Here is a 56,063-nt window from a genome sequence, read left to right on the forward strand (position 1 = left end):
CGCCCGGCACCTCCAGCCGGGCGCGCCACCGCTCCTCGCCGCCGCGGTGCCAGTCGGCGAGCCGGGACTTGAAGGCGTGCGGCGCCTCGGCCAGCGCGGCCCGGCGGACGTCCCGCCACAGCGGCCAGTCGTCCGTGGTGACCACGCGCAGACGTACCATGCCGCCCAGTCTTCCGCATCGCCCTCCCGTAGCACCGGTCGCCGCTGAGCGCCGTCGCCCCCGAGGGGAGATGGCCCGGTTCACCCCGCTGTGCCATGCTTTGAGGAGAGGCGCCATCCCTTTCGAGGGGGCGCGGCAGCGAAGGCCCCGCCGGTGGTCGTGACCGGTCGCCGCGCGGAGGCCGATCAAGGGCCCGGGTACGCCCACGAGACCGGCGGTCCACGCACGGAGGCGGTGCAGGCGTGCTGTGACCGGGCATGTGCTGACGTTCACGGGGACCGCGTTGGTGGCTGTCTATGTGCTGGACGCGGAGGGTGCCGAGCTGCGGTTGGCCGAGACGGTGAGCGGCGCCGGACGGTCGTACGCGCTGCCGGCTCGCTATCCCGTGTCCGGGCGCTCGCCCGTCGCCGACGCCTTCCGCGCCGGACGCCCCCTGTGGCTGACCCCCACCGAACTCGCCGCCTACGGCCCCATCGGCCCCACCACCCCCGAAACCCCGACCACCCCCGGCGTCTCGCTGGGGGCGCTGCCGCTCGGCGGGGACGGCAAGGGGCTGGGGTGTCTGGTGGTGGTGGACGAGGCGCCCGGCGGGATCGACGCCGACCGCCGCGGCTTCATCGAGCTCTACGCCCACCACGTGGCCGCCGGGGTCGAGGCGGCCGGGCCGCGGACGCTCACCCAGCGGGGACCCGAACTGCCCGGCCTCACCCTGGACCGGCTGCGGGTCGGCTCGTTCGTGCTGCTCCTCGACAGCGGGCGGATGACCGCCGACACCCAGGTGCTCGACCTGTTCGGCATCCCCGGGGAGGACTTCGACGGACGGGTGGAGACCCTGCTGGCGGCCGCCGTCCCGGACGACGTCCCCGCCCTGATGTCGGTCCTGGAGCCCGACCTGCTGACCGCCGGCACCGCACAGCTGGAGTTCCGGATCCGCCGACCCAACGGGGAGCTGCGCTGGCTGGGCCTGCGCGCCCGGGTCGAGACGGGCGCGGACGGCACTCCCCGGCGCATGCTCGGCGTGGTCGCGGAGACCTCGTACCTGCGGCCGAGCGCCGACGAGGTGTCCCTGGTGCAGCGGCTGTCGGCCGCCCTGGCCGGAGCCACCACCGTCCGGGACGTGGGCCGGGCCGTGGTCGGCGCGCTGCGCGATCCGCTGGGGGCGGGCCGGCTCGCGGTCGCCGAACTCCAGGCCGATCAGCTGGTGGTCGGCGTCCTCGCCCCCGCCGAACCCGCCGCCTGGCCCGAGGTGTGGCGGGCCGCCTGGCGCTCCGAATGGCCCGAGCCGCCCAGCCATGCCCTGCCCACGCTGGCGGAGGCGGTGCGGGAGGGGCAGGTCAGCATCTGGCCCGAGGGCGCCGACCTCGAACCCGGGCTCTCCGGTATCGGCCCCGGCGGCCTCGCCGTCCTCCCGCTTCCGGCGGACGGCCGGATCGTCGGCGTATGCCTGATCGGCTGGGAGCAGCGGCACGAGTTCGGCCCGGAGGAGCGCTCGCTGCTGACCGCGACCGCCGGTCTGGTGGGGCAGGCCCTGGTGCGCGCCCACGCCCTGGACGCCGAGCACGAGCTGGCCACCATGCTCCAGCGCAGCCTGCTGCCCCGGAAGCTGCCGGAGCTGCCCGGCGGGGTGGCCGTCACCCGCTATCTGCCTGCGACGATGGGCCTGGAGGTGGGCGGCGACTGGTACGACGTCATCCCGCTGCCGGACGGCCATGTGGCGCTGGTCATCGGGGATGTGCAGGGCCACAGCGCCGCGGCCGCCACGATCATGGGCCAGATGCGCACCGCCATCCGGGCCTACGCGGTGGAGGGCCACCCGCCCGACGTGGTCGTGGCGCACGCCAACCGCCTCCTCGTCGGCATGGAGACCGATCTCTTCGCGACCTGCTGCTACGCCGATCTCGACATGGAGGAGGGCGAGGCCTGGTTCGTCCGGGCCGGACACATCCAGCCGCTGCTGCGCCACCCGGACGGCACCACCGTGGAGCTGGACGTCGAGGGCGGCCCGCCGCTGGGCGTGGTGGCGGACGCCGAGTTCCCGATGACCGCGGCCGGGCTGTCCGCGGGCACCCTGCTCGCCCTGCTCACCGACGGCCTGGTGGAGTCCGCCCGGCTCGACCTGGACGACGGGGTGCGCCGGGCCCGCCAGGCGCTGGCCCGCGCCGACCCGTCCGACCCCGGCGGGGTCGCGGACGCGCTGCTCGGCGGGGACAGCCGCCGGGACGACGACGTGGCGCTGCTGTTGCTGCGCTACGACGGGATGCGGGTGCGGCCCACCCGGGCGAGCTGGACGGTGTGGCGGCTGCCCGACGCGGTGATGCACGCCCGCCGCTTCACCGCGCGCACCCTGCGCACCTGGGGCGCGGAGGCGGAGCTGGACGTGGCCCTGCTGGTCACCTCCGAGCTGGTCACCAACGCCCTGGTGCACACCCGGGGCGAGGTGCGGCTGAACCTGACGCTGACCGCGGACCGGCTGCGGATCGCGGTGAACGACCTCTCGCCGCGTACCCCCGTCAAACCGGCGACCGTGGACTGGGAGGCCACCGGCGGGCGGGGGCTGATGCTGATCGAGGCGATGTCGCAGACCTGGGGCTCGGTGCCGCTGAGCGGGGGCAAGCAGGTCTGGGGTGAGATCAGCTTGTCGTCTCCGCGGGAGGAGCCCCGGGGCGGACACCCGGAAGTGCCTCCGGAAGGGCCTCCGGAAGGGCCCTCGGACCGGCCCTCGGACCGGCCTCCGGAGGAACCCCCGGAAGGCCCGGCCGACGCGGGACCCGAGGAACGGACGGTGGGGGACGAGGGGGACGAGGGGGCCACGGGGCGGAGGGGGCCGAGAAGGAGGAGGGCGAGGCGATGAGCCGTTCCCGTACGCGCTCGGCGATGAGCCGTTCCCGTACCCGATCCAGGGCGCACCCCCTGGCGCGTTCCCGGGCGTGCCCCCCGACGCGCTCCCGTGCGCGCGACCGCATCCGTGCGGCCGTCGCCGTCGCGGCGGGCCTCGTCCTGGCCGTGTCCCTCGCCGCCTGCGGCAAGGCGGCCCAGCTCGGCGAGACCATGAGCGTGACCGGGGCCCACCACCACGGCCCCCTGCGGATCGGCCTGTTGCTTCCCGAGAACGAGATCGTCCGCTTCGAGCGCTTCGACAAGCCCCTGATCCAGCAGCGGGTCAAGGAGCTCTGCCCGGGCTGCACGGTGAGCTACTCCAGCGCCCAGCACGATCCGGCCGCCCAGCGCTTCCAGATCGAAGCCATGATCACCAACGGGATCGATGTGCTCATCCTGGACGCGGTGGACACCAAGGCCGTCCGCCACTCCGTGGTCCAGGCCCAACGCGCCCATGTCCCGGTCATCGCCTATGACCGTCTCGCGGAGGGGCCCATCTCCGGCTATGTCTCCTTCGACGGCGGAAGCGTCGGCAGGCTCCAGGGCGAGGCGCTGCTGAGAGCGCTCGGGCCGAAGGCCAGGAGCAGCCAGATCGTCATGATGAACGGCTCGTCGACCGACCCCAACGCGGGCTGGTTCGAACGCGGGGCGCGGTCCGTCCTCCAGGGCAGGGTCAAGATCGCCAAGTCCTACGAGACCGTCGGCTGGCGCCCGGAGAACGCCAACCGCAACATGTCCGCCGCCATCGCCGCCCTGGGCCCCCACGGCATCGACGGCGTCCTCGCCGCCAACGACGGCCTGGCCTCGGGCGTCATCACCGCCCTCAAGGCGGCCCGGATCCATCCGATCCCCCCGGTCACCGGCCAGGACGCCGAGGTCGCGGGCCTTCAGCGGATCCTCGCGGGCGAGCAGTACATGACCGTCTACAAGCCGTTCAAGCCCGAGGCGTACACCGCCGCGGAGATGGCCATCGCGGTGGGACGCGGCAGATCGCTCACCGGGGTCGCGACGCAGCGGGTCAGCAACTCCACCTCCCGCGACATCCCCGCGGTGCTGCTCGAGCCGGTGGCCGTGACCGTGCACAACATCAAGAGCACCGTCATCAAGGACCGTCTGTATCGCGTCGATCAGATATGCACCAAGAGGTACGCGGATGACTGCCGCAAGGCCGGGCTCATCGACCGGGACGGCTCACCGCACGACGCGGAATGACACGACGCGAGAAGAAGGGAGGCGCGGATGGCCCAACTGTCGGCCCCGCCCCTGCTGGCGCTGAGTGGCGTCTTCAAGCGCTTCGGCGCGGTCCAGGCGCTCACGGACGTCGAGCTGGAGATCCACGCCGGTGAGGTCATCGCCCTGGTGGGCGACAACGGCGCGGGGAAGTCCACCCTGGTCAAGGTGATCGCGGGCGTCGAACCGGCCGACACGGGCACCCTCGAATGGCAGGGCCGCCCCATCCACATCGGCCGCCCGCACGACGCCCAGCACCTGGGGATCGCCACCGTCTACCAGGACCTCGCGCTCTGCGACAACCTCGACGTCGTCGGCAATCTCTTCCTCGGCCGCGAGATCACCCGGATCGGTGTCCTGGACGAGGTGGAGATGGAGCGCCGCACCCGCGATCTGCTGGCCACCCTCTCCATCCGCATCCCCGACGTCCGCAGGCCCGTCGCGTCCCTCTCCGGAGGCCAGCGGCAGACCGTCGCCATCTCCCGGGCGCTGCTCGGCGAACCGAGCCTGGTGATGCTGGACGAGCCCACCGCCGCCCTCGGCATCGAGCAGACCGCCCAGGTCCTCGACCTGGTGGAACGGCTGCGGGAACGCGGGCTCGGGGTGCTGCTGATCAGCCACAACCTGGGCGACGTCAAGGCCGTCGCGGACTGGGTCGCGGTGCTGCGCCTGGGCCGCAACAACGGGTTCTTCGACGTCACCACCACCTCCCAGGAGCAGATCGTCTCCTCCATCACCGGCGCGTCCGACAACGCGGTCACGCGGCGCGTGGCGCGGGAGGGGGAGCCGTGACCGTCCCCGGCGGGCACAGCGACCACAGCGCCGAACGCTTCACCGACGCGTTCGGGCGCCGAGTGGGCGGCGGGACGCTCGGCGCCGTCCCGGTCGTGCTCGGGCTGCTCGCGATCTGGATCATCTTCCAGGTCCTCAACCCGCACTTCCTCTCCCCGCGCAACCTCTCCAACCTCAGCGTGGACATCGTCGGCACCGGCATGATCGCGGTCGGCGTGATCTTCGTGCTGCTGATCGGCGAGATCGATCTGTCGGTGGGCTCGGTGAGCGGCCTGGCCTCCGCCCTGTACGCCGTGTTGAACGTCAACCTCGGCATGCCCGAACCACCCGCCATCATCCTGGGCGCGCTCTGCGGTACGGCGGTCGGCTTCGTCCACGGCTTCTTCACGGCCGTGGTCGGCGTCCCCGCGTTCGTGGTCACCCTCGCCGGACTGCTGGGCTGGTACGGCCTGATGCTCTCCATCATGGGCGCGTACGGCACCATCAACCTCGACGACCGGGGCCTGGTCGCCCAGCTGACCAACTACTACTTCTCCGACGTCGCCGCCGCCTACGTCCTGGCGGCGCTCGGCACCGCCGGGTACTTCCTCACCGCCTGGCGCGACGTCAAGCGCCGCCGCGCCGCCGGAGTGCCCACCCGCTCCCCGGTCTGGATCGCCGTCCGCACGGGGGTGCTCGCGGTGCTCGCCTTCGCCGCCGCGTATGTCCTCAACCGGTTCCAGGGCCTGCCGCTCGCCCTGCTGATCTTCGTGATCGTCCTCGTCGTCCTCGACTACGTCCTGCGCCGTACGGCCTACGGCCGGATGATCTTCGCCCTGGGCGGCGGGGTCGAAGCGGCCCGCCGCGCCGGGATCAATGTGGCCTGGGTACGGATCTCGGCGTTCATGATGTCGAGCACGATGGCCGCCATCGGCGGCCTCTTCCTGGCCTCCCGGATCAACTCGGTCAGCCAGACGTCGGTCACCACCGACCTGCTGATGAACGCCATCGCCGCGGCCGTCATCGGCGGCACGAGCCTTTTCGGCGGGCGCGGCAGCACGTGGTCCGCCCTGCTGGGCGTGCTGGTCATCGAGTCGATCGCCTCGGGCGTGGCGCTGATGGACATCCAGACTGCTGTTCAGTTCATGATCACGGGTGGGGTGCTGCTGCTGGCCGTCGTGATCGATTCGCTTTCGCGCAGAGCCCAGCGGGCGCATGGCCGGGCTTAGGTCTTGCCGCCTGCGGCGGGCTGTTCCCCTCCCCGCCCCTTCCCGAAACCGGGGCGCTGCCCCCGACCCCGAAACCGGGGCGCTGCCCCCGACCCCGAACCGGGGCTCCGCCCCTTCCCGCGGCATCGATATGCGGCTCCGCCGCGGGCGGGGGCTTCGCCCCCGGACCCCCGGGGTGCGGGAGTCAGCTGCGCCCCGAAGGGGCGCGGGGAACTGCGCGACCAGCCACGATGGCGCCGCAGACGATCGACGGCAGGTCAGGGCACTTACCGGGGGCCCTGGCCCCACGGGGCCTGGGGCGAAGCCCCAGTTTCGGGAAGGGGCGGGGAGGGGAAAGATCCGCCGACTCAGCGGGCGGCGAAGTCCAGGAAGCCCGCCCAGGCGGTGGCGGCTATGCGGAGGCGGGGACCGTCGGGGTTCTTGGAGTCCCGTATGTGGACGGTGGTGGGGGTGGTGGCGACCTCGACGCAGTCGCCGCCGCTGGAGTCGCTGTAGCTCGACTTGTGCCAGTCGTAGGCGACCTCGACGCACTCGCCGCCCGTGTTGTCGCTGTAACTGCTCTTGAACCACACGAGTCTGCTCATAACTCACCCATCAACTTCTCGGTGAAGCGTACGGATTCCTCCGGCCTGAGGGCCTGGGACCTGATCATGGCATAGCGGCGGGCCAGAACACCCACCTCTTCCGGCTTGGACAACAGGATGCTTTGGCCATGACCTTCAAGGTAGACCACGGGCGTCTCCTCGGGCGTCTCGATCAATGTCATCGGGCCAGGAAGCCCGGCGTGCCCAGCTTGGCTCATGGGCATGACCTGGATGACGACATTTGAGCGGGCGGCGCACTCGATGAGATGCGCATACTGGGCCCGCATGACCTCCGCTCCGCCGATATGGCGCCGCAGCGCTGCCTCTTCGAGGATGACGTTGACCACGGCGGCTGGTTTGCGGTCAAAGAGCGCCTTGCGGTCCATGCGAGCGGCGACGAGCTTCGTGACCTCTTCTCTGTCGAGCGGCGGAAATGCGTAGTCGAACAGCACGGTGGCGTACTCCTCCGTCTGCAGCAGCCCATGGATCAGATGCGTGCAGTACGACGACAGACTGAGCGCTTCCTGCTCCAGTTGGGCGAGCCCCTGAAAGTGGGCCGGATACCGCTCAAGCCGCAAATACTTGATCGCAGACCGCAGCAACCCACCCGCGTCCAGTGCCTTCTCGGCCGCGTCGATGAACTCGTCCGTCGGCGGCTTCGCGCATGTCTCCACGGCGCTCACCGCCGACCCCGTGTAGTTCATGAGCGCGCCCAACTCGTCCTGGGTCAGCCCCGCCCGTTCCCGCAGAAGCCGCAGGACAGCGGCGAAGTACTGCACGGTCGGCGGAGCGGAGTCCTTCTTCTTCGACTGGGCCACGCGGGCCACCCCCTCAACAACCCTCAACACCAATCAACGTGCGTTCGACTAGAGTTGTCGGTCGCCGCAGTCGACGCTCTGTTACTGGTGAAGGTAGCCGCCTGCACTGACAGTGGGAGCATGAACGCGGAAAGTCACGATGTAAACCCGCTCCATGGCTGGAAGCAGAGGTTTACGCCCGTCCCCCTCTCTGTCCCCCACGTCCGCCGCGCCACCGACGCCGCTGTCCGCGCCTGGGGCCTGGACCGGAGCTCGTCGGCCCTCGTCCTGCTCGTCGTTTCCGAGCTGGCCACCAATGCGGTCCGTCATGGACGGGTACCGGGGCGGTACTTCGAGGTGCGTATCGCATACGACGCAGAAAAAATGGTCGGGGTCGAGGTGTCCGACCCCCGCGAGGGGCACCCCGCCCTGGCGGACCCGACGCCGGACGACGAATCCGGACGCGGCCTGGCGATCGTGGACGCGCTCGCCGAGGCATGGGGCGTCCGGGAACGCGTCGTCGGCAAAGCGGTCTGGGCCCGAATCCGCCTGTAGCGGTACTCGGCCGGGTGCGGCGCCGTCTCGCGCCTTCGGCGCAATTGAGCATGGGTCGGGGGCGCCGGGGCGGGGGTGCCGTCGCCGGCCGCCGGGCAAATGGGGGCGGGGCGAGTGGCGGCATCCGGGCTCGCGGGTCGGGGTCGATCCGGACTGCGGGCCGGATGGCGCGGTCGATCCTGGCCCCTCCGGGTACCCCTCTCGAAAATGCTTGATCTAGCGCAACTAATAAGTCAAGCAATCTCCAGAGGGGTACCCCCACCCCCGGCGGAGTTGCCCGGCGTCGGCCCAAGCCCCCGCCCGGCCCGGCGGCCGGCGACGCGGCCCGCGCCCCCCACCGTCGCCCCCATGCTCACATGCGCCGAAGGCGCGAAACGGCGCCGCAGACAACCAACGACCCCAGCTCCGTACTCACCCCAGGACATGCCGCAGATAGCTCCGCGGATCCGCGAGATAACGGCGCCAGTGGTCGACCAGGGCCAGCTCGCTCCAGGCCACCCGCCGCATCCCGTGCTCGCCGACCTCGACGATGTCCGCACCGGGCAGTGCCGTCAGCAGCGGCGAATGCGTCGCGCAGATGACCTGCCCGCCGTTCTTCACCAACTCGTTCAAGTGGCCCAGGAGTTCAAGACAGGAGGAGAAGGAGAGCGCCGCCTCCGGCTCGTCCATGACGTACAGCCCGGGCTGGAGGAACTTGCCCCGGAACGCCGCGAGGAACCCCTCGCCGTGGCTGACCGAATGCGGGGCGAAACCCTCCCGGTCCAGCGCGTCCAGCGCGGTCTCGGCCCGCAGGAAGAACCCCTGGCGCGCCGACCAACTGCCCAGCATCCGCCGCCCGCGCGGCGCCGCGTCGAAGCGGATCCGCTCGCCCAGCGCCGACTTGGGGCGGTGGCTGGCGTAACGCCAGTCGTGCGAGCCGCCGTACGGGTCCAGCCCGAACCCCTCCGCGAGCGCTTCCACCAGCGTGGACTTGCCCGACCCGTTCTCCCCGACGAGGAACGTCACGGGCGCCGTGAAGCGCAGCCCGTCCGCCAGCAGCCCCCGCACACACGGCACGGACCAGGGCCACCTCTCCTCCTCGTGCGACCCCGAGTCAATGTGTGCGTACGCACGTTCGATAATCATCACCCGAGTCTTTCACGCCCCCTGGACCGCCTCGGCCGCGACGCGCGAACGTACGGCGATGCGCGCCTATGCGGAACTGATGCGTCATGGATCGGCTCGGCGGTTGATGCTCGCCTCCACCACCGGCAAACTGGGCTTCGCCATCTTCCCCCTGGTCACCGTCCTGCTCGGGCACGGCTCGTCGGGCTCGTTCCTGGACGCGGGGATCGTGGCCGGGGCCTGGAGCGTCGGCGGCACCGTGACGGCGCCGCTCCGGGGCGGGCTGGTGGACCGTCATGGGCAACGGTGGCCCATGGGGGCCATGGCCGTGCTCACCGCACTCGCCGTGGCCGGTCTGGTGACGGCCACGACGACCACACAGCTCGTGCTCTCCGGCACGCTCGCCGGGGCGAGCGCACCACCCATCGTGGCGAGCACCCGCTCCCTGTGGGCGCGGGCCGTCCCTCACGACCTGCTGCGCGGCGCTTACGCGCTCGAAGCCGTCCTCACCGAGGTGACCAAGATCTGCGGCCCGCTCGTCGCGGCAGCGGCGGCCGTACGGTCCCCCCGGCTCGGGGTGATCGTCGCCGGGGCACTCCTGGTAGTGGGCTCGTGCCTGGTGATGTCACACCCCCCGGCCCTCTCCGCCCGCGCCGCCTCCGCCCCGGACACCGGCAGCCGTGGCGTCCTGGGCTCGCCCGCGCTGCGGCTGCTGCTCCTCACCAACGTCTGCGCCGGAATCTGCCTCGGGGCACTGACGGTCGGCCTTCCCGCCCGGGCCGCCGAGAGTGGTTCGGCGGCGGGCGCGGGCTGGATGTTCGCCTGCCTGGGCCTGGGCAGCGCACTCGCGGGCGTACGCTTCGGCACCCGGGACCGTGCGGCCCCGCCCGCCACCGGCTATCTCACCACCCTCACGTGGCTCGCACTGCTCCTGGCCCTCCTGGCCGCCATATCGGCACCACCGCTCATGGCGATCCTCCTCACCCTCGCCGGTGCGGCGTTCGCCCCCATGACCGTCTGCCTGTTCGAACTGCTGGACGCACACGCGCCCCGGGGCACGGCCGTCGCGTCCATGATGTGGATGGTCGCGGGCGAGGAACTCGGCATCGCCGCCGGGACCATGGCCACCGGAACCCTGGCCCAGCAGGCGGGCACCTGGCCGACCCTCGTCCTCGCGGCGGCGGCGTGCGGACTCGGCGCCACGATCACCGCGCTGCGCATCACCGAGCTGGCCCGCGACGGACGATCGCCGTGAGGTGGACGAAAAGCGACTCGGTTGGGGCGGGCCTCTGGGGGTGTCCGGCGGGTCTTGATGCCAGCGGCGGGCTGCTCCCCGCCCCGCCCCTTCCCACGCAGCATCGATATGCGGCTCCGCCGCGTGGGGGCTCCGCCCCAGCCCCCGGGGTTCAGGGGCGGAGCCCCTGGTATCGGGAAGGGGCGGGGTGGGGAAAGATCCGCCGGACACCCCGCAGTGATGAACACTATGGTGATGAAGGGGCGGGGCCTGAGCGGAGTGGGCCGCTCGGCCGCATTGAGGAGACGCATGACGTTCGAGGGCATCGCCCGGCCCGGGCGGGCCGCGTTGGGGCGGGTGCTTCTTGAGGCGGGGGTGATGGCGGAGGACTGGGCGCCGACATTCGCCGCCGTCGACCGGGCCGCGTTTCTGCCGGAGTTGATGTGGCCGTTCGACACGCGGACACAGCAGGCCGTCGCCGTCGACAAGGCCGAGGAGCCGGACGCCTGGTACGCCGCCGCCGACAGCGACGCGCCCATCGTGACGCAGTGGGACGACGGTGAGCACACCGGCGGTCCCCCTGGAGACGCGCGCGACGCGTCGCGCCCACTTGCGAACTCATGGGCTGCCGTAAGCGGAATCGATCCGTCCTGGTAACCCGCTGGCCGCCGGGTCGCGGGGGCGCTGTGCCACGCTTGAAGCCGGTTCGCGCGCATGGTGCGGGCCGGTGACGCGAAGTGAGGGCGCGGAGTGCAGAAGCCCCGATGGAAGACCGTGGGGGGAACCCTGCTGCGGGTGACGGCGGTGTGGGCGGTGTCCACGCTCACGATGCTGGCGCTCGCCGGGATCCTCCCCGACTTTCGCTTGAAGTCAGGCGACGGTGACACCGCGACGCAGATCGCCATCACGGCGGCCAGCGGCGCGGGCGCCTTCGGGGTGCTCAGCGCGTTGGTGTGGCCGCTGCTCGTACGGGCGTTGCTGCTGATGCCCGCGCTGGTGCTGGGGCTCCTGGTGTTCGTGCTCAATGGCTCGATGCTGCTGATCGCCCTCAGCGTGAACCCGGACGGGCGCGGCGCCGCCGAGCCGGAGACCGCCGTCGTGGTGGCGGCCGTGATGTCCGCCGCGTCGTCGGCCACGAGCACCTTCCTGACGGTGCGGGACGACGACGCCTACCGGCGGCGGCTGGCCCGGCTGGCCGTGCGGCGCAGGCGGCGGCTCGGCGAGGACGGCGGGAGCGACGAGCCCCCGGGGACGGTGTTCCTGCAGCTCGACGGGGTGGGGCACGCGGTGCTCAGGGAGGCGCTGCGGGAGCGCGAGAACCGGCCCCCGGTGATGCCCACCGTCGCGGGTTGGCTCCAGAGCACCCACAAGGTCACGCCCTGGCGCACCGACTGGTCCAGCCAGACCGGCGCCAGCCAACTCGGCATCCTGCACGGCTCCAACGAGGACGTGCCCGCCTTCCGCTGGTACGAGAAGAAGACCGGGGAGGTGATGGTGAGCAACCGGCCGACCAGCGCGGCGGTGCTCCAACGCCGCGCGGCCGCCCGGGCGGGACACGACGGACTCCTCACGGTGGACGGGGCCAGCCGGGGCAACCTCTTCACCGGCGGCGCCGATCAGCTCGCGCTGGTGCTCTCGGTCGCGGCGCGGCGCGGTAAGCACAACCGCTCCCGCTCCGGATACTTCGCGTACTTCGCCGACCCCGCCAACGCCACCCGCACCGCCGTGTCGTTCCTCGCCGAGGTGGTCCGGGAGATCTGCCAGTCCACCCGCGCCAAGCTGCGCCGCGAGACGCCCCGGGTGAAGCGGGGCGGGCTGTATCCGTTCATCCGGGCGTTCGCCACCGTCGTGGAGCGGGACGTCGTGGTGACGGCGGTGATGGGGGACATCCTCTCCGGCCGTACCGCGATCTACGCCGATCTCGTGGCGTACGACGAGGTGGCCCACCACTCGGGGCCGCGCAGCCGGGACGCCCGGCAGGTGCTCGCCCGGCTCGACCGCTCCATCGCGCTGATCGCCAAGGTCGCCGAGCACGCCCCGCGCGACTACCGCATCGTGCTGCTGTCCGACCACGGGCAGAGCCCCGGCGAGACCTTCGCGGGGGCGTACGGGCTGCGGCTGGAGGACCTGGTGCGGGCCGGCTGCGGTCTGCCCGTGTCGCGGCGGGCCGGGCGGACCCCGAGCGGGGCGGAGGCGCGCGAGGCGGGGCGGGCGGCGCTGCACCGGCCGGAGAAGCCGGTGGTGGACGGCGACGGGCGGTGCGGAGTGCGGGAGGCCTCTGCCGAGGTCGGGCGGCGGTGCGGGGGGCGGGCGGCCCCCGCCGATGTCGTTACCGCCGACAGCGCGGGTGATACCGCCGTCTCCGATCCCATCGTGCTCGCCTCCGGGAATCTCGGCCTGATCTCCTTCCCCGACGTACCGGGACGGATGAGCCGCGAGCAGATCGACGCCCGCCATCCCGCGCTGTTGCGCGCGCTCGCCGACCACCCCGGAGTGGGTTTCGTGCTCGTACGGTCCGAGGCGCACGGCGCGGTGGTGCTGGGCGCGGACGGGGCCGAGCACCGGCTGGACACCGGGGAGGTCGTCGGGGTGAGCCCGCTCACGGTCTTCGGGCCCGGCGCCGAGAGCGCCGTACGGCGCACCGCGCACTTCCGGAACACCCCCGACATCATGGTCAACTCCGCCTACGACCCGGCGCGCGGCACGGTGCACGCCTTCGAGGAGCAGATCGGCTCGCACGGCGGGCTCGGCGGGGAGCAGGGGCACCCCTTTCTGCTGTGGCCGGCCGAGCTGACCCCGCCGGTGGCGGCGGGGGAGGAGTTGGTCGGGGCCGAGCGGGTGCACCAGGTGCTGCGGCGCTGGCTGGAGGAGGCGGACGGGCCCCAGGTGCCGGAGGAGGAGGCAGCGGCTGCCCCCGTGGAGGCCGCGGCGACAGAGGCCCCGGTCGTGGAGGCGTCGGCCGTGGAGGCCCCGGCCGTGGAGGCGTCGGCGGCGCAGGCCCCGGCAGAGGCCAAGGTGCCCGCCGAGCCACGGCCGACCGAGGCGTCCGACGCGGCGCGCACCCTGCAGGATTCGCGGTGGGACGGCGCCCCCGCCGTACCATTTACCGTGGTCAGCCGGGTCGTGCCGAACAAAACCCGGTGATTTGGGTGCACAGTACACCTTCTGTGACCATGTTCCCATGCACGACCAGCCCCACCCCCGCCGCTTCGGCCTGCCCACGGCGACCGCGCTCGTCATGGGAAACATCATCGGCGGCGGCATCTTTCTGCTGCCCGCCTCCGTCGCCCCGTTCGGCACCCTCAGCCTGCTCGCCTTCGGCGTCCTGACGCTGGGCGCCATCGCGCTCGCGCTGGTCTTCGGGCGGCTCGCCGAGCGCGACCCGAGCACGGGCGGGCCGTACGTACACGCCCGCGCGGCGTTCGGCGACTTCGCCGGGTTCCTGTCGGCCTGGTCGTACTGGACGATGACCTGGGTCAGCAACGCGGCGCTCGCGGTGGCGGCGGTCGGCTATGTGCATGTCCTGGTCCCCGGCCACGAGTCGAAGGGCGTGAACCTGGCCGTGGCGCTGCTGGCGCTCTGGCTCCCCGCGCTCGCCAACCTCGCGGGGACGCGCTGGGTGGGCGCGGTGCAGCTGGTCTCCACGGTGCTGAAGTTCATCCCGCTGCTCTTCGTCGCCGTCGTCGGCCTCTTCTTCTTCGACCCGCACAACCTCGGCTCGTTCAACGAGGGCGGCGGCAGCGCGCTCGGCGGCCTGTCGGCGGCGGCCGCGATCCTGCTCTACAGCTATGTGGGCGTGGAGTCGGCCTCGATGAGCGCGGGCGAGGTGCGGGACCCGGAGCGCAATGTGGGACGGGCGAGCGTGCTGGGCACGGTCGGCGCGGCCGTGGTCTATCTGCTCGGCACGGTGTCGGTCTTCGGCACCGTGGCCCACGACGACCTGGTGAACTCCACCGCGCCCTTCTCGGACGCGGTCGACGCGATGTTCGGCGGGGGCTGGGGCGGCACGCTGATCGCGCTGGCCGCCGTGGTGTCGATCGTCGGCGCGCTCAACGGCTGGACGTTGATGAGCGCACAGGCCCCGTACGCGGCCGCGCGGGACGGGCTCTTCCCGGCCGCGTTCGCCACCAAGCGGCGCGGGGTGCCGACCTTCGGCGTCCTCGTCGGCGTGCTCCTGGCGTCCCTGCTCACCGTGGTCAACTACACCTCGGGGGCGAGCGGGCTCTTCGAGATCCTCGTGCTGATCACCACTTTCTCGGCGACGGTCCCGTATCTGCTGGCGTCGGGCGCGCAGCTGTACTTCCTGCTGTCCGGGCGCCGCGAGGAGGTGCGGACGGGGCGCTTCGTCCGGGACGTGGCGCTCGCGCTGGCGGGCTTCGGCTTCTCGTTCTGGCTGGTCGCGGGCGCCGGATACGCGGCGGTGTACCAGGGCGTGCTGTTCCTGTTCGCCGGTGTGCTGGTGTACGTGTGGATGGCGGCGCGGCGTGCGAGCCGGGCGGAGGGCGTGGACGCGGCGGAGGCCACCCCGGCGGTCACGGCGGCGGGCCCGGCGGTCACGGCGGCGGGACGGGAGGCCACCCCGGCGGCCACGGCGGCGGGCCCCGCGGCCACGGCCGACAGCGTCATCTGAGCGCGCCACGCCCGTATCGGGTGTAAGCAGGAGGTATGCGCGTTTCGCCGGATCTCACCCGCATCGGCGGGGAAACGCGGTCGGGCCGGGCGCTGTTCGCCGTTCCGCTCGCGCTCATCCTGGCGGTCACGCTGAGCGATCTCACGACGCCGCCCAGCGTCCACCTCGGCCCCTTCCTGATCGCGGCACCCGCGATCACCGCCTCCTTCGCGGGCGCGGGCGGAACCGCCGTCATCGGAGCCCTCGCCGTGGCGGCCCAGATCGTCATCGGCGCGTTGCACGGCGGTCTGATGACCGCCAACCACCAGGCGCAGCTCGTCGCCCTGATCGCGATCTCGGGACTGGTGACCAGCTTCCGCTACGTCACCGACCGGCACCGGCGCCGGCTGAGCCAGGCGCGATCAGTGGCCGTGGCCGCGCAGGAGGTGCTGCTGCGGCCGCTGCCCGAACGGATCGGGGAGCTGAGGATCGCCTCGCTGTACCTCGCGGCCGACGAGGAGGCGCAGATCGGCGGCGATCTGTACGCCGCCGTCCGTACCGAAGGGGCGACCCGGCTGGTCATCGGGGACGTACGGGGAAAGGGGCTGGCCGCGATCGGCGACGCCGCCGTGCTGATCGGGGCCTTCCGGGGGTCCGCCTACCGCAATCTCTCCCTGCCGGGCATCGCCGCCCACATGGGCAACGCGATGTGCTGGAACTGGTACCACCTCGGCGGTGAGGAGCGGTATTTCCTGGAGTCCTTCGTGACCGCCGTGGTGCTGGACATCTACGACGACGGCCCGCTGACGGGGATGGTGAACTGCGGCCACCCCCCACCACTGCTGCTGCACAAGGGCGTGGTCGCGACGCTGGAGGTGGGCGAGCCCGCGGTGCCGCTGGGCCTGGAGGTGTCGAGCGAGGGGGACTACCAGGTGGAGATGTTCCGCTTCGAGTACGGCGACCTTCTGGTGCTGCACACCGACGGGGTCAACGAGGCCCGGGACGAGAGCGGCGCCTTCTATCCGCTCCCCGAACGGCTCGGGGGGTGGAAGGGCGGCAGCCCGCAGTCGCTGGTGGACTTTCTCCACGCCGATCTGCTCCGGCACACCGGCGGGGTCGTCAACGACGACGCGGCCATCGTGGTGATCGCCCGCTGCGCCTGAGCCACCGTGCCCGAGCAGCTGCGCCCGAGCCACCGCACCCGAGCCACCGTGCCCGAGCCACCGTGCCCGAGCCGCCGCGTCCGAGCCACCGTGCCTGAGCCGCCGCGTCCGAGCCACCGTGCCTGAGCCGCCGCCCTCTCCCCGTTGACCCCGCTCCGCTACCCCCTCGCCTCCGTGATCTGGACGCGTTCCCCCTGAGCCGGGGCGGCCTCCGGCGCCCGCCGCGACCACCGGCCCGCGAAGATCGCGCACACCATCAGCTGCAGCTGGTGGAAGAGCATCAGCGGCAGGATCACCGGCCCGGCCGCGTCCCCGAACAGCACCGCCGCCATGGGCAGCCCCGTGGCCAGGGACTTGTTGGAGCCGCAGAAGACGATGGTGACGCGGTCCTCCCGGCGGAAGCCCAGCCGCCGCGCGGCGAACGACGTCGTGGTGAGGGCCAGCCCCAGCACGGCCGCGGCCAGACCCAGCAGCGCCAGCAGCCGGGCCGGGGTGATCTGGTTCCAGATGCCCTCCGTCATGCCCCGGCTGAACGCCGTATAGACCACGAGCAGGATCGAGCCACGGTCCAGCAGGGCGAGCACTCTCTTGTGTCGGCCGACGAACGGCGCGGTCCAGCGGCGCAGCGCCTGCCCGGCGAGGAAGGGGAGCAGCAGCTGGGTGGCGATGGCCAGCAGCCCATCGGCCGAGAAGCGGACGTCCGAGCCGATCAGCCACGCCGCGAGCAGCGGGGTGACGATCATGCCGAGCAGGCTGGAGTACGTCCCCGCGCAGATCGCGGCCGGGACATTGCCCCGGGCGGTGGAGGTGAGGGCGACCGACGACTGGACGGTCGAGGGCACCACACACAGGAAGAGCAGACCGGTGTAGAGCTGGTCGGTGAGGAGGAACGGGGCCAGGCCCCGCGCGGCCAGCCCCAGCAGCGGGAAGAGCACGAAGGTGCTCGCGCCCACCACCAGGTGCAGCCGCCACTGCCGCAGCCCGTTCAGCGCCTCGCGGGTGGACAGCCGCGAACCGTAGAGGAAGAAGAGCAGCCCGATCGCGATGTCCGCGGCATCGCCGACGGCCGTGGCCGCCGCCCCGCTCGCGGGCAGCAGCGCCGCCAGCGCGACCGTCCCGAGGAGGGCGGCGACATAGGGGTCCACCGCCCTCCCGAGCCGGCCCGGCCACGACGGCGGCCAGGACGTCCGTCTCACATCAATCACCGCCTCCGGCCTGCCACGGCGGGTGGCCGATCTGCGGCAGCACCGGATCCGCGCCGGTGATGTCACCGGCCAGGACGTCGATGGCGCCGCCGCCCCCGTCGTGGTCGCTGCCCGCCGTGCCACGGCTCAGCAGCAGGGTGTTGAGGGTGCGGTCGACCTCCAGCCAGGAGTCGGCGCCGGAGTTGTCGATGACCACGAGACCGTTGTGCTGGTCGGAGGCCGGCGCGGCCTCCTCTGGTTCGTAGTCCTCGTCGTGCGGGGTGTCCGCGGGCGGCGGCGTCGCCCTGGCGGGGGCCGCGGGGCCCGCGCACAGCACGCTCGCGGCGGCCGCGAGGAGGAGCCCCGCCGTCGACGGACGGACCGCGAGGATGTCCTTGCGGGGTTTGCGGCGCCGGCCGGGGCCGGGCCCGAGGAAGGCCGAGGGCATGCGCACGACCCTCGTCACCCGACCCTGGCGGGCTGACGGTCCCCGTGGTGCCTGCTGATGTTCTTCTCCAGCAGCTCCGTGGCGCCCTTGACCCCGATGGCCCCGGTCTGCCGGGTGTCCGGCAGCCGCCCGTCCGCCGTTTTGAGATCGCTCAGCGCCCCGTCGATCGCGCCATGGGCGGCGAACAGGCAGGGAGTGCTGTAGATGGCGACATCCACCCCGAGCTCGGACAGCTCGGACAGGGAGAGCCTCGGCGACTTACCGCCCGCGATCTGATTGAACAGCAGGGGCTTGTCGCCGATGACCTTACGGACCTTGCGGATCCACTCCACGCTGCGTACCCCGTCGACGAGGACGACATCCGCGTCGGTCTCCGCCAGCGCGGCCGCCCGCCGTAGGATCTCGGACTCCTCGGTGGCGTCCGTACGCGCCACCACCACCAGGTCCTTCCGGCTGCTCAGCACCAGCTGGAGCTTCTCGAGGTACTCCTCGAGCGGCAGGATCAGCTTGCCGTCGGCGTGGCCGCAGCGGCGCGGGCGCCGCTGGTCCTCCAGGATCACCCCGGAGGCCCCGGTGCGCTCCAGCCGCTGCACCACATGGCAGGCGACCTCGGGGTCCACATAGCCGTCGTCGATGTCCACGAGCAGATGGTGTTCGGGGAAGGCCAGCCGCAGCCGCTCCACGAAGGCAACCATGTCGGGCCAGGCGATGAAGCCGATATCGGGAAGCCCGTAATGCGATGCGGCGAACCCGAATCCGGATACGAAGAAGCCGTTGTAGTGCTGTGCGGCGATGGACGCCGAGTACATGTCGTAGATGCCGATGAGAGGAGTGGTGGGAGAGGAGCTGATGGCCTTTCGGAGGGCATTGCCGTAGAGCATGATGTCCCCTTGAGTTCGGCGCCTTTCGGCGCTGCATGACGGTTATGCGACCGCGTGGCCAGGTCTAGCGGAGGCCAAGAATCGGTAAAGCGGCCCGGCGGGTGTCCCCGAAGATGCCCGCCCCGGCTCGGGCCGGGGTCGAACGTTCCTTGAGTGCCACGGCGGTCGTCATGGGTGGTCTGCGACACGCCGGGCATGTCGCGGCGATCGCGGGGTATGCGCAACAGGCCTGTCCACTGAAAAGAGTTGCTTGTGCCTGCCCCAACCGATGTCGAAGCCTCCGCGTCCGCGCCCTCCCGGCACCGTCTGCTCTGGCGTGCCGTCCAGCGACGGAAGAACCCTCCACTGCGTCGGAGCGACATCACGGTCACCGAGGAGAGGACCGTCCGGAAAGCGGTGAAGGCCGCCGCGCTGGGAAACGCCATGGAATGGTTCGACTTCGGGATCTACAGCTATCTCGCGGTCACCATCGGCAAAGTGTTCTTCCCGTCCGGCAATGACACGGCCCAGGTGCTCTCCTCCCTGGCGACTTTCGCGGTGGCCTTTCTGGTCCGTCCGCTGGGAGGTTTGTTCTTCGGGCCGCTGGGCGACCGGATCGGCCGTAAGAAGGTGCTGTCCTTCACCATGATCATGATGGCGTCCAGCACACTCGCCATCGGACTCATCCCCGGCTATGCCGCCATCGGCTTCTGGTCGCCCGCGCTGCTCATCCTGTTCCGTATGCTCCAGGGTTTCTCCACCGGCGGGGAATACGGCGGCGCCTCGACCTTCATCGCCGAATACGCGCCCGACAAGCGCCGTGGCTACTACGGCAGCTTTCTGGAGTTCGGCACGCTGATCGGCTACACCTCGGCCGCCGGACTGGTGACCATCCTGACCGTGATGCTCGCCGACTCCTCGATGGACTCCTGGGGCTGGCGCATCCCGTTCCTGGCCGCCGCGCCGATCGGGCTGGTCGGTCTGTATCTGCGGCTGAAGCTGGATGACACCCCCGCGTTCCAGAAGCTGGAGGACGAGGGCTCCACCAACGCGGCCGAGCGCGAAAGCCTGCCGTTCTGGCAGGTGTTCCGCACCCAGTGGCGGGCGATGGCGCTGTGCATCGCGCTGGTCGCCGCGTACAACATCACCGACTACATGCTGCTGTCCTACATGCCGACGTATCTGTCGGACACCCTCCACTACAGCAGCACCAGCGCCCTGGTCTCGATCATCATCGTGATGCTGGTGCTCATGGCGGCCATCACCTTCGTCGGCCGGTTCTCCGACCGCATCGGCCGCAAGCCCGTGCTGATGGCCGGCTCGGTCGGCTTCCTGGTGCTCGCCGTGCCGAGCTTCCTGCTCATCAAGCAGGGCGGGATCGTCCCGGTCTTCGCCGGGCTGCTGCTCCTGGGGCTGTGCCTGCTGCCGTATGTGAGCGTGATGTCCGCCTCGCTCCCCGCGCTCTTCCCGACGAACGTGCGCTACGGCTCGCTCTCCATCGCCTTCAACATCTCCGTCTCGCTCTTCGGCGGCACCACGCCGCTGGTGACCGAGGGCCTGATCAGCAGCACCGGGAACGATCTGATGCCCGCCTTCTACACGATGCTCGCGGCGGTCGTCGGCATCATCGCCGCCGCCGTGATGAAGGAGACGGCCCGCAAGCCGCTGGAGGGCTCGCCGCCCGCCGTGGCCACCAAGGAGGAGGCCATCGCGCTCGTGGAGTCCCAGCGGTCCTGAGTCGCACCCGGCGCCGAGTCCCTACGGCCGGTCGAACCGGCCCAGGGCGGCGGCGGTCTCCGGGTCGGCCGGGAGGAAGGTCTCGATGGCCAGCTCGGAGACCGTGACGTCCATAGGGGTGTTGAAGGTCGCGATCGTCGAGATGAACGACAGCACCCGCCCGCCGTGCTCGATCATCATCGGCAGCGCGAAGGGCGGGGTGTCACCGGCGGCCGCCGTCTCCCGGCCGCCGGTCTCGGGCAGCGGATAGGCCGCCACCTCGTCGTACAGCGCGCGCAGCGGAGAGGAGCGCATCAGCGCCAGCTGCCGGTCCATCTGGTCCAGCAGATGGCCGCGCCATTCGCGGAGGTTGCGGATGCGCGGGGCGAGGCCCTCGGGGTGGAGGGTGAGGCGCATCGCGTTCAGCGGGGGCCTCAGCAGATGCTCCGCCACCCCCTCCAGGAGCGCCGCGATGCCCCGGTTGGCCGCCAGCACCTCATAGGTGCCGTCCACCACCAGCGCCGGATACGGTTCATAGCCGGTCAGCAGCCGCTCCAGCGAGTCGCGCAGGGCGCTCATCGACGGGTCGTCCACCGACCGCTCCGGATAGTGCGGGGCGTAACCGGCGGCGATCAGCAGGGCGTTGCGCTCGCGGACCGGGATGTCGAGGTGGTCGGCGAGCCTGAGCACCATCTCCTGGCTGGGCCGCGACCGGCCGGTCTCGATGAAGCTGATGTGGCGGGCCGAGGAGTCGGCGCGCAGCGCCAGCTCCAGCTGGCTCATCCGGCGGCGGTCCCGCCACTCGCGCAGCAGTATGCCCACCCGGGGCGGCGCGGCAGTCGTCATGACCCGAAGGTAGCCGACGCCGGGCGGTGCCCATGGCAGGGTGGAAGGGCCACCGGTCACCCGCGACGAAGGGATGTGTCATGGCAGTCGAGCCGCTCACCGACCAGGAGATCCAGCGACGTCTGGAACATCTTCCCGGCTGGTCGTTCGCGGACGACCGGCTCTCCCGGACGTATGTCTTCAAGGGCCATCCGCAGGCGGCCGGGCTGGTGGCGGAGATCGCCACCATCCAGGAGGAGCTCGACCACCACTCCGACCTCACCCTCGGCTACAACAGGGTGGGCGTCACGGTGAACACCCACAGCGTCGGCGGCAAGGTGACCGCGCTCGACTTCGAGCTCGCCGGCCGGATCGAGGAGATCGCCCCGCAGCACGGCGCCCGCGCCGACTAGGGGGGTGTCCGGCGGATCTTTCCCCTCCCCGCCCCTTCCCGGAACTGGGGCTCCGCCCCAGACCCGGGGTCCAGGGGCGAAGCCCCTGGTTACGGGAGGGGGCGGGGAGGGGAACAGCCCGCCGCAGGCGCCAAGATCCGTCGGACACCCCGTAGCCCGGCCGACGGTCCCGGGGTCACCCCCGCGCGTGCCGGAAGCGGGCCAGCCCCTCCTGAAGGTCCACGATCGGGTCCGGGTAGTCCAGCCGGTTCCGCTCGGCCTCCGGCAGCCGCCAGGGCGTGTGGACGCCGGAGCCGGTCACCCCGGCCAGCTCCGGCACCCAGCGCCGCACATACGCGCCGTCCGGGTCGAACCGCCGCGCCTGCGCCAGCGGATTGAGGACCCGGTTCGGGCGGGTGTCGGTGCCGGTGCCCGCCGCCCACTGCCAGTTCAGCTGGTTGTTGGCCACATCCCCGTCCACCAGCAGCTCCAGGAAGTGCCGGGCGCCGATCCGCCAGTCCTGGTAGAGCGTCTTGGTGAGGAAGCTCGCCACCAGCAGCCGCGCCCGGTTGTGCATCCAGCCCTCGTGGCGCAGCTGCCGCATCCCCGCGTCCACCAGCGGATAGCCGGTGCGCCCCGCCTTCCAGGCCGCGACCTCGGCCGCGTCCGCGCGCCACCGGTCGCCCCGCGGGCGGTAGTCGGCGTGGGCGGCGTCCGGCCGGGCGGCCAGCACCTGGTGGTGGAAGTCCCGCCAGGCCAGCTGCCGTACGAAGGCGTCGGCGCCCGCGCCGCCCGCCTCCCGCGCCCGGTGCACCAGCTCCACCGGGGACAGACAGCCGAAGTGCAGATACGGGGAGAGCCGGGAGGTGGCGTCGCCCGCCAGATCGTCCTGCCGGTCGGCGTAACTCCGCAAGCCCGACCGCCACCAGGAGCGCATGCGACGGCGGCCCGCCGTCTCCCCGCCCTCGGGCAGCCCGGGGGAGGGGCTGCCGGAGGCGAGCGAGGCGACCGCCGCCACCGGCTCCGAGCGCAGCCCGGACGGCACGCTCACCGTGCGCGGCGCGCTGAGCGGCCGGCGCGGCCCGGCCCGCCGCCAGGCGCGGAAGTACGGGGTGAAGACCGCGAAGTGGTCCTTGCCCGCCGGGGCCACCTCGCCCGGCTCCACCGCCGTCACCACCGCGGCGTGCACCCGCAGCCGCCGTCCGTCCGCCTCCAGCGCCTCGCGCAGCCGCCGCTCGCGGCGGGTGGCGTAGCCGCTCACCCCGCCCGCGATGTGCACCTCGGCCGCGTCCGCCTGCCGCGCCGCCCGCAGGATCTCCGCCACCGCGTCCCCCCGGCGGACCACCAGCCGCCCGCCGCGCTCGCGCAGCCCCGCGTCGAGATCGGCCAGGGCGTCCGCGAGGAACGCCACCCGGTTGGGGACCGCGAACCCCGTCCCGGCCAGGCCGCGGTCCACGACGAACAGCGGCACGACCCGCTCGGCGGAGCGCAGCGCGCCGCGCAGCACGGGGTTGTCGGACAGCCGCAGATCGGAGGTGAAGACGGAGAGGGACGTGCTCACCCCTCTCCCTTACCCCACCCGGCCCCGCGGATCGGCGGCTTCCCGCCCCATGTCACCCGATGACGCCCGATGCCGGCTGATGACACGCGATAGCGCCCGCTCACGCCGAGGGGAACGTCAGCAGGACCAGCGGATCGCTCGTCGGGGCCTTCGACCCTCCGGCGGGCTCGACCGTCACCCCCATGGCCGACGCCTTCCCGACCGCGCCGCTCATGACCGCCGCCGTGCTCCGGCCCGAGGAGTCCATCAGACCGGCCGGGCGCATCGTGCCACCGTCGCTGAACCACAGCTGATAGATCCGACCGGCGGGCGGCTCGGGCAGCCCCGAGGCGAGGAACACCGCCTTGTTCAGCCCGCGGGAGACCACCACCGTGCCGGTCGAGCCGTCCGTCATCCGGCCGCTGCGGCTGCGCGCGTCGGGCGCGGCCAGCACCTGGGTCAGCTCCTCCGCCCGGGCCACCCGCTGCTCGGAGCGGCGGGCGGTGTCACGGGCGTCGGACGCCTGCCGGTACTGCCACACCGCGACCCCGCCGCACGCGGCGGCCGCGGCCACACAGGCCGCCAGCGCGAAGTTCATCGCCCGCCGCCCGGTGCGCCGCCGCGGGCCCGCGTGGGACTCCCGGGCCTCCCGCGCCGCCACCCGGGGCGGCTCCTGGCGGACCGTGGCGATCCGCCGCAGCACATCGTCCTTCATCGTCGGGGGCGGGGTCAGGGCCGTGGCCACCGCCAGCTTCGCGGCGGTCTCCCGCAGCTCCCGTACCTCCTGACGGCAGGCGTCACAGACCGCCAGATGCCGCTCGAACTCGGTCAACTCCCGCCCCGACAGGGCATGCACCGCGTACGCCCCGGTCAAGGTATGCAGATCCGCTCTGGTCATGCGCCGACCCCCATGCAGTCCCGGAGCCGGATGAGCCCGTCCCGGAGTCTGGTCTTCACGGTCCCGAGCGGCAGCGACAGCAGCTCCGCCACCTCACGGTAGGAGCGGCCCCGGTAGTAGGCGAGCGTCACCGACTGCCGCTGCAGCTCGGTCAGCGTCCGCATGCACCGGCGCACCTGCTCGCGCTCGAGCCTGGCCTCCACCTGCTCGGTCACCTCGTCGAACGCCGGGGTGCGGGACAGCAGCGCGGCGCGCTCCTCGCGGTCGGAGGCGGCCTGCGCCGAGCGCACCCGGTCCACGGCGCGCCGGTGCGCCACCGTCAGGATCCACGACATGGCGCTGCCCCGGCCCGGTTCGAACCGCGCCGCGGACCGCCACACCTCGACCAGGACCTCCTGGGTGACCTCCTCGGCCTGGGCCGGGTCGCGCAGCAGACTGCGCGTCAGCCCCAGGACCGGCCCGCTGACGGCGTCGTAGAGGGCTCCGAACGCGTTCTGGTCCCCCCGGGCCACCATCTGGAGCAACTCTTCGAGGTCCGGTCCGCGCGCGGCGGGTCCGCCGATGTACACGGGTTCTCTCACGGGCCGTCCTTCCGGGAACGATGCGGCGCACACGCAAGGTGTCGTACCTCATTCGTCGCCCGGACGGGTGCGGATTGGTCAAGGTGCTCCGAACACGTCAAGGTGCTCCGAACACATCACGCGCCGGCGGTCGTCACGGTGTGCCGTACGCACGCGCGAGGCCGCCGGCGGTCCGCTCGACCGCGGCGGCCTCGGCGCCCGGCGTCAGCCGGTGGTGAGGGTGAGCCCGTAGGTCGTCAGGATCGGGTTCACCGGCTGGTAGTACGTCGTGCCGCCGACGGTGCAGTTCCCGGAGCCGCCGGAGGTGACGCCCTGCGCCTCGCTGCCCGAGATGAACGAGCCGCCGGAGTCGCCCGGCTCGGCGCAGACGTTGGTGCGGGTGACCCCCCTGACCGTGCCCTGCGGGTACTGCACGCTGGTGTCGTGCTGCTGGATGGTGCCGCAGTGCCAGCCGGTCGTCGAGCCGGAGCGGCAGACGGACGAGCCCACCGGCGCTTCCTGGGAGCCGGTGACGGTGACGTTGGTGCCCTCGGGGCCGATCACCCACGGCTGCGGGACCCAGTCGGCGTTGGTGGCCACCCATGCGTAGTCGTTGCCGGGGAAGCTGGAGCCCTGGAAGGTGCCCTGCGCCACCCGGTTGAAGCCGGCGGTGGTGTCGCCCTGGCTGCCGCAGTGGCCGGCGGTGACGAAGCCGTTCTGCTGGGCCTTGGTCACCGAGAAGCCGATCGAGCAGCGGGCGGCGTCGTTGATGTAGAACGCCTCGCCACCGCGCAGGTCGTACAGCGGGCTCGGCCGTTCGGCCGACTCCACGACCCGTACCACCTCGCGGTCCGCGCCGCTCGCGGCGACGAAGGCGGCCGCCTCGGTGGGTTCGGCCGACTGCACCACGACGCTGTTGGTCTTGACGTCCACGTACCAGGCGGAGGCGACATCGGCGGCCGGGGGGCGCTCGGAGGCGGTGCGGTCCAGGGCCTCCTTGGCGTCGACGAGGGCCTTGAGGCTGTGCTTGACGACGGCGGCCTTGGCGCCGCCGGCCGTGATGAGGGCGCTCTGCTCCTCGTCGGTGGTGGCCACGGTGAGTTCGGCGGTGTTGCCGGACACCCACGCGCCGCCGTAGGAGCTGCCCAGGCTCTTGCGCAGCCCCGGTTCGGCCTCTCCGGCCCTGTACTCGTTGGATATCCGCATCCGCGCCTCATCGGCCGTCAGACCCAGATCGCGCTGCATCGAGGCCAGCATCTCGGGGGGCACCTCCCTCCGGGGGCGGGGGGAGGGTTCACCGGGGTCGGCCACCGCGGGTATGCCGCTCCCCAGGAAGAGGGCGGCTATCGCGACGGTGCAACCGGCGGCCAGCTCAAGGCCGTGACGGCGTCTGCGGGACATCTTCTGTCTCCTCGGCTAGGCGTATGGTCACGCTATGTGCCCATCTGGACGCCAAGCGTAATTGTCGGGGACGTGCCTCGCTCGGTGGGCCGCATCCGCCCCGCGTGGGGATACGGGTCCGCCCCGCCGCGAGGGGCGCGACGGGGCGGAACGCGGAGCTCTGGGGGCTCAGCCGTTGAAGGTCTCGGGGTCGAAGCCCAGGCGGACGCCGGTCTCGAGGGAGTCGATCGCCGCCAGGTCCTCGGAGTCCAGCTGGAAGTCGAAGACGTCGATGTTCTCCTTGATCCGCGACGGGGTCACGGACTTGGGAATCACCACATTGCCGAGGTCCAGGTGCCAGCGCAGCACCACCTGGGCCGGGGACTTCCCGTGCTTCTCGCCGATCGCCGCCAGCTTCGGGTCCTCCAGCAGGCCCTTGCCCTGGCCGAGCGGGGACCACGCCTCGGTGGCGATGTCATGGCGGGCGTTGAAGGCGCGCAGCTCCGCCTGCGGCAGCTGCGGGTGCAGCTCGATCTGGTCGATCACCGGGACGATCGAGGTCTCGGAGAGCAGCCGCTGGATGTGGGCGGGGTGGAAGTTGGAGACGCCGATGGCCTTGGCGCGGCCCTCGGAGTAGATCTTCTCGAACGCCTTCCAGGTGTCCACGTACTTGTCGACCCCGGGCAGCGGCCAGTGGATCAGGTAGAGATCCACGTACTCCAGGCCCAGCTTGGTCAGCGAGGCGTCGAAGGCGCGCAGCGTCGAGTCGTACCCCTGCTGGCGGTTGTGGAGCTTGGTGGTGATGAACAGCTCGTCGCGCGCGATGCCCGACGCGGCGAGCCCCTTCCCCGTGCCCTCCTCGTTGCCGTATATCGCGGCGGTGTCGATGCTGCGGTACCCGGCGTCCAGTGCGTTGCGCACCGCGACCTGCGCCTCGTCGTCCGGGATCTGCCAGACACCGAAGCCGAGCTGCGGCATCCGTACGCCGTTGTTGAGCGTGATGAAGGGGACCTTGCTCACGAGCAGTCGATCCTTACGTCGGGTGTGGATTTACGTCCGAGACATACAACGATCAACGGCCTGCCGTCATTCCCGCGGACCGGCTACCAGGGTCGCCCGCGCAGGATCAGCACGCCGTCCCCGTCCCGCCCGAGCCGTTCCGCCGCCCGCCGGGCGGCCGCCGCCAGCGTGGGCGCCTCGCCCAACAGACCGTAGAGCCCGCCCGCGAAGGCTGCCGACGCCGCGCCGTCCAGCGGTCCCCGGTGGGCGACCACCACCTCGGCCGCCCCGGCGAAGAGTCCGGCCAGCGGCGCGCCGTCGGAGCAGCCGAGCACCACCCCGGGCAGCCGGGCGCCGGTCAGCCGGCGGTAGACGGCCAGCAGCTCGGCCAGGCGCGCGGCCGGTGTGTGGTGGGCCCGTCCGTCGCCGTCCTCGAAGACCAGCGTGCGCCCCTCGCGGCGGCAGACCAGATGCAGCACATCCGGGCGTACGGTGAGGATCCTTCGCAGATCGGTGGCGGCCGCGGCGGGGCACCGGTCCACCGTCAGGACGCCCCGGGCCGCCCGCTGGACCGCCGCTAACTCCTGGCCACCCGGGGCGGCGCCGGTCACCAGCACCCGCCGGACCCCGCCCCCGCCCGGCCGCCCCCGTAAGGCGGCGCGGAACACCGCGTTGTGCGGATAGGAGACGCAGGCGGCGGCCAGGACCCGCAACCTGCCGTCCGCGACCCGGCCCGCGGCGACCGCCCCGGCCACCGCGGACCAGAACTCCCCGGCGGTCGTGGCGGCCGCCGGCGTGTGCTCGGCGGGGAAGCCCGCTCTGCGCAGCAGCGCCACGGCGGACGGGCCGGGCGGGAAGACCCGCGTCAACTCCCCGAGCTCCTCGGTCGTCAGCGCCGGATGCCCGTCGCCGTCCTGGCCGTCCACCGTGTTCCGTCGCTCCTCGCCTGTGCTCGTACCGCTCTGTGCGCCGATTCCGCCTCTACTGACGTTCCGTCCCTAATGACGTTCCGTCCCTAATGAAGCGCGGCCAGGCGCAGTGGTTCCTCGAGCTCCTCCCGGAAGCGGTGCAGGGTGTGCCCCTCGCGCACCGTGGCGCCCACCGCGACCGCCGCCCGGCTCACCGCCCCGCGTGGTGCCCGCACCACCATGGCCAGCCGGTACGTCCCGCCGATGCGCACCGCGGAGGTGTGCCGGATCTCCCAGCCGGGGTCGGAGCGCAGCTCCCGCCGCGCCTCCAGGCAGACCCGCTCGCCGAGGGCGGTGCCGCCACCGTCCTGGAACCCGAGCCGCGGGCCGAGGTGGGCCGCCGGCGCCGGTGCCGTCACCTCGGTGGTGAGCTGGCGCGGGGTCATGGACCAGGCCACCGGCTGGAAGACCGTGGTGCCCCGCCGCACCGGTTCCGCCGTGAGGCTGAGATCGAGGTTGACCGAGTGCAGGGCGGGGTCCGGCGCGTCCCGGGCGCAGGTCACCGACAGGTGCACCAGGTGGTAGACGGCGTTGTCCGCCTCGGTACGAAGGAATTCCAGCAGCTCCGGATCCGGTCCGACGAGGTCGGCCGTGACCGGTAAGGCCACCGGCCCGCCCAGGACCACCCGCCCGGCCAGCCTCGGGCCGCTGGGCTGGGGTGTCTCCTCGGACAGCAGGGCCAGTTCGCGTTCGGGAAGTTCGGGGAGAATGACGTCGATCATTTCGTGCCCCCTTCGCGGCTCAGGAGTGGTACAGCGCCTCGACCTCGACGGCGTACGCCTGTTCGATGGCCTTTCGCTTCAGTTTCAGCGACGGCGTCAGCAGACCATGCTCCTCGGAGAACTGCGCGGCAAGTATCCGGAAGGTACGAATCGACTCCGCCTGGGAAACGGTGGTGTTCGCCGCGACCACCGCACGCCGGATCTCGGTCTCCAGATCGGGGTCCCGGACCAGTTCGCCCGGCGGCAGCTCCGGTTTGCCGCGCATCGTCAGCCAGTGCGCGACCGCCTCCGAGTCGAGGGTGACCAGCGCCGCGACATACGGGCGGTCGTTGCCCACCACGATGCACTGGGCCACCAGCGGATGCGCCCGTACCCGCTCCTCCAGGCCCGCCGGGGAGACCGACTTGCCGCTGGAGGTCACCAGGATCTCCTTCTTCCGCCCGGTGATGGTGAGATAGCCGTCGTCGTCCAGCGTGCCCAGATCGCCGGTGGCCAGCCAGCCGTCGCGCAGCACCGCGTCGGTCGCCTTGGGATCGCCGAGGTAGCCCTCGAAGACCTGGCCGCCGCGCACCCACACCTCCCCGTCGTCGGCGAGGTGGACCGTGGTGCCGGGAATCGGCACGCCGACCGTGCCGAAGCGGGTCTGTTCCGGAGGGTTGGCGGTGGCGGCGGCGGTGGACTCGGTGAGGCCGTAGCCCTCGTAGATGGTCACGCCCGCGCCCGCGAAGAACAGTCCGAGCCGCCGCTCCATGCCCGAACCGCCCGACATCGCGTGCCGCACCCGGCCGCCCATCGCGGCGCGCACCTTGCCGTAGACGGCCTTCTCGAAGAACTGGTGCTGCACCCGCAGCCCGGCGCCCGGGCCCGGTCCGGTGCCGAACGCCTTGGCCTCCTGCGCCTCCGCGTACCGCACCGCCACGTCCACGGCCTTCTCGAACACCCCCAGCTTGCCCTCCGCCTCGGCCTTGCGGCGCGCCGCCGCGAACACCTTCTCGAAGATGTACGGCACCGCGAGGATGAAGGTCGGCCGGAAGGTCTTCAGATCGGGCAGCAGCGCGGCGGCCGAGAGTTTGGGCTGGTGCCCGAGCTTGACCTTGCCGCGGATGGCGGCGACCTCCACCATCCGGCCGAAGACATGGGCGAGCGGGAGGAAGAGCAGGGTGGCGGCCTCGTCGCCGCGCTTGGAGTGGAAGGCCTCCTCGTACCGCTCGACGATGTTGTCGCATTCCGCCATCAGATTGGCGTGGGTGATCACACAGCCCTTGGGGCGGCCGGTGGTGCCCGAGGTGTAGATGATGGTCGCGGGCTGATCGGGGGTCACGGCCAGCCGGTGCCGTTCCACCAGATCGTCCTCGACGGACTCCCCGGCCGCCAGCAGCTCGTCCAGCGCCCCCGCGTCCAGCTGCCACAGCTGCCTCAGATGCGGCAGCCGGCCGACCACCGAGCCGACCGTCATCGCGTGGTCCTCGTGCTCCACGACACAGGCGGAGACCCCCGCGTCATGCAGCATCCAGCAGACCTGCTCGGCGGAGGAGGTGGGGTACAGCGGAACGCTCTGGGCGCCGATGCTCCACAGCGCGAAGTCGAAGAGCGTCCACTCATAGCGGGTGGGACACATGATGGCGACGCGGTCGCCGAATCGGACCCCACGGGCCAGCAGGCCCTTGGCGAGCGCCGTCACCTCGTCCCGGAACTGGCCCGCGGTCACGTCCCGCCAGCCACCGTCCGCCGTTTTGCGCGCCAGTGCAACCCGGAGGGGGTCGGAGTCCGCATGGTCGAAGACGGCATCCGCCAGTCCTCCGGCCTGAGGCGGCGTCGCCAACGGGGGGACGGTGAACTCGCGCAATACCTGCTCCTTGAATGCTCCTTGAAGCCGCTGGGCACAGCGCCGCGACCGTACCCGATCCGGCCCCCGATGCGGGAGAGGTGTTTTGTGCCCGGAACGTACGGAATGCCGGGCGGACAGTGAGGTGAAAGGGTATTAATCAGGCATTGGCGAGGGCGGATTGCGTGGAGTCTGGCCCTATGCGCCGCGTGTGTGGCTTATATGTAACGGCCTTCTGCACGAAATCTCTCCGATCGTGGCACCGGGCCCGCCAGGATCGCGGCGGCGAGTCGCTCCGCGGCGGCGTGCGGGGCGCCCTCGTGCCGATGCTTTCCGTACAGCAGTACGAAATCCACCGGGCCGAGGTCCGGCAGCCCCGCCCGTTCGGGGACCGGCGCCAGGCCCGGCGGAATCAGACCATGGGTGTGGGCCATCACCCCGAGCCCGGCGCGGGCCGCCGCGACCAGGCCGTTGAGACTGCCACTGGTGCATACGATCCGCCATGACCTGCCGTGTCGCTCCAGCACATCCAGCGCGCGGGTCCGGGTGAGCCCGGGCGGCGGGAAGACGATCAGGGGGAGCGGGCGGTCCGGATCCAGCCGCAGCCGCTCGGCGCCGATCCACACCAGCCGGTCCCGCCACACCAGCTGCCCGCCCGGCCGGTCCTCGGACCGCTTGGCCAGCACCAGATCCAGCTTGCCCGCCTCCAGCCGCTCGTGCAGCGTGCCCGAGAGCTCGACGGTGAGCTCCAGGTCCACCTCGGGGTGGTCGCGGCGGAACCCCTCCAGGATCTCCGGCAGCCGCGTCACCACGAAGTCCTCCGAGGCGCCGAAGCGCAGCCGGCCGCGCAGCCGGGTGCCCCGGAACCAGCTCGCCGCCCGCTCGTTCGCCTCCAGGATGGAGCGGGCGAACCCCAGCATCGCCTCGCCGTCCTCGGTCAGCTCCACCCCGTGGGTGTCGCGGGCGAACAGCTGCCGCCCCACGGCCGCCTCCAGCTTGCGCACCTGCTGGCTCACGGTGGACTGGCGCACCCCGAGGCGGTCGGCGGCCTGGGTGAAGCTGAGGGTCTGGGACACCGCGAGGAACGTCCGGAGCTGGGCGGGGTCGTACATGGCGGCCACTGTACGCCCGGGTCATCACGGAAGGCGATGGCAGTCAGAGCGGTATGCGGGATTCCCGATGGCCTTGATCGGGAGCACTATGGAACGGGCCCCGTCCGTGTCCACGCCAGGCCGGAAATGAGCGAGAAGCCAGGCTGGCAAGAGTGAGAAGCCAGGCCGGCAAGAGTGAGAAGTCCGGTCAGAAAGACCGAGAAGCCAGGCCGGAAAGAGCGAGAAAGAGAACGAATGCCGCACCGCCCGCACGTCCGCAAGATCGCCCTTCCCGCCCTTCCCTCCTGGCTCCCCCTGGACGGTTTCATCCTCGGACTCATCGGAACCGTGGCGCTCGCCGTGCTGCTCCCGGTCAGCGGCCGGGCCGCCACCATCACCGACGGGGCCACCACGGTCGCGGTCGCCTTCCTCTTCTTCCTCTACGGCGCCCGGCTCTCCACCCGTGAGGCGCTGGACGGGGTGCGCCACTGGCGGCTCCATCTGACCGTGCTGGTGTGCACCTTCGTCATCTTCCCGGCCCTCGGCCTGGCCGCGCGCGGCCTGGTGCCGTACGTGCTGACGCATCCCCTCTACACCGGGCTGCTCTTCCTGTGCCTGGTGCCCTCCACGGTCCAGTCCTCCATCGCCTTCACCTCGATCGCCCGGGGCAATGTGGCCGCCGCGATCTGCGCGGGCTCCTTCTCCAGCCTGCTCGGTGTGGTGGTCACCCCGGTGCTGGTCGCGCTGTTGCTGGGCGGCAGCGGAGGCGGCTTCTCGGCCGACTCGATGATCAAGATCGCGCTTCAGCTGCTGGCCCCCTTCCTCGCCGGTCAGCTGCTGCGCCGCTGGATCGGCGGCTTCATCTCGCGCCATCGGGTGGTGCTGCGGCTGGTGGACCGGGGCTCGGTGCTGCTCGTGGTCTACGCGGCGTTCAGCGAGGGCATGAACCGGGGCATCTGGCACCAGGTGACCCCGGCCCGGCTGGCGATCCTGCTCGGCGTCGAGGCGGTCCTGCTCACGGTGATGCTCACGCTCACCTCGTACGGCTCGCGGAAGCTGGGCTTCGTCCGCGAGGACCGGATCACGATCGTGTTCGCGGGGTCGAAGAAGAGCCTGGCCGCCGGGCTGCCGATGGCGAGCGTGCTCTTCGGCGCCCAGGCGAGCCTGGCGGTGCTGCCGCTGATGCTCTTCCATCAGATGCAGCTGATGGTCTGCGCGGTGCTGGCCCGCCGCTTCGCGGCGCGGGCGCCGGAGGCGGCGGTGACGGGAGCCGAGAACCGGTCCAACCCGTCCGGGGCTCAGGCCGATACGGACAGCGCGGACGACGCCGCGCTGACCCGCGTCTGACATCAGCTGGTGGCGGCCGGGTTTCCGGCGGCCTGGTCGGCCTTTCCGGTGGTCTGGTCGCCCTTTCCGGTGGTCTGGTCGGCTTTTCCGGTGGTCTGGTCGTCGGCGGTCTGGTCCTCGGCAGGCGGCAGCGGCTTGCGGGCGATGAGGGACGCCTGCGGGGTGGGTTCCCAGCGCTCCGGTTCCCGGAAGGTCCGGGCGTGGACCGGCAGTCCGGCCCCGGCCAGCAACTCGGCGATCCGGTCCGGCTGCCACCGGCGGAAGGTCAGCGACACCTCATGACCGAACGCCTCCGTGTAGACCCGCTGCTCATCGCCCACCTGGAAGCCGACCAGCGCGTATCCACCGGGCGCCAGCACCCGGTGGAACTCGGCGAACACATCCGGCAGCCGCTCCTGCGGGATGTGGATCGTGGAGTACCACGCCACCACGGCGGCGAGGGTGCCGTCCGGGATGTCCAGGGCCAGCATCGACCCCTCCTCGAACCGCAGCCCGGGGTGCTCCCGCCGGGCCAGCTCCACCATCCGCGGCGACAGGTCGATCCCGTACACCGACAGCCCCAGACCGTGGAGGTGCGCGGTCACCCGGCCCGGCCCGCAGCCCACATCGGCCACGGGTCCGCCCCCGGCGTTCCGCAGCAGCTCGGCGAACCCGGCGAGCACCGCCCGTTCCAGCGTCTGGGCCGCCAGTTCATCGCGGAAACGCTCGTCGTAGTCGAGGGCCATGGCGTCGTAGGACGCCCGGGTGGAGTTGAGGAAGTCGACTTCGGTCACGGCCGCACACCTTAGCGGGACGCACCGCGGATCCTTCCCCTCCCCGCCCCTTCCCGCCACCAAGGGCTCCGCACCTGGACCCCGGGGGTCTGGAGTGGGGAGCGGGGTAGCTCGCTGCCAAGGTGTCAAGGTTCGTCGGATGGCCCTGGGGGCGCGTGGCCCTTTCCTGGGGTGTCGATGTGTGGCTCCGCCGCGTGGCAGGGGTTTCGCCTGTGGGTCCTGGGGGCCCGTTGGGCGCCCCTGGGCGTGGGGTAGCTCCTTTTCTGGGGTGTCGATGTGTGGCTCCGCCGCGTGGCAGGGGTTTCGCCTGTGGGTCCTGGGGGCCCGTTGGGCGCCCCTGGGCGTGGGGTAGCTCCTTTTCTGGGGTGTCGATGTGTGGCTCCGCCGCGTGGCAGGGGTTTCGCCTGTGGGTCCTGGGGGCCCGTTGGGCGCCCCTGGGCGTGGGGTAGCTCCTTTTCTGGGGTGTCGATGTGTGGCTCCGCCGCGTGGCAGGGGTTTCGCCTGTGGGTCCTGGGGGCCCGTTGGGCGCCCCTGGGCGTGGGGTAGCTCCTTTTCTGGGGTGTCGATGTGTGGCTCCGCCGCGTGGCAGGGGTTTCGCCTGTGGGTCCTGGGGGCCCGTTGGGCGCCCCTGGGCGTGGGGTAGCTCCTTTTCTGGGGTGTCGATGTGTGGCTCCGCCGCGTGGCAGGGGTTTCGCCTCGGGGCTCCGGGATCTGGGGCGGAGCCCCACGCCTGGCCCCGGGGTCTGGGGCGGAGCCCCAGTTGTGGGAAGGGGCGGGGAGGGGAAACAGCCCGCCACGGGCCTCGTTGTCAGACCGCTCTGCNCAGCCCGCCACGGGCCTCGTTGTCAGACCGCTCTGCGAGGCTTCGGACATGACGACACTCACACTGCAGCTGACGATCGACTGTGCCGAGCCCCGCCGGATGGTGGCCTTCTGGTCCGAGGCCCTGGGCTATGTGCCCGAGCCCCCGCCCGGTGGCCACGCCACCTGGCGGGAGTACTGGGCGGACATGGGGGTGCCCGCGGAGGAGCTGCCCCCCGGGGTCGGGGAGACCCCGGAGTCCATCGTGGATCCGGAGGGGCAGGGGCCGCGGGTGTGGTTCCAGCAGGTCCCGGAGTCCAAGGCCACCAAGAACCGGCTGCATCTCGATCTGAAGGTGGGCGGTGGGCGGGATGTGCCCCTCGCGGTCCGCACCGAGCGCGTCACCGCGACCGTGGACCGGCTGAAGGAGGCCGGAGCCACGGTCCTGCGGATCATGGACGAGCCGGGGATGGAGTACTACGCGGTGGTGCTCCAGGACCCGGAGGGCAATGAGTTCTGTGTTGTCTAGTTTGTGGCGTGACTAGTCGTGGGGTGACCGCACGCGGTCGAGGGGGAGGCGGACGAGGACGCCGGAACGGGGGTCGTCGAGCGGGGCGTTGAACTCACGGACGCGGCGCAGCTCGGTGTCGGACAGGGCGCGGGCGTACAGCCGGAACTCATCGAGATCGCCCGTCATATGGGAGCGGCTGTCCACGGCCTGGCCGAGGTGGAGGCCGAAGGGCGCGGTGCGGCTCACGGTGCCCGGGGCGTCGGGGGCGGTGACCGCGGTGCCGCCGTCCACGGTGAGGGAGAGCCGTCCGCCGCTGCGCACCAGGGCGAGGTGGTGCCACTGCCCGTCGTTGTACGCGGCGTCGGTGGACACCGAGGCGCTGGTGAACGTGGCGAAGCCGTTGACCGTGGTCATCAGCGCCCGGATCCGGTTGCTCCCGGGCTCACCCCGCAGCCAGACCTGCGGCTGTTTGTTGCCGATGCCGCCCATCCACAGGAACGGATGCTGCCCGGAGGCGGCCGAGTAGCGGAACCACAGGCTCACGGTGAAGTCGCGGGTGCCCAGCGGCAGGGCGTTCCGGTACGGGACCCGTACGGCGTCGTCCGTGCCGTCGAAGGACAGCGCGTCGCCGAAGCGGCCGTCGTCGCGGGTGGCCGCGCCGCCGAGCACGGTCGCGGACCGGGCGCCGGGCGCGCGGTCGTCGGTGGTGGGGGAGGGCGCCTGGCGGGAGCCCAGCCAGTCCTCGGTGAAGCGGGCGAAGCGGATCTCGTCACGGGCGTCCACCGCACCGCCCTCGTACAGCAGCCCCACCGTGTCGCGGGAGATCGCGACCATGTCGGAGTAGCCGGACCAGTCGGTGGTGACGACCTTGCCGCGATCGACACCGTCCCAGGTGCGGGCCTCGTCCCAGGAGGAGCGGACCATCATGGTGCGGCGGCGGTCGGGGTCGGCGGGGGCGGAGAAGAGCAGCCGGCTGTAGCCGTCGCGGGCCGGGTCGCGCAGCCGCAGGATCGAGCCCTGCACCTGGGGGGTGGGCAGATCGGGGATGGTGCGGAAGGGCGCGGTGAAGCTCTGGCCGCCGTCCCGGCTGATGGCGTAGTCGCGGTGGCCGAGATCGGTGCCGTCCTGCTCCCGGCCGCTGACGTAGATCGAGCCGTCGGCGCGCTCCACCAGCGTCATCTCGGACGGTTTCTGGCGGAAGGTGCCGTCCTCCGCGAGCGGGTAGCTGTCCACCGCGCCGATGCGCCAGCGGTCGCCGCCGTCGTCGCTGTAGGCGAGCGCGGCGTGGTTGTCGGTGATGCGGCCGCCGCTGTAGCTCTCGGTGTTGAGGGTGAAGACCAGTCGGCCCTTGTGGTGGCCGCGCTGGAGCTGGATGCCGTGGACGGGGCCGGTGGCGTACCAGGAGTTCCACTGGGCCGGCATCAGCGAGGAGCTCAGATCGCGCGGGGCCGACCAGGTGGCGCCGTTGTCGTCGCTGTACTGCAGGTGCGGGGAGCGGTCACAGGGGACGTCGCAGCTCTGGGCGTCGTCGCGGCCGGTGTTGTAGGTGCTGGCGAGCACGATGCGGCCGGTGCGCTGGTCCACGATGGGCGCGGGGTTGCCGTGGGTGTCACCGGCGCCCTCGTTGACCACCTGGAGCGGGCCCCAGCTGCGGCCGCCGTCGGTGGAGCGCTTGAGGACCAGATCGATGTCCCCGGCGTCACCGCAGTTGTCGACCCGGCCCTCGGCGAAGGCGAGCAGGGTGCCGTCCTTGGCCTTGACGATCGCCGGGATCCGGAAGCAGGAGTACCCCTGTTCCTGGGCAGACTTGAAGAGGACCTGTTGTTCGAAGCCGGAGTCGGCGCGGGCCGCGGACGCGGAGGAATCCGTGTCCGCGGCCCGTACCGGAAGCGGGATCAGGGCCAGCGCCGCGGCGGTGAGCAGCACGGAGGCGCGGCGCCGCCACGGTCTGGTACGGGAGTGGGGTGGTCTGTTGCGGGGACGTGTGCGGAGAACTGACGCCATGGTCACGGCCTGCCCTTCAGACTGCCTCGTTGAGGCATCGGCATCTGGACATCGAGGCCGTCGGGCATCACGCCAGGAGGCATCATGCCGTCAGGACATCAAGACATCCCATGTCTCACACATGACTGCGGCTGAAAGTGTCTCGTCCCCCGGTCGCCCGGGACAAGGACCGTGCGTCATATCCTCGTGACGCTAAGCCAGTTGAGGTGAGGGCGGGGCGCGAGGGGAACGGCGCCCGCCCCCGGACGGCGCCCGGCCCTCGGACAGCGCCCGGCCCTCGGACGGCGCCCCGCCTCCGGATGGCGTTCGCCTCCGGACGGCGCCCGGTCCTCGGATGGCGCCCCGCCTCCGGATGGCGCCTCGCCTCGGTCAGCCCATGGCCGTCTGGCCCGCCGTGATGACCCGGTCCAGCAGTGACCGGGACAGCTCGAGCTCCTCGATGGCCGAGGTCATCCGCTCCCGCTCGGCGCGCAGTTCGCCCAGCAGATCCGGGCAGGTGGGCACGAGGTGCTCACCGTCGTCGCGGAGACAGGGCAGGACCTGGGAGATGGTCGCCGTTGACAGCCCGGCCGCCAGCAGCGCGCGGATGCGCCGCACCACCGCCACATCGGACGCGCGGTACGCGCGATAGCCGCTGGGCAGCCGCTCGGGCCGGAGGAGGCCCTGCTGTTCGTAGTAGCGCAGCAGCCGTTCGCTCACCCCGGTGCGGCGGGACAGCTCGCCGATCCGCATGGGCCTCCTCCTCGCGGCTATAACTCTCCGAACCCTCCCATGCGTGTCAGAGTTTACGGCCTCCGATCCCCTCGCACAGCACGCGGTCGATGAGGCCCTGAAGGGCCCCCTCGGCCCGGAGTATCTGCTCGTCATCGGCGGTCTTGCCGCTGGAGCTGATGGTCACCGAGCGCCGCCCGCCCTCGGTGAAGCCGGTGCGCACCGTGGCCCCTTCGAGGTCGCCGCCGTGGCCCCAGCGGTAGCCGCCGCAGCTGAGCGGCTGCCGTATCATCCCGAGCCCGTACTGGGCGTGTGGGAAGGCCACCTCGAAGTCCGGTCCGACGGGGACGGTCCGGCGCATCTCGGCCAGCTGCGCCGGGGGCAGCAGACGGCCGCTCAGCAGTGCGGTGTAGAACCGGTCAAGATCGCGGTCGGTGCTGATGAGGGAACCGGCCGCGCCGCCCCAGGAGACGTTCCGCAGCGTGGTGTCCGTCCAGCCGTCGGAGCCGGGGAAGCGCTGATACGTATGGGCGTACGGGGCCTTGATCCGTGGATCGTCCCCGGGCTCATAGGTGCCGGTCAGCCCCAGCGGGCGGATGATGCGGTCGCGGACCTCCTCGGGCCATGCGCGTCCGGTGACCTTCTGGATGATCATTCCGGCGAGGACATAGCCGGGGTTGGAGTAGTTCCAGTCGGGCTTCGGGTCATCGGCCGGGGCGGGCGGGAAGTCGGGCCGGTGCTTCACCGCCCCGGCGACCACCCGCTCGGGGGAGACATGGTCGAACCGGGTCCGCTCGAAGTCCGCCGCCGAGTCGCCCGTGTCGTCGCTGTAGGCGTAGTTGTGGATGCCGCTGGTGTGCTGGAGCAGATTCCTGACGGTGATCCGGCGGCCGTCGTTGCCATTGCCGCTCACCACACCCGGCAGCCACCTGTCCACCGGGTCGCTCAGCGAGAGCCGCCCCTCGGCGACGAGTTGGAGGACGACGGTGGCCACGAAGGACTTGGTGACGCTCGCGGCCCGGTAGTGCGCCCCGTACGGCATGGGACGGCCGGTGTCGCGCTCCGCCTCACCCGCGCGGGCGTGGATCCGGCGGTGGCCGTCGCGCACCTCCACGGTGAGGCCGATGAACCCGGCGTCCTCCAGCGTCCGGGCCACCGCGCGCCGCAACTCGGCCTCGGTGAGCCGGTGGCCGGCGGAGGTGGTGGAGTCGGCGGAGGCGGCGGAGTCGGGGCTGGCTTTGGGGGCCGTGGTGGTGGCGGCCGCCGGAACCGCGGCCGCACCGCCGAGGAGGGCGGCGGTGACGGCGGCGGCCGTGACGAGGCGTAAACGAGGGCGCTTCGTGGGTGCGTTCATGTCTCACCAGCTTCCGGGGACGGTGGTGCCCCGGCCATGCGGCAAGCCCCCGGGTTCGGGTGGGGACAGCCCCATGGCCGGGCTCCTTTCGGGTTCCGGCTGGGCTCCGGCCGGGCGCTCGGGGCCTCGGTCCAGGTCCGGCCGCCGATCCGGTCAGGCCGACGAGCCGCTGTCCACCACGAGGTCCGTGCCAACCACGGCGCCCGCCGCCGGTGAGGCGAGGTAGAGCACGGCCGCCGCGATCTCGTCCGCCTCGGCCACCCGGCCCAGCGGAGTCTCGCGCTTCGCCCGCTCGGCGCGGTCGGCCTCGGTCTCACCCGGCAGCAGCGACATGGGGCCGTCGGAGGCGCCCGGGCTGACCGCGTTGATCCGGATCCCCTGGTGGATGTGGTCGAGCGCGGCGATCCGGGTCAGCGTGGCGACCGCCGCCTTGGAGGTGCTGTAGGCGCCGAGGCCCGATACCCGCAGATGGGCGCCGAGGTTGGAGGAGACATTGACGATCGCCCCGCCGCCGTGCTCCTTCATGTGCGCGATCTGGTGCTTCATGGCCAGCCAGACACCGGTGACATTGGTGCGCAGCACCGCCTCCCAGTCCTCCTCGCTGATCTCGCCGACGGGCCCCTTGCCGCGCAGTATCCCGGCGTTGTTGACGGCGATGTCCAGTCCGCCGAAGCGGGTGACGGCGGCGTGCACCAGCTCCCGCAGCTGTCCGGAGTCGGTCACATCGGCGGTCACGGCGGCGGCCCGGCCATCGGCGGCCTCGATGAGGCGGACCGTCTCGGCCAGGGTGGACGCGGTGCGGCCCGCGGCCACCACGGAGGCGCCTTCGGCGGCGAAGGCGAGCGCGATGGCACGGCCGAGGCCGGTGCCCGCTCCGGTGACGAGGGCGGTCTTTCCGGTGAAGCGGTTCACTGCGTGGCTCCTTGAGGAAGAGAGGAGGGACGGGACGGACGGCTCCGCTGGACGCGGAGGTTCAGGGCGGCGACGAGGGCGAGCGCGGCCCCCGTCGCGGCGAGGGAGACGGCATCGCTGCCGAAGGTGAGCACGATGGCGAAGACCACGGTCGGGCCGAGCTCCATCGCGGTGTTCAGCACCCCGCCCGCGAGCCCGGTCCGCTCATGCGGCACCCCGTGGGTGGTGAGCACGGCGGCCCCGGCGAAGGCGGCGGCGGCCCCGGCGGGCAGCAGCACCAGCCCCGGCAGCAGCGCGGAGGCGTACGGGGTATGCGGGTCGAGCCCGGTGAGGGCGAGCAGCACCAGCCCGGCCCCCGCCGTGGCCAGCCCGGCGGCGGTGACGACGCGGGGGCCGAAGCGGGCTATCAGGGGCCCGGCCGCCCGGCCCGAGGTGAGCAGGGCGAGGGCGAACGGCACAAAGGCGGCCGAGGTCCGCAGCGGCGACCAGTCCCGGTCCTGCTGGAGATGGAGCGAGAGGGTCACAAAGGTCATCGCGGTCGCGCAGGCGCTGAACGCGATGGCCGCGAGGGCGAGCGCCCGCCGCCGGTCCCGCAGGAAGCGGGGCGGCAGCAGCGGATCGCCCGCCCGGCGCTCGGCGCACCAGAACGCGAGGAGCAGCGCGGCCCCGATGAGCAGGGGCACCAGCACCCCGGCCGACGACCAGGGCAGGGCGTCGGTGACCACGAGCCCATAGCTGGCGAGCGTGATCCCGGCCGTGGCCAGCAGCGCGCCCGGCAGATCGAGCGCCCGGCCCCGGCTCGGCGCTGTGTCCGGCAGCAGGCGGGGCGCGAGGACGAGGGCGGCCACGGCCACCGCCAGCGGTACGGCGAAGCTCCAGCGCCAGGACAACAGCTCGGCTATCACGCCGGAGAGCAGATTGCCCGCGGTCGCGCCGAGCACGGAGAGCCCGCCCCAGGTGGCCATCGCCTTGCCGTAGGCGGTGGGAGCGGGGAAGACGGCGCGCAGCACGCCCATGGCGGCGGGCGCTATCAGGGCCGCCCCCGTGCCCTGGGCGAACCGGGCCGCGAGCAGGGTCCCGATACCGGGGGCGAACGGGGCGGCGGCCGAGGCGGCGGCGAAGAGGACGAGCCCGGCGGTGAGGGCCCGCCGCCCGCCGTAGCGGTCGGCGAGGCGCCCGCCGAAGAGCAGCAGCCCGGCGAAGGTCAGCCCATAGGCGGCGCTGAGCAGAATCAGATCGGCCCGCTCCAGACCGAAGGCGCGGCCGATCTCGGGCAGCGGCACGGCGATCGCGGCGAGCGTGAAGATCAGGGTTATCTGGACGGAGCCGAGCAGGGCGAAGGCCCGGCGATGGTGGGTCGTGGTGGTGGGGTCGGTGTCGGTTTCTGTGTCTGTGTCGCACGGGGCGTCGGTGACGGTCATCGCTCCCCCAATATTTGACCGATCGTTTTAATATGAAGGCATGCGTATGGGCTCTGTGTGACTCCCGTGATCGTGATGTGGTGCGGCTCCGGGCCGATGAGCGGTGGAGAGGTGACAGGTGAGACGTGGAGGTGGCGGGAGGTGGGCCCAAAAGGTTCAGACCATGGAGATCAGTCCAGCAATGCCAGCGCCTGCTCCGCCGCGTCCCGCACCCGGGCCGGGTCGTCCGACGCCTTACCGACCACCCGCAGCCCCTGCAGCAGCACGAACAGCATCCGCGCCAGCGCACGGGGGTCGCGGTCCTCGGGGAGCTCCCCCTGGGCCTGGGCCCGTATCAGCGCGGAGTACAGCGGAGTCTCCACGCGGTCCCAGCTGAGCTCCACCCGGCGGGCCGCCGCCGGGTCGTGCGGGGCCAGCTCGGTCGCGGTGTTGGTCACCAGACAGCCGGCCAGCCGCATCTCCGGGGAGGCGGCCTCCTCGGCGAAGCGGCGCACCACCGCCCGCACCGCGGGCAGCGCCGGACCGGGCTGGGACAGCTCGGCCAGCAGGGACGGGTCGCGCGTCTCCGCATAGCGGTCCATGGCCTTCAGGTACAGCTCGTGCTTGCTGCCGAAGGTCGCGTAGATGCTGGCGCGGCCGATGCCGAGATGGTCGACGAGGTCCGCCATCGAGGTCGCTTCGTAGCCGCGCTGCCAGAACAGCTCGAGAGCCGACTGCAGGGCGGCCTCTGGATCGAATTCCTTCGTTCTGGCCATGACCCAACCGTAGCACCTAACCAGAACGAGCGGTCAAGAACACTTTCGAGTGAAGACCCGGACGCGGAACGTATGTGCGGGACCGCGAGGCAACGGGGCCACGGAGCAGCGGAGCTACCGGGCCCGGTAGGGGCCGGCCGACGCAGGGGGCGCTCCCCGTCGGCCGGCCCGCCAACCCGTGCAGCGGGCGGACCGCTCCTCAGGCCCCGCCGACCGCTGTCCGCAGGGCGAGCCGCTGCTCGCCCGCGTACACGTTCATCGAGGTGCCGCGGAGGAAGCCGACCAGGGTCAGCCCCGTCTCCGCCGCCAGATCCACCGCCAGCGAGGAGGGCGCCGACACCGCCGCCAGCACCGGGATCCCCGCCATCACGGCCTTCTGCGCCAGTTCGAAGGAGGCGCGCCCCGAGACCATCAGTACCGTCCCCGACAGCGGCAGCAGGCCCTGCTGGAGCGCCCGCCCCACCAGCTTGTCCACCGCGTTGTGCCGCCCCACGTCCTCCCGCAGGTCCAGCAGCTCACCGTCCGGGCTGAACAGCGCCGCCGCGTGCAGACCGCCGGTCCGGTCGAAGACGCGCTGCGCCGCGCGGAGCCGGTCCGGGAGCACGGCGAGCGTCTCCGGCTCGATCCGGACGGCAGAACCCCCGGCGTCCTCGAGGTCGTCCGCCAGCGGCCAGCGCGCGGTCGTCCGCACCGCGTCCAGGCTGGCCTTGCCGCACAGACCGCAGGACGAGGTCGTGTAGACATTGCGCTCGAGGGTGATGTCCGGGACCGGCACGCCCGGCGCCAGGCTCACATCCACCACGTTGTAGGTGTTGGGTCTGTCCTGGGTGGCGCCCGCGCAGTAGACGATGTTCGCCAGCTCGTCCGCGCGCCCGAGGACGCCCTCGCTCACCAGGAACCCGGCGGCGAGGGCGAAGTCGTCGCCCGGAGTGCGCATGGTGATGGCCAGCGGTTTGCCGTTCAGCCGGATCTCCAGCGGCTCCTCCGCCACGAGGGTGTCCGGCCGGGTGCTGACCGCCCCGTCCCGGATGCGGATGACGCGGCGTCGCTCGGTGACCCGTCCCATGTCGATCAGTCCCGGTTCTGTGCGTGGTTCTGTACGTGCTGGTACCCGAAACGGCCCTTGATGCACAGGTTCCCGTGCGTGACGGGGTTGTCGTGCGGCGAGGTGACCTTCACGATCTCATTCTCCTGCACGTGGAGGGTGAGATTGCAGCCCACACCACAGTAGGCGCACACCGTGGTCGTCTCCGTCTGGGCCGCCTCGTCCCACGTCCCGGCCGCCCGCATGTCGAACTCCGTCTTGAAGCTCAGCGCGCCGGTCGGGCACACCTCGATGCAGTTGCCGCAGTAGACACACGCGGAGTCGGTGAGGGGCGCGTCGTGCTCGGTGGAGATCCGGGCGTCGAAGCCGCGGCCCGCGACCGCGATCGCGAAGGTGTTCTGCCACTGCTCACCGCAGGCGTCCACGCACTTGTAGCAGAGGATGCATTTGTCGTAGTCGCGGACGTACAGGTCGTTGTCGACCTTGGGCTCCTCGTCCACCCGGGCCGCGTCCGCGCCGAAGCGGTCCGGCTCGGCCCCGTACTCCTCGATCCACTCGGCGGCGCGCGGGGTCGTGGACAGATCGGTGGAGGAGGCCAGCAGCTCCAGGACGACCTTACGGCTGTGCCGGGCCCGCTCGGTGTCCGTGCGCACCTCCATGCCCTGCTCCACCCGGCGGGAGCAGGCGGGGGCGAGGGTGCGGGCGCCCTCCACCTCCACCACGCACACCCGGCAGGCGTTCTTCGGAGTGAGCGTGTCGCCCTGGCACAGGGTCGGGATGTCCTTGCCCGCGGCGCGGCACGCGTCCAGCAGGGTGCTGCCCTCCGGGGCGCGGACCGGCTCGCCGTCCAGGGTGAGGTCGACCAGTCGGCGCGGGGGTCGCAGCGGTATCGCGGTCACTTGAAGGCTCCCAGGCGGTCGATGGCGGACTCCACGGCGTTCCAGGCGGTCTGGCCCAGACCGCAGATCGAGGCGTCCCGCATGGCCTGGCCGACCTCGCGCAGCAGCGCGATGTCCCCGGCCGCGGCGGCGCCCGTACGGTCCTTGAGCCGGTGCAGCGCCTCCTCCTGCCGTACGGTGCCCACCCGGCAGGGGACGCACTGGCCGCAGGACTCGTCGCGGAAGAACTCCGCGATGCGCAGCAGGATGCGCGGCAGCTCGACGCCCTCGTCCAGCACCAGCACCACCCCCGAGCCGAGCGTGGTGCCCGCGGCGCGCGTGCCCTCGAAGGTCAGTGGCACATCCAGCTCGTCGGGGCGTACGAAACCGCCCGCGGCCCCGCCGAGCAGCACCGCGCGCAGGGTCTCGGGCGGCCCCGCGAGCTCCAGCAGCTCCCGCAGCGTCGCCCCGAACGGCAGCTCGTAGACGCCGGGCCGGGCGACCGTGCCGGAGACGCAGAACAGCTTGGTGCCGGTCGAGGTGCCGGTGCCGGTACGCGCATACGCCTGCGCGCCCTCGATCAGAATCGGCAACACATTGACCAGGGTCTCCACGTTGTTGACCGCGGTCGGCTTGCCGAACAGCCCCTTTTCGACCGGGAACGGCGGTTTGCTGCGCGGTTCACCGCGCCGCCCCTCGATCGAGTTGAAGATCGCGGTCTCCTCGCCGCAGATGTACGCGCCGGCGCCGCGCCGGATCTCGATGTCGAACGCGAACCCCTGGCCCATGACGTCCTTACCGAGGAAGCCACGGGCCCGGGCCCGGTCGATGGCGGTGCGCAGCCGGCGCAGCGCCCGGGGGTACTCGCCGCGCAGATACAGATAGCCGCGGTGGGCCCCGGTGGCGTAGCCCGCGACGGTCATGGCCTCGATGAGGGCGTAGGGATCGCCCTCCATCAGGACCCGGTCCTTGAAGGTGCCCGGTTCGCTCTCGTCGGCGTTGCAGACCAGATAGTGCGGATGGTCGGGCTGCTGAGCGGTGGCCGACCACTTCCGGCCGGTCGGGAACGCGGCCCCGCCCCGCCCGACCAGACCCGCCTCGGTCACCTCCCGGATCACCCCGGCGGGCCCGAGCGCGAACGCGCGCCGCAGGGCCGCGTATCCGCCGTGGGCGCGGTAGTCGTCCAGCGACCCCGGGTCCACCACCCCGACCCGGCGCAGCAGCACCAGGCCCTCGGCGCCGGCCTGGGGGACCGCGGCCACCGCGGGCGGCTCGGCCGCCGCCTCGTGCGGCGCCGACGCCGCGTCGGCGACCGCCTCGGCGGTGGCGGGGGCGACGACCGCGGCCCGCGGGGCCTCGCCCGCGCGGAGCGCCAGGGCCGCCGGGGCGCGCTCGCACAGGCCCAGGCACGGGCTGGGCTGCCAGACGGCCCCGGACCCCGCCGAGCCCGCCGGGCCCACGTCCCGTTCGAGCTCCGCGCACACCTGGGCGGAGCCCCGGGCCGCGCACGCCAGGTCCGTACAGACGTGGACGACGGTCGCCGGACGGGGTTTCACCGCGAACATCGCGTAGAAGGTCGCCACCCCGTAGCCCTCCGCCGGAGGGACCGTCAGCCGGCGGCACAGATAGTCCAGGCCGCCCTCGCTGATCCAGCCCACCCGGTCGTTGAGGGCGTGCAGCCCGGGCAACAGCAGATCGCGCCGCTCCCGTGCCTCGCGGCCGCCGCGCGCCCAGCGCAGATCCGTGTCCGTACGGTCGTCCGCGCCCTCCCAGGCGGACTCGGGCGGGCCGAGCAGCGCGTCGACCGCCGCCCGCTCCTCGTCCGTGGGCTTGCTGTCACCGAACCGCAGATCCACGATCAGCTCCTTACGGCGGTCACGGGAATCTTCTCGATCCTTATGGCCGACGCCTTGAACTCCGCCGTCCCCGCGATCGGGCAGTTCGCCTCGATCGTCAGGGAGTTGGTGTCCACCTCGTCGGGGAAGTGCATGGTCATGAAGGCGAGCCCCGGCCGCAGCCCGGGATCGATCCACACCGGCGCCACCACCGAACCGCGCCGCGAGGTGACCCGCACCCGCTCCTCGGCCTCCACCCGGTAGCGGGCCGCGTCCTCCGGGCACAGCTCGATGTACTCGCCACGCCGCAGCGGAGAGGCGAAACCCCCGCTCTGCACCCCGGTGTTGTACGAGTCCAGGCGCCGCCCCGTGGTGAGCCGGATCGGAAAGGCGTCATCGGTCAGATCGACCGGCGGATCGTGCTTCACCGGGCCGAAGGGGGCGAGCGGGCCGCGCAGCGCCGGATCGCTCTCCCACAGGCGGCTGTGCAGATAGCTGGGCTCGAGGCGGTCGGTGCTGGGGCAGGGCCACTGGATGCCCTGGTGCTCCTCCAGCCGCTCGTAGGTCATGCCGAAGTGGTCCGGGGAGACGGCGCGCAGCTCGTTCCAGACCTCCTCCGCGCCCTCGAACTTCCAGTCGTGGCCGAGCCGCCGCGCCAGCTCGCAGATGATGTCGATGTCCTCGCGCGCCTCGCCCGGCGGCTCAACGGCCTTGCGCACCCGCTGGACGCGCCGCTCGCTGTTGGTGGTGGTGCCCTCCGTCTCGCACCAGCCGGCGGTCGCCGGGAGCACCACATCGGCCAGCTCGGCGGTCCTGGTGAGGAAGATGTCCTGGACCACCAGGTGCTCCAGCGACTCGAGCCGCCGGACGGCCTGCTCGGTGTCGGCCTCGGACTGGGCCGGGTTCTCGCCTATGCAGTAGACGGCGCGCAGTTCGCCCGCCTCCATGGCCTCGAACATCTCGGTGAGGTTCAGCCCGTAGCGCGGCTGGATGACCACGTCCCAGGCGCGCTCGAACTTGGACCGGACGGGCGGGTCCAGGATGTCCTGGAAGCCGGGCAGCCGGTTGGGGATGGCGCCCATGTCGCCGCCGCCCTGCACGTTGTTCTGGCCGCGCAGCGGCTGGAGCCCGCAGCCGTACCGGCCGACATGGCCGGTCAGCAGGGAGAGGTTGATCAGCGCCCGGACGTTGTCGGTGCCGTTGTGGTGCTCGGTGATGCCGAGCGTCCAGCACAGCTGGGCGCGCTCGGCGGTGGCGTAGGCGTGCGCGAGGTCGCGGATGGCGTCCGCCGGGACGCCGGTGACCTTCTCCGCGACGCTCAGCGTCCAGGGCTCCACATGGGCCGCGTACTCCTCGAAACCGGTGGTCGCGCGCTCGATGAAGGCCCGGTTGGCGAGCCCCGCGTGGATGATCTCGCGGCCCACGGCGTGGGCGAGCGGGATGTCGGTGCCGACGTTCAGCCCCAGCCAGCTCTCCGCCCATTCGGCGGTCGAGGTGCGGCGCGGATCGACGGCGTACATCCGGGCGCCGTTGCGGATGCCCTTGAGGACGTGGTGGAAGAAGATCGGGTGCGCGAAGCGGGCGTTGGAGCCCCACATCACGATGAGGTCGGTGTCCTCGACCTCCGCGTACGAGGAGGTGCCGCCGCCGGAGCCGAAGACGGCGGACAGCCCCGCGACGCTGGGCGCGTGGCAGGTGCGGTTGCAGGAGTCGACGTTGTTGGTGCCGATCACCACCCGGGTGAACTTCTGGGCCACGTAGTTCATCTCGTTGGTCGCGCGGGCGCAGGAGAACATGCCGAACGCGTCGGGCCCGTGGGCCGCCGTCACGGCCCGGAACCCGGCGGCGGCCCGGCTGAGCGCCTCGTCCCAGGAGGCGCGCCGGAGTTCTCCGCTCACTGAGTCCCGCACCAGGGGGTGGGTCAGCCGCGGGTACTGCTTCTGCTGTCGGTTGCGCTGGCGGTTACGGGCCACGACGGGCTCCTTACGGCGGTCACGCCGCGCCGTGCGACGTGAGGGGACCGAGCGTCCGGGTATCGTCGACTGAATATTGAATACAGTATGCCCGAGAAGGGGGTCAAGGAGTCGGACGACACCTCAACCCCCTTGGGCTTCCCGGCGATGGACCTCGGACGGTGGAGCGGGCTCAGCCGGTGAAGAGCTGGGTGGCCTTCCGGACGAGCTCGTAGACCCCGTACCCGAAGGGCAGCGCCACCCAGGCCCAGACGGCCACGGTCAGCGCGGTGCGGTTCCTGGTGGGCTCGGTCATCGGTCCCCTCCCTTCTCGGCGGGAGCCGCCTCGGACGTCTCGGCGGGAGCCGGCTCGGACGTCTCGGCTGGAGTCGCCTCGGACGTCTCGGCGGGAGCCGCCTCGGACTCCGAGGCGGGAGCCGGCTCGGACTCGGCCGCCCCGGGGGCCGGTTCGTGGAAGCGCGGATGGACCGGCCGTATCAGCTCGTTGGCGACGAATCCGACGACCAGCAGCGCGATCATGATGGTGAGCGAGAGCGAGTACAGCCCGGGGCCGGTCTTGCCCGCCTCCTCCTGGTGGTCGGCCACCTTGTTGACGATGTACGGGCCCAGGACCCCGGCCACCGACCACGCGGTGAGCAGCCGGCCGTGGATCGCGCCCACCTGATAGGTGCCGAACAGGTCCTTCAAATATGCCGGAACGGTCGAGAAGCCGCCGCCGTAGAAGGAGAGGATCACCAGCGCGCACACCACGAACAGGGGCTTGGAGGAGTCCCCGAGCTGCGAGATGGCCAGGTACATCAGCGCGCCCACGCCCAGGTAGACCCGGTACATGTTCTTGCGCCCGATGAGGTCGGAGGTGGACGACCACAGCAGCCGTCCGGCCATGTTGGCCGCCGACAGCAGGGCGACGAAACCGGCCGCGGCGGTGGCGGATACGGGGGTGTCGGTGTCCTTGAAATAGTCGCCGATCATGGGCGCGGCCTTCTCCAGGATGCCGATGCCCGCCGTCACATTCATGCACAGCACCACCCACAGGAACCAGAACTGCGGGGTGCGGATGGCGTTGCGCGCCGAGACGTCGGCCGTGCTGATCATGTGCTGCAGCTCCCGCGGCGGCTCCCAGCCGGCCGGCCGCCAGCCCTCGGGCGGTACGCGCACCAGCAGCACGCCGAGGGCCATGAACGCGGCGTAGGTCACGCCGTGGACCAGGAAGGTGGCGGCGATGCCGCCGTTGTCGGTGCCGAAGTGCTCCAGTAGCTTGCTGGACCAGGGCGAGGCGATCAGCGCCCCGCCGCCGAAGCCCATGATGGCGATGCCGGTGGCCATGCCGGGCCGGTCGGGGAACCACTTCATCAGCGTGGAGACGGGGGAGATGTAGCCGATGCCGAGACCGATCCCGCCGATGAAGCCGTAGCCGAGGACCACCAGCCAGTACTGGCTGGTGGCGGCGCCGAGCGCGGCGACGAGGAAGCCGGAGGAGAAGCAGACGAGGGAGACGAACATCGCCCAGCGCGGGCCGTTGCGCTCCACGAGCGTGCCGCCGAAGGCGGCGGACAGGCCGAGCATCACGATGCCCAGTTGGAAGGGGAGCGCGCTGGCCGTGCCCGAGAGGTCCAGCGAGGACTCCAGGGGCGGCTTGAACACGCTCCACGCGTAAGCCTGCCCGATGGAGAGGTGGACGGACAGGGCGGCGGGCGGCACCAGCCAGCGGCTCCAGCCCGGCGGAGCCAGGGTGCGTGAGCGATGGAGCGGGCCGAGACGATCATTGGTGAGCATGTGCCCGGACTTTAAGGATTCAACGAGTCGGTGACTAGACGTCAAGGCACCTGGGATGTGTCGGCGGCGTGGACAGGTTGGGTAAACTGTAGACAATAACCAATTCACGCGTCCGGTGAATCCGGACATCCGGTGAATGGCGAGCCAGAGGGGGCGCGATGCTGTCCAGGGGACTACCGCAGGGCGCGGTGCCGAAGCTGGAGCGGCCCGGGCCACTCCGCGAGCGCGTCTACGAGGCGCTGCTCGAACTCATCACCACCCGCGCCCTCCGTCCCGGCCAGCACCTCGTGGAGAGCGAGCTCGCGGGCCATCTCGGCGTGTCCCGCCAGCCCGTGCGCGAGGCCCTCCAGCGGCTCAACACCGAGGGCTGGGTCGATCTGCGGCCAGCCCAGGGCGCGTTCGTCCACGAGCCCACCGAGGACGAGGCCGACCAGCTCCTCACGGTGCGCACGCTCCTCGAGGCCGAGGCCGCCCGGCTGGCCGCCGCCGGGGCCGACGAGGCCGGTGTCGCCGCCCTGGAGGACCTGTGCGCGAAGGGCGAGCGCGCGGTCCTGGACGACGACGTGGACGGCGCGGTCGCGGCCAACGCCGAATTCCACGCCAAGGTGATGGAGCTCGCCGGAAACGCGGTCCTGTCCGAGCTGGCCGCCCAGGTGGACCGCAGGGTCCGCTGGTACTACACCCCGGTCGCCCGCCAGCGCGGCAAGCAGTCCTGGATCGAGCACCGCGAGCTGATCGCGGCCATCACCGCGGGCGACGAACACGGCGCCACCGCCGTCATGCGCGCCCACACCGAACACACCCGCCGCACCTACCACGACCGCGAGCGCTCCTGACCCGATCCGCCGGTCCGCCCGCCGGTCCGCCCGACGGCGCGATCTTCAAGCGACTTCCATGCGCTCGACCGCTTCCTTGGCCTCCTTCAAGTCGGCGTCGGTGAGCTGCCGGTAGACCTTGATGGCCTCGATCTTCTTGCCCTCCCGCACCAGGGCCGCCACCCGCTCCAAGCCGGGCTCCGCCACCTGGATGTCCAGGTGGCCGAGGATCAGATCCAGCTTGCGCTCGACGCGGTCCGCTCTGCGCTGGATCTTCTGAATCCTCGACCCCAGCAGCGAATACTGCAGTACGAGGGCCACGATCACGATGTACGCCGCTATCTCCATGATCGGCGATCGTAGTGGCCGCGCCGCCGCTCCTGTTACGGGCTGGGCGACCGACTGTTACAGAGCGGTGGCGGGACTGTCGGTGCCCGGGGCCATACTGAGAAGGGTCGGGCCTGGCGACGCGGGGCCCGCTCGACGGAACCATGGCGACTACCCAACGGGGGTGGGTTCGTGAAGTTCGACATGGGCAGTTCCACGCTGTCAACGCTGACCTCCCAGACATCCGGATCGAGTGATGACCTGGGGGCGCTCATTCGCCAACTGATCGCCGCGGCCCAGCCGCTGGAAGGCCGTTTCAACGGCGCGGGCAAGGCGGCGTTCGACCAGTTCAAGCAGAACGCGGACGAGATCACCGCGGCGCTCAACGGCTCGCTGCGGGACATCCTGGGCGGCCAGTCCGGGATGGACAAGGCATTCGGCAGCGGTGACGTGGAGTCGGCGGACAACGCGCGGCAGACCATGGCCGCGGCCAATTTCGACGCGGCCCGTTTCAACGGCCGGTGAACACGGCGGGGGTGACGAGCAATGGGGAATCAGGATCGGCGCAGCTACGACACGGGGGCCTCGGGTGAGGTGCAGGGGAGCCTCGGCATGGTGATCGGGCAGCTGGAGCGGGTGCTCACCGACCGGGACCGGGCGGTGAAGGCGGCCATGGCGGACTTCACCGCCGACGGCGTGGCGGACGAGTACCACGGCAAGGAAGCGCGGTGGAACAAGGCCGCCGCCGAGGTCCGGCAGATCATCCACCTGGTGAAGGCCACTCTGGAGAAGAACGACGGGACCGCCCAGCAGACCCTGGCCAGGGCCAAGGCGGCGGTGGACGCCATCGGCTGAACTCGCGTGACACCGCGCGCCGTTGAGGCTGAAAGGGGGACGTGGTGGGAAAGCCAGACGACGGTTGGGACATCGACACCAGTGGGGTGCGTGGTGTCCTTCTCAAGACCGCACATGTCGCCGACGACATCGAGGGCCAGGCGAAGTCGTACGGCAAGCATCTGCTGAGCGCCGCGAAGTCGGCGGGCACGCTGAGCATGGGGTGCGGGCCCAAGCCCGAGGGCGGGCCCGTCGCGGCGGCCCTGGTCGAGTTCGAGCAGAAGACAGAGAACGACATCAAGTACATCGCCGCGCGCTCCGGCAAGTCGATCAAGGGCGCGGCGACCGCCACGAAGGAGTACGTCGGGGGCGACCTCGCCATGGCGGCGCACGCCCAGCGCGAGGCGTTGAAGGCGCCCGATCTGAACCCTCCGGGTCAACACCATCGGAACGGTCCGAAATGATCAGTCTTGATGGCATTCCCGAGTTCACGGGAAGACTGGAGCAGCTGGAGAAGGACGCGCCCGCGCTGAAGGCGGACGCCGGACACATCCGCAAGACCGGCCAGGGGGTCCACGACCAGTTCCAGGGCCTGTCGGCGTACTACACGGCGCCCGAGGCCGAGCAACTGTTCGCGACCACCAGGCCGGTCAAGGAGACGGCCGACGAGTTCGCCACCAAGCTGGAGGCCGTCAGCAGCGCCCTGAGCGCCTACGCCACCGAGGTGCGGCCCATCGTCGAGCGGCTGAAGCGGCTCAGGGCGGACGCCGCCGAGTTCATCAGGGAGAACGGGGGCGACGACGACTGGAAGGACGACGGGGACAAGGTCCAGCACAACAATGACCTGATCGCCGACGTGGGCGCGGCCACGGCCGCGTTCGAGGCCGCCGAGCGGAGCTGCGCCAACAAGATCAGTGCGCTGGTCGGCGGCACCCACTGGGTGGTCGACGACGGTTCCCACAAGCCGGGGATGTACGGCTACACGGCGGACGTCTTCCAGCACGCGGAGAAGACGCCCTGGGGCACCCAGGAGTCGGAGACACACCACTGGTACGAGTTCGACCACTGGATCAAGAGCTTCGTCTGGGACGGCTTCATCGTCGACGGCGTCTGGGGCACCATCCGGGGGCTGGGCACCATGGTCGGCGTCGACGGCTGGGACGCCTTCAAGAACTCCTGGGCGAACCTCGGCAAGCTGGCCGTGGGCCTGTCGCTGAACACGCTGGTGCCGGGGTGGTTCGCGACGCCCGACTCCATGCTGCCGGGGTTCCTCAAGAGCACCAAACACACCATGATCAACGCCGGTAAGGCGATGGTGGCATGGGACGAGTGGGGCAAGAACCCGGCCCGCGCGGCGGGCGGGGTCACCTTCAACGTGCTCACGGCGATCGCCACGGACGGCGCGGGGTCCGCCGCCAAGTCGGGCGCCGTCGCGCGGACGCTCAGCGCGGCGGGGAAGGTCGGCAAGGTCGTGGACCCGATGACCTATGTCGTCAAGGGCGCGGGCATCGGGCTGTCCAAGCTCAAGGTCGGCGACCTGGTGAGCCACCTGAAGAACCTGCGCGCCGGGAGCGGTGTGCGGCTGCCGGACGGCTCGCTCAAACTGCCCGACGGCACGGTCTTCCGCCCGGATGACACTGTCCGACTTCCCGACGGCAGCGTCCTGCACAAGAACGGCGCCCTCGAACTCCCCGACGGCACCGTGCACCACCCGGTGCACGAGCTGTCCGCCGCCGACCGGCAGGCGCTGGACGGGGCCCAGCGCCCCCGGCAGCGGGAGCTCGCCCATGTGGGCGCCCCCGGCCACGAGGTGGGCCGCGCCCCCGACGACCTGGGCCCCCGCGCGAGCGACGACGGCCCGAACGATCCACCGAACGACCCGCCGAACGACCCGCCCGAGAAGCACACCCCCACCACGAGCGGCGGCTCCCACCCCACCACCCACGACACCGGAACCCCCACCCACGACCCCGCCGCCCCGGGTGGCGGTGACGGCCCGGGCGGCGGTGGTGGTGGTCCTGGCGGCCCCCACGACCCGGGCGGTCCGGGTGGTCCTGGTGGCCCCCACGACCCGGGTGGCCCAGGTGGCCACGACGGGCTTCCCCCCGAGGAGCCCCGGCCGTTCGACCGCGGGGGCGAGACCGAGCGGCTGATCCGCGAACAACTGCGCGGTTCGAAGGTCAAGCGGGACGACCTGAACAAATTGCTGGACAACCTCACCCGTCATCCGCAGGGCCAGGAGATCGCCGACACCATCGCCTCGGGCCGGTTCAACCACGCCTACGGCTACCACGGAATGGTCTCCAGCTTGGCCAAGCCGGACATCAAGGGTGTGGCGGATCAGCTCCGCCTCGCCAACCGGTTGCACGCCAGTGGGATCGACGACATCAAATTCGAGGTCAAGGAGGCCGGCTTCGAGATCAAGCCCGGCGTCCGGTTGGAGGATGGGGCGGACCTGGACGTGCTGGCCTACGATCACAGGGGCACGGCCTACGGGTACCAGTTCAAGACCCTCACGAACCCCAAGAAGCTGATGAAATCGATCTTCGCGAACATACACCAGTTGACCCTTTCGCATGCCGATGTGCAGACATTCGTGCTCGACACGAAGGGCACTCTGGCGGATCTGCAAGCCAAGGACATGGCCCGGCGGCTGAACGAGGTGTATGGCGAAACCAACGTGCAGTTCATCATTCGAGTCGAGGACGGCACCCTGATGATTCCCCCCGGTGGAAAGTTCGTTCCTGATCCTGGAGGAGCGCCGTGATCGCGTCAACGCCCGTCGCCCGCTGGACGTGGGGGAATGAGGACGACGCCGGGGACGCTGTCGAGCGGACCGTCACCGGTGTGCTGGACGCGTTCTCGGTGCTGGCGAGCCACCGGCTCGCCGTCGGCAACCCAAGGGTCCGCGTCTCTGTCTCGGAGTCGGGCCATCCGGAGAACTCCCTCTTCAGCGGCGAATTCGAGGTGACCGAGTCGGACGGAAGCGACCTGGTCCGCCTGGTGCGGCGCGGGCTGCGCTCCGGCAAGCCCGGCGCAGTGGAGGCGAACATCAGGTGCCCGGGCGTATGGCTGGGGGCGGACGGCACCGAGCACCGCGAGGAGCGGCTGCTCACATTCGGTGCGTCAATGCTCCTCGGTTATTACACGGCACGCCTGACGACGTACTCCGATGCGTGGATGCCGTACGATCTGCGCGGTCGGCCGCAGGAAGCCGTGCACGCCGCGAACTATCCGCGCCTCGCCGCGGCTCTGCGGGAAATCTCCGAGCTCATCGGCGATGACACCGATCCCGACGATCCCACCTGGTTCGGAAAACCGACCGAGACCGGCGTCGACAATTATTTCGACGACGACGGCTCGGCATCCGATGTGTGGGGCAGTTTTGAAATCCCCTACCGGAACCGCATTTTCCACCACAACACGGGGTTCGGTGGGGACGATTATGCCAGGACCGCCAAGGGGGAGGTCGAATATGCCCCGGTCACCAGTGAGCGCGGGGGCATCCTCGGCTATCTATGGGCCTCGGACGCCGAAGGGGCCGCCAGTTATGAGCCCCGCGACGCCGCCGAGGACGCCGGTTATCACGCGGGCCTGCGGTGGCTGGAGCGGCTGCGGCGGGCCAAGGAAAGCGGGCTCGCGCCCTCGCAGGCCCTCGCCGAGTTCGCCCGCGAGCCGGCCGACACCCAGGCCGGCCGTGTGGACCTGGCTTCCCGCGCCACCGCCCCGGACCTTGCCACCCTGCGCGAACTGGCCGGGCGTGAGAACTGATGGCACGGGACTACGACAGTCAGCTGCTGGAGTCGGTGGCGGTTCGCCGGCGGCGGATTCGGGACGCCTTGTTGTTCGGCGCGCAGCGGGGGCGGCGGTCGGTGGATGAGAATCTGGGGAAGGTGTTCGCGGGCATCGTGATCGCGGCGGTGCTGTGTGCCGGGTGCGTGGGGTGGTCGTTCATCTCCGACACCATCGGCAAGCAGGGCGGGTCCGGGCCGGGCGTGCTGACGCCTTCGTCCACCGCCGCGACGGACACGGCCCGGTAGGGCCCAACGGGGGGGGAATCGTGGGGGTGGCGAAGCAGGCGCGGCGCGCCGAGTTGAGCCGGGTCACGCTGGTCGGGGAGCGGCGGCGGGTGGACATCGTGCTGCCCGCCGACGAGCCGGTCGGCCGGCTGCTGCCGGATGTGCTGCGGCTGGTCGACGACCAGGTGGGGGACCGGCCGACGCTGCGGCATCTGGTCACCGCCGAGGGGGTCGTCCTGCCGCAGGACGCC

53 protein-coding genes (2 of these 53 only partly in view) are annotated in these 56,063 nt (G+C 71.7%); 22 read left to right on the plus strand and 31 right to left on the minus strand.

Going from position 1 to position 56,063, the window contains the following annotated elements; genetic code table 11:
• Positions 1-160, minus strand: the 5' end (the start) of a protein-coding gene (locus tag IEJ02_RS19205) for a GNAT family N-acetyltransferase (protein WP_191065998.1). The gene continues 359 nt to the left of window position 1, outside the view; the window shows 160 of its 519 coding nt (coding positions 1-160); it begins with the start codon at positions 158-160; its stop codon lies beyond the left edge, outside the window.
• A gap of 247 nt (positions 161-407) precedes the next feature.
• Here IEJ02_RS19205 and IEJ02_RS19210 point away from each other — a divergent pair, with 247 nt between their 5' ends.
• From IEJ02_RS19210 to IEJ02_RS19225, 4 genes are read left to right on the plus strand one after another with little or no spacing between them, the layout of a single operon-like run.
• Positions 408-3,011, plus strand: coding sequence for a SpoIIE family protein phosphatase (locus IEJ02_RS19210; protein WP_317985842.1), 2,604 nt, complete (start codon positions 408-410; stop codon positions 3,009-3,011).
• Positions 3,008-4,249: a sugar ABC transporter substrate-binding protein gene (locus IEJ02_RS19215; RefSeq protein WP_191065999.1), complete on the plus strand. Its 1,242-nt coding sequence runs from the start codon at positions 3,008-3,010 to the stop codon at positions 4,247-4,249. Before IEJ02_RS19210 ends, IEJ02_RS19215 begins: the two co-directional genes overlap by 4 nt.
• Positions 4,250-4,276: 27 nt before the next feature.
• On the plus strand, positions 4,277-5,059 hold the full coding sequence (locus IEJ02_RS19220; RefSeq protein WP_191066000.1) for an ATP-binding cassette domain-containing protein: 783 nt from the start codon (positions 4,277-4,279) through the stop codon (positions 5,057-5,059).
• Positions 5,056-6,267: a sugar ABC transporter permease gene (locus IEJ02_RS19225; RefSeq protein ID WP_191066001.1), complete on the plus strand. Its 1,212-nt coding sequence runs from the start codon at positions 5,056-5,058 to the stop codon at positions 6,265-6,267. The genes IEJ02_RS19220 and IEJ02_RS19225 overlap by 4 nt, the downstream gene beginning before the upstream one ends.
• Positions 6,268-6,614: 347 nt before the next feature.
• Here the strand turns inward: IEJ02_RS19225 and IEJ02_RS19230 are convergent, their stop codons facing one another.
• Together IEJ02_RS19230 and IEJ02_RS19235 are read right to left on the minus strand one after the other, a co-directional pair.
• Positions 6,615-6,851, minus strand: a complete 237-nt coding sequence (locus IEJ02_RS19230; protein WP_191066002.1) for a DUF397 domain-containing protein — start codon at positions 6,849-6,851, stop codon at positions 6,615-6,617.
• On the minus strand, positions 6,848-7,669 hold the full coding sequence (locus tag IEJ02_RS19235; RefSeq protein ID WP_191066003.1) for a helix-turn-helix domain-containing protein: 822 nt from the start codon (positions 7,667-7,669) through the stop codon (positions 6,848-6,850). The genes IEJ02_RS19230 and IEJ02_RS19235 overlap by 4 nt, the downstream gene beginning before the upstream one ends.
• Before the next feature lie 120 nt (positions 7,670-7,789).
• Here IEJ02_RS19235 and IEJ02_RS19240 point away from each other — a divergent pair, with 120 nt between their 5' ends.
• Positions 7,790-8,203 (plus strand): ATP-binding protein, encoded by a 414-nt coding sequence (locus IEJ02_RS19240; RefSeq protein ID WP_191066004.1) that lies wholly within the window; start codon positions 7,790-7,792, stop codon positions 8,201-8,203.
• Between the two features lie 411 nt (positions 8,204-8,614).
• Here IEJ02_RS19240 and IEJ02_RS19245 read toward each other — a convergent pair whose 3' ends face one another.
• Positions 8,615-9,328, minus strand: coding sequence for an AAA family ATPase (locus IEJ02_RS19245; RefSeq protein ID WP_191066005.1), 714 nt, complete (start codon positions 9,326-9,328; stop codon positions 8,615-8,617).
• A 58-nt stretch (positions 9,329-9,386) separates the two neighbouring features.
• Between IEJ02_RS19245 and IEJ02_RS19250 the strand changes: the two genes are divergently transcribed.
• From IEJ02_RS19250 to IEJ02_RS19270, 5 genes are all read left to right on the plus strand, one after another.
• Positions 9,387-10,562: an MFS transporter gene (locus IEJ02_RS19250; RefSeq protein ID WP_191066006.1), complete on the plus strand. Its 1,176-nt coding sequence runs from the start codon at positions 9,387-9,389 to the stop codon at positions 10,560-10,562.
• A gap of 288 nt (positions 10,563-10,850) precedes the next feature.
• Positions 10,851-11,198 carry a hypothetical protein gene (locus tag IEJ02_RS19255; RefSeq protein ID WP_317985843.1) on the plus strand — a complete coding sequence of 116 codons (348 nt, stop codon included), beginning with the start codon at positions 10,851-10,853 and terminating at the stop codon, positions 11,196-11,198.
• A gap of 93 nt (positions 11,199-11,291) precedes the next feature.
• Positions 11,292-13,685, plus strand: a complete 2,394-nt coding sequence (locus IEJ02_RS19260) for a phage holin family protein (protein WP_191066007.1) — start codon at positions 11,292-11,294, stop codon at positions 13,683-13,685.
• Between the two features lie 37 nt (positions 13,686-13,722).
• Positions 13,723-15,171 (plus strand): amino acid permease, encoded by a 1,449-nt coding sequence (locus IEJ02_RS19265; RefSeq protein ID WP_223864068.1) that lies wholly within the window; start codon positions 13,723-13,725, stop codon positions 15,169-15,171.
• Between the two features lie 35 nt (positions 15,172-15,206).
• On the plus strand, positions 15,207-16,313 hold the full coding sequence (locus IEJ02_RS19270) for a PP2C family protein-serine/threonine phosphatase (protein ID WP_191066008.1): 1,107 nt from the start codon (positions 15,207-15,209) through the stop codon (positions 16,311-16,313).
• Positions 16,314-16,471: 158 nt separating this feature from the next.
• Here IEJ02_RS19270 and IEJ02_RS19275 read toward each other — a convergent pair whose 3' ends face one another.
• Genes IEJ02_RS19275 through IEJ02_RS19285 form a run of 3 tightly spaced genes read right to left on the minus strand, consistent with a single transcriptional unit; the run spans position 16,472 to position 18,826 of the window.
• A complete protein-coding gene (locus IEJ02_RS19275) occupies positions 16,472-17,518 on the minus strand; it encodes a bile acid:sodium symporter family protein (protein WP_191066009.1) in 1,047 nt (348 codons plus the stop codon).
• The gene (locus tag IEJ02_RS19280) at positions 17,511-17,945 is read right to left on the minus strand and encodes a hypothetical protein (protein WP_137980093.1); all 435 of its coding nucleotides are present in this window, start codon (positions 17,943-17,945) and stop codon (positions 17,511-17,513) included. Before IEJ02_RS19280 ends, IEJ02_RS19275 begins: the two co-directional genes overlap by 8 nt.
• Positions 17,946-17,959: 14 nt before the next feature.
• On the minus strand, positions 17,960-18,826 hold the full coding sequence (locus IEJ02_RS19285) for an isocitrate lyase/PEP mutase family protein (RefSeq protein ID WP_191066010.1): 867 nt from the start codon (positions 18,824-18,826) through the stop codon (positions 17,960-17,962).
• 252 nt (positions 18,827-19,078) lie between these two features.
• On the opposite strand from IEJ02_RS19285, the gene proP reads away from it, so the two are divergent.
• A complete protein-coding gene (gene proP, locus IEJ02_RS19290; RefSeq protein ID WP_191066011.1) occupies positions 19,079-20,542 on the plus strand; it encodes a glycine betaine/L-proline transporter ProP in 1,464 nt (487 codons plus the stop codon).
• Between the two features lie 21 nt (positions 20,543-20,563).
• On the opposite strand, the gene IEJ02_RS19295 is transcribed toward proP, so the two are convergent.
• Complete coding sequence (locus IEJ02_RS19295) at positions 20,564-21,367, minus strand: helix-turn-helix domain-containing protein (RefSeq protein ID WP_191066012.1); 804 nt, start codon at positions 21,365-21,367, stop codon at positions 20,564-20,566.
• Between the two features lie 80 nt (positions 21,368-21,447).
• Between IEJ02_RS19295 and IEJ02_RS19300 the strand changes: the two genes are divergently transcribed.
• Positions 21,448-21,759, plus strand: coding sequence for a 4a-hydroxytetrahydrobiopterin dehydratase (locus IEJ02_RS19300; protein WP_191066013.1), 312 nt, complete (start codon positions 21,448-21,450; stop codon positions 21,757-21,759).
• Between the two features lie 175 nt (positions 21,760-21,934).
• On the opposite strand, the gene IEJ02_RS19305 is transcribed toward IEJ02_RS19300, so the two are convergent.
• The 9 genes from IEJ02_RS19305 to IEJ02_RS19345 all read right to left on the minus strand — a co-directional run bounded on the left by IEJ02_RS19305 (position 21,935) and on the right by IEJ02_RS19345 (position 31,742).
• Entirely contained in the window at positions 21,935-23,299 is a 1,365-nt protein-coding gene (locus IEJ02_RS19305) for a cryptochrome/photolyase family protein (protein ID WP_191066014.1), read from the minus strand.
• Between the two features lie 100 nt (positions 23,300-23,399).
• Positions 23,400-24,176, minus strand: coding sequence for an anti-sigma factor (locus tag IEJ02_RS19310; protein WP_137980098.1), 777 nt, complete (start codon positions 24,174-24,176; stop codon positions 23,400-23,402).
• Positions 24,173-24,757 (minus strand): sigma-70 family RNA polymerase sigma factor, encoded by a 585-nt coding sequence (locus IEJ02_RS19315; protein ID WP_137980099.1) that lies wholly within the window; start codon positions 24,755-24,757, stop codon positions 24,173-24,175. Before IEJ02_RS19315 ends, IEJ02_RS19310 begins: the two co-directional genes overlap by 4 nt.
• Positions 24,758-24,961: 204 nt before the next feature.
• A complete protein-coding gene (locus IEJ02_RS19320) occupies positions 24,962-26,137 on the minus strand; it encodes a S1 family peptidase (RefSeq protein ID WP_191066015.1) in 1,176 nt (391 codons plus the stop codon).
• 168 nt (positions 26,138-26,305) lie between these two features.
• Positions 26,306-27,136 (minus strand): aldo/keto reductase, encoded by an 831-nt coding sequence (locus tag IEJ02_RS19325; protein ID WP_275560268.1) that lies wholly within the window; start codon positions 27,134-27,136, stop codon positions 26,306-26,308.
• Between the two features lie 83 nt (positions 27,137-27,219).
• Entirely contained in the window at positions 27,220-28,041 is an 822-nt protein-coding gene (locus tag IEJ02_RS19330; RefSeq protein ID WP_191066016.1) for an effector-associated domain EAD1-containing protein, read from the minus strand.
• Between the two features lie 89 nt (positions 28,042-28,130).
• Positions 28,131-28,805: a hypothetical protein gene (locus IEJ02_RS19335; protein ID WP_191066017.1), complete on the minus strand. Its 675-nt coding sequence runs from the start codon at positions 28,803-28,805 to the stop codon at positions 28,131-28,133.
• Positions 28,806-28,824: 19 nt separating this feature from the next.
• The gene (locus tag IEJ02_RS19340) at positions 28,825-30,651 is read right to left on the minus strand and encodes an AMP-dependent synthetase/ligase (RefSeq protein ID WP_191066018.1); all 1,827 of its coding nucleotides are present in this window, start codon (positions 30,649-30,651) and stop codon (positions 28,825-28,827) included.
• Between the two features lie 197 nt (positions 30,652-30,848).
• Positions 30,849-31,742: a LysR substrate-binding domain-containing protein gene (locus IEJ02_RS19345; protein ID WP_191066019.1), complete on the minus strand. Its 894-nt coding sequence runs from the start codon at positions 31,740-31,742 to the stop codon at positions 30,849-30,851.
• A 234-nt stretch (positions 31,743-31,976) separates the two neighbouring features.
• Between IEJ02_RS19345 and IEJ02_RS19350 the strand changes: the two genes are divergently transcribed.
• Positions 31,977-33,068, plus strand: a complete 1,092-nt coding sequence (locus IEJ02_RS19350; protein WP_191066020.1) for a bile acid:sodium symporter family protein — start codon at positions 31,977-31,979, stop codon at positions 33,066-33,068.
• Between the two features lie 2 nt (positions 33,069-33,070).
• On the opposite strand, the gene IEJ02_RS19355 is transcribed toward IEJ02_RS19350, so the two are convergent.
• Entirely contained in the window at positions 33,071-33,841 is a 771-nt protein-coding gene (locus tag IEJ02_RS19355) for a class I SAM-dependent DNA methyltransferase (RefSeq protein WP_317985844.1), read from the minus strand.
• Between the two features lie 871 nt (positions 33,842-34,712).
• On the opposite strand from IEJ02_RS19355, the gene IEJ02_RS19360 reads away from it, so the two are divergent.
• Positions 34,713-35,171 carry a VOC family protein gene (locus tag IEJ02_RS19360; protein WP_191066021.1) on the plus strand — a complete coding sequence of 153 codons (459 nt, stop codon included), beginning with the start codon at positions 34,713-34,715 and terminating at the stop codon, positions 35,169-35,171.
• A 12-nt stretch (positions 35,172-35,183) separates the two neighbouring features.
• On the opposite strand, the gene IEJ02_RS19365 is transcribed toward IEJ02_RS19360, so the two are convergent.
• The 12 genes from IEJ02_RS19365 to IEJ02_RS19415 all read right to left on the minus strand — a co-directional run bounded on the left by IEJ02_RS19365 (position 35,184) and on the right by IEJ02_RS19415 (position 49,817).
• Positions 35,184-37,157: a sialidase family protein gene (locus IEJ02_RS19365; protein ID WP_223864070.1), complete on the minus strand. Its 1,974-nt coding sequence runs from the start codon at positions 37,155-37,157 to the stop codon at positions 35,184-35,186.
• Between the two features lie 369 nt (positions 37,158-37,526).
• Entirely contained in the window at positions 37,527-37,889 is a 363-nt protein-coding gene (locus tag IEJ02_RS19370; protein WP_191066022.1) for a MerR family transcriptional regulator, read from the minus strand.
• Between the two features lie 46 nt (positions 37,890-37,935).
• On the minus strand, positions 37,936-39,222 hold the full coding sequence (locus tag IEJ02_RS19375; RefSeq protein WP_191066023.1) for a serine hydrolase domain-containing protein: 1,287 nt from the start codon (positions 39,220-39,222) through the stop codon (positions 37,936-37,938).
• A gap of 153 nt (positions 39,223-39,375) precedes the next feature.
• Complete coding sequence (locus IEJ02_RS19380; protein WP_191066024.1) at positions 39,376-40,134, minus strand: SDR family NAD(P)-dependent oxidoreductase; 759 nt, start codon at positions 40,132-40,134, stop codon at positions 39,376-39,378.
• Positions 40,131-41,555, minus strand: a complete 1,425-nt coding sequence (locus IEJ02_RS19385) for an MFS transporter (protein ID WP_191066025.1) — start codon at positions 41,553-41,555, stop codon at positions 40,131-40,133. The genes IEJ02_RS19380 and IEJ02_RS19385 overlap by 4 nt, the downstream gene beginning before the upstream one ends.
• 170 nt (positions 41,556-41,725) lie before the next feature.
• On the minus strand, positions 41,726-42,310 hold the full coding sequence (locus IEJ02_RS19390) for a TetR/AcrR family transcriptional regulator (protein ID WP_191066026.1): 585 nt from the start codon (positions 42,308-42,310) through the stop codon (positions 41,726-41,728).
• 199 nt (positions 42,311-42,509) lie between these two features.
• Positions 42,510-43,376: a formate dehydrogenase accessory sulfurtransferase FdhD gene (fdhD, locus tag IEJ02_RS19395; protein WP_191066027.1), complete on the minus strand. Its 867-nt coding sequence runs from the start codon at positions 43,374-43,376 to the stop codon at positions 42,510-42,512.
• 5 nt (positions 43,377-43,381) lie between these two features.
• Positions 43,382-44,254: a 2Fe-2S iron-sulfur cluster-binding protein gene (locus tag IEJ02_RS19400; RefSeq protein ID WP_191066028.1), complete on the minus strand. Its 873-nt coding sequence runs from the start codon at positions 44,252-44,254 to the stop codon at positions 43,382-43,384.
• A complete protein-coding gene (locus tag IEJ02_RS19405) occupies positions 44,251-46,089 on the minus strand; it encodes an NADH-ubiquinone oxidoreductase-F iron-sulfur binding region domain-containing protein (RefSeq protein WP_191066029.1) in 1,839 nt (612 codons plus the stop codon). Before IEJ02_RS19405 ends, IEJ02_RS19400 begins: the two co-directional genes overlap by 4 nt.
• 2 nt (positions 46,090-46,091) lie before the next feature.
• Positions 46,092-48,041: a molybdopterin oxidoreductase family protein gene (locus IEJ02_RS19410; protein WP_191066030.1), complete on the minus strand. Its 1,950-nt coding sequence runs from the start codon at positions 48,039-48,041 to the stop codon at positions 46,092-46,094.
• 172 nt (positions 48,042-48,213) lie between these two features.
• Entirely contained in the window at positions 48,214-48,336 is a 123-nt protein-coding gene (locus tag IEJ02_RS49905) for an MFS transporter small subunit (RefSeq protein ID WP_263407956.1), read from the minus strand.
• Positions 48,333-49,817, minus strand: a complete 1,485-nt coding sequence (locus tag IEJ02_RS19415) for an L-lactate MFS transporter (RefSeq protein ID WP_191066031.1) — start codon at positions 49,815-49,817, stop codon at positions 48,333-48,335. The genes IEJ02_RS49905 and IEJ02_RS19415 overlap by 4 nt, the downstream gene beginning before the upstream one ends.
• Positions 49,818-49,975: 158 nt before the next feature.
• On the opposite strand from IEJ02_RS19415, the gene IEJ02_RS19420 reads away from it, so the two are divergent.
• Positions 49,976-50,653 carry a GntR family transcriptional regulator gene (locus IEJ02_RS19420; RefSeq protein WP_191066032.1) on the plus strand — a complete coding sequence of 226 codons (678 nt, stop codon included), beginning with the start codon at positions 49,976-49,978 and terminating at the stop codon, positions 50,651-50,653.
• Between the two features lie 45 nt (positions 50,654-50,698).
• Here the strand turns inward: IEJ02_RS19420 and IEJ02_RS19425 are convergent, their stop codons facing one another.
• On the minus strand, positions 50,699-50,980 hold the full coding sequence (locus IEJ02_RS19425) for a ribosomal protein L7/L12 (RefSeq protein WP_191066033.1): 282 nt from the start codon (positions 50,978-50,980) through the stop codon (positions 50,699-50,701).
• A 171-nt stretch (positions 50,981-51,151) separates the two neighbouring features.
• Between IEJ02_RS19425 and IEJ02_RS19430 the strand changes: the two genes are divergently transcribed.
• From IEJ02_RS19430 to eccD, 7 genes are all read left to right on the plus strand, one after another.
• Positions 51,152-51,484, plus strand: a complete 333-nt coding sequence (locus IEJ02_RS19430; RefSeq protein ID WP_037957788.1) for a hypothetical protein — start codon at positions 51,152-51,154, stop codon at positions 51,482-51,484.
• A gap of 21 nt (positions 51,485-51,505) precedes the next feature.
• Positions 51,506-51,814: a pore-forming ESAT-6 family protein gene (locus IEJ02_RS19435; RefSeq protein ID WP_191066034.1), complete on the plus strand. Its 309-nt coding sequence runs from the start codon at positions 51,506-51,508 to the stop codon at positions 51,812-51,814.
• A 44-nt stretch (positions 51,815-51,858) separates the two neighbouring features.
• On the plus strand, positions 51,859-52,257 hold the full coding sequence (locus IEJ02_RS19440) for a DUF6507 family protein (RefSeq protein WP_275560282.1): 399 nt from the start codon (positions 51,859-51,861) through the stop codon (positions 52,255-52,257).
• Complete coding sequence (locus IEJ02_RS19445) at positions 52,254-54,560, plus strand: hypothetical protein (protein ID WP_191066035.1); 2,307 nt, start codon at positions 52,254-52,256, stop codon at positions 54,558-54,560. Before IEJ02_RS19440 ends, IEJ02_RS19445 begins: the two co-directional genes overlap by 4 nt.
• Positions 54,561-54,640: 80 nt before the next feature.
• Positions 54,641-55,564, plus strand: coding sequence for a hypothetical protein (locus tag IEJ02_RS19450; RefSeq protein WP_317985845.1), 924 nt, complete (start codon positions 54,641-54,643; stop codon positions 55,562-55,564).
• The gene (locus IEJ02_RS19455; protein WP_211122978.1) at positions 55,564-55,833 is read left to right on the plus strand and encodes a hypothetical protein; all 270 of its coding nucleotides are present in this window, start codon (positions 55,564-55,566) and stop codon (positions 55,831-55,833) included. Before IEJ02_RS19450 ends, IEJ02_RS19455 begins: the two co-directional genes overlap by 1 nt.
• A gap of 20 nt (positions 55,834-55,853) precedes the next feature.
• On the plus strand, positions 55,854-56,063 hold the start of the coding sequence (eccD, locus tag IEJ02_RS19460; RefSeq protein ID WP_370467080.1) for a type VII secretion integral membrane protein EccD. It continues 1,158 nt past the right edge of the window; 210 of the gene's 1,368 nt are visible here — the first part of the coding sequence; it begins with the start codon at positions 55,854-55,856; its stop codon lies off the right edge, out of view.

This window comes from Streptomyces sp. 5-10 (assembly GCF_014712245.1).
GTDB classification, from domain to species: domain Bacteria; phylum Actinomycetota; class Actinomycetes; order Streptomycetales; family Streptomycetaceae; genus Streptomyces; species Streptomyces violaceusniger.

What these genes read in the sequence shown, in the direction of transcription:
- IEJ02_RS19285 (WP_191066010.1), bottom strand. Translation starts at nt 18,826, where the DNA reads ATGCTCTACGGCAATGCCCTCCGAAAGGCCATCAGCTCCTCTCCCACC.
- IEJ02_RS19320 (WP_191066015.1), bottom strand. Translation starts at nt 26,137, where the DNA reads ATGTCCCGCAGACGCCGTCACGGCCTTGAGCTGGCCGCCGGTTGCACC.
- IEJ02_RS19220 (WP_191066000.1), top strand. Translation starts at nt 4,277, where the DNA reads ATGGCCCAACTGTCGGCCCCGCCCCTGCTGGCGCTGAGTGGCGTCTTC.
- IEJ02_RS19265 (WP_223864068.1), top strand. Translation starts at nt 13,723, where the DNA reads ATGCACGACCAGCCCCACCCCCGCCGCTTCGGCCTGCCCACGGCGACC.
- IEJ02_RS19250 (WP_191066006.1), top strand. Translation starts at nt 9,387, where the DNA reads ATGCGCGCCTATGCGGAACTGATGCGTCATGGATCGGCTCGGCGGTTG.
- IEJ02_RS19300 (WP_191066013.1), top strand. Translation starts at nt 21,448, where the DNA reads ATGGCAGTCGAGCCGCTCACCGACCAGGAGATCCAGCGACGTCTGGAA.
- IEJ02_RS19370 (WP_191066022.1), bottom strand. Translation starts at nt 37,889, where the DNA reads ATGCGGATCGGCGAGCTGTCCCGCCGCACCGGGGTGAGCGAACGGCTG.
- IEJ02_RS19230 (WP_191066002.1), bottom strand. Translation starts at nt 6,851, where the DNA reads ATGAGCAGACTCGTGTGGTTCAAGAGCAGTTACAGCGACAACACGGGC.
- IEJ02_RS19455 (WP_211122978.1), top strand. Translation starts at nt 55,564, where the DNA reads ATGGCACGGGACTACGACAGTCAGCTGCTGGAGTCGGTGGCGGTTCGC.
- IEJ02_RS49905 (WP_263407956.1), bottom strand. Translation starts at nt 48,336, where the DNA reads ATGACCGAGCCCACCAGGAACCGCACCGCGCTGACCGTGGCCGTCTGG.
- IEJ02_RS19335 (WP_191066017.1), bottom strand. Translation starts at nt 28,805, where the DNA reads ATGATCGACGTCATTCTCCCCGAACTTCCCGAACGCGAACTGGCCCTG.
- fdhD (WP_191066027.1), bottom strand. Translation starts at nt 43,376, where the DNA reads ATGGGACGGGTCACCGAGCGACGCCGCGTCATCCGCATCCGGGACGGG.
- IEJ02_RS19385 (WP_191066025.1), bottom strand. Translation starts at nt 41,555, where the DNA reads ATGACCGTCACCGACGCCCCGTGCGACACAGACACAGAAACCGACACC.
- IEJ02_RS19215 (WP_191065999.1), top strand. Translation starts at nt 3,008, where the DNA reads ATGAGCCGTTCCCGTACGCGCTCGGCGATGAGCCGTTCCCGTACCCGA.
- IEJ02_RS19375 (WP_191066023.1), bottom strand. Translation starts at nt 39,222, where the DNA reads ATGAACGCACCCACGAAGCGCCCTCGTTTACGCCTCGTCACGGCCGCC.
- IEJ02_RS19350 (WP_191066020.1), top strand. Translation starts at nt 31,977, where the DNA reads ATGCCGCACCGCCCGCACGTCCGCAAGATCGCCCTTCCCGCCCTTCCC.
- IEJ02_RS19345 (WP_191066019.1), bottom strand. Translation starts at nt 31,742, where the DNA reads ATGTACGACCCCGCCCAGCTCCGGACGTTCCTCGCGGTGTCCCAGACC.
- IEJ02_RS19270 (WP_191066008.1), top strand. Translation starts at nt 15,207, where the DNA reads ATGCGCGTTTCGCCGGATCTCACCCGCATCGGCGGGGAAACGCGGTCG.
- IEJ02_RS19445 (WP_191066035.1), top strand. Translation starts at nt 52,254, where the DNA reads ATGATCAGTCTTGATGGCATTCCCGAGTTCACGGGAAGACTGGAGCAG.
- IEJ02_RS19255 (WP_317985843.1), top strand. Translation starts at nt 10,851, where the DNA reads ATGACGTTCGAGGGCATCGCCCGGCCCGGGCGGGCCGCGTTGGGGCGG.
- IEJ02_RS19390 (WP_191066026.1), bottom strand. Translation starts at nt 42,310, where the DNA reads ATGGCCAGAACGAAGGAATTCGATCCAGAGGCCGCCCTGCAGTCGGCT.
- IEJ02_RS19310 (WP_137980098.1), bottom strand. Translation starts at nt 24,176, where the DNA reads ATGACCAGAGCGGATCTGCATACCTTGACCGGGGCGTACGCGGTGCAT.
- IEJ02_RS19240 (WP_191066004.1), top strand. Translation starts at nt 7,790, where the DNA reads ATGAACGCGGAAAGTCACGATGTAAACCCGCTCCATGGCTGGAAGCAG.
- IEJ02_RS19425 (WP_191066033.1), bottom strand. Translation starts at nt 50,980, where the DNA reads ATGGAGATAGCGGCGTACATCGTGATCGTGGCCCTCGTACTGCAGTAT.
- IEJ02_RS19435 (WP_191066034.1), top strand. Translation starts at nt 51,506, where the DNA reads ATGGGGAATCAGGATCGGCGCAGCTACGACACGGGGGCCTCGGGTGAG.
- IEJ02_RS19245 (WP_191066005.1), bottom strand. Translation starts at nt 9,328, where the DNA reads ATGATTATCGAACGTGCGTACGCACACATTGACTCGGGGTCGCACGAG.
- IEJ02_RS19420 (WP_191066032.1), top strand. Translation starts at nt 49,976, where the DNA reads ATGCTGTCCAGGGGACTACCGCAGGGCGCGGTGCCGAAGCTGGAGCGG.
- IEJ02_RS19360 (WP_191066021.1), top strand. Translation starts at nt 34,713, where the DNA reads ATGACGACACTCACACTGCAGCTGACGATCGACTGTGCCGAGCCCCGC.
- IEJ02_RS19415 (WP_191066031.1), bottom strand. Translation starts at nt 49,817, where the DNA reads ATGCTCACCAATGATCGTCTCGGCCCGCTCCATCGCTCACGCACCCTG.
- IEJ02_RS19365 (WP_223864070.1), bottom strand. Translation starts at nt 37,157, where the DNA reads ATGGCGTCAGTTCTCCGCACACGTCCCCGCAACAGACCACCCCACTCC.
- IEJ02_RS19280 (WP_137980093.1), bottom strand. Translation starts at nt 17,945, where the DNA reads ATGCCCTCGGCCTTCCTCGGGCCCGGCCCCGGCCGGCGCCGCAAACCC.
- IEJ02_RS19295 (WP_191066012.1), bottom strand. Translation starts at nt 21,367, where the DNA reads ATGACGACTGCCGCGCCGCCCCGGGTGGGCATACTGCTGCGCGAGTGG.